Raw genomic sequence first — 44,195 nt, forward strand, 5'->3', positions numbered from 1 at the left:
ACACTGAATGAAGTGTTGGGTCCGAACGCGACGGAGACGCAATGATCACGCTCACCGACAAAGGCGCAGAGAAGGTCCACGAGTTTCTCGACTCGCAGAGATCGGAGATCGACACGGCCGGCCTGCGCGTCGGCGTCCGTGGCGGCGGCTGCTCGGGCTTCCAGTACGCGCTCGCCTTCGACCAGCAGCGCGACGGCGACATCGTCTTCGAGGACAGAGGCATCCGCCTGCTCGTCGACAAGCCGAGCCTGCCGTACGTCCAGGGCTCGGTGATCGACTACGTCGACGAGCTGCAGGGCGCTGGCTTCAAGGTCGACAACCCGAACGTGATCGCGGCCTGCGGCTGCGGCTCCTCCTTCCGCGTGGCGGAAGAGGAAGAGGTCTCGGCCGTCTGAGCCCCGGGCCTCGTGTGAGAGGTCTGTAAAGGTTCGGCTACCCCCAGCCGATCCACCCGGGGAACGCGATAGCATCCCGCTCGATGCGCATAGCCCTGGTCTCACCGTATTCGTGGACCTATCCGGGCGGCGTCACTCGGCACATCGAGGCCCTCGCCGAGTCTTTTCTGAGCGATGGCCATGACGTGCGCGTGCTGGCGCCCTTCGATCCCGACGATCGCCGGACGCGGTTCCTGCACAGAGGCGCTGCCCCTCAGCAGCGGCCCATGCCGGATTACCTGATCCCGCTTGGCGGCACGATCGGCTTCAACGCCAACGGCGCCGTCTCGAACCTGATGGCGACGCCGTCGGGCCTGATCAAGATGCGCACGGAGCTGCGCACCGGCGGCTATGACGTCGTCCACCTGCACGAGCCGGTCGCGCCGAGACTGTGCTGGGACGCCTGCGTCAGCGCCGACGCGCCGCTGGTCGGGACCTTCCACGCCTACTCGACCAACCGCTTCTCGAACAACGTCGCGAACGTGCTCGGGGCGCGGCGGATGCTCAACCACCTGCACGTGCGTGTCGCCGTCTCCGAGGCCGCCGCCTGGACGGCGCAGCGCTTCTTCGGCGGCCGCTACCGGATCATCCCCAACGGCGTCGCCGTGCCCGACCTGGGCGCGCCGAAGCAGCCGGGGGAGAAGCTGCGCGTCGCCTTCGTCGGCCAGGCGGTCGAGCGCAAGGGCCTGCCCGTGCTGCTGCGCGCCTTCGAGGCGCTGCGCGAGCACATCCCGGTCGAGCTGACGGTCGTCGGCGCCAACCGCGAGGAGGTCGAGCCGCTGCTGCTCGACGATCGCGACATCACGATCCTCGGCCGCGTCGACGACGACGAGAAGCGCCGCGTGCTGGAGCGCGCCGACGTGCTGTGCGCGCCGTCGCTCGGCGGCGAGAGCTTCGGGATGGTGCTGACGGAGGCGTTCGCCGCCGGCACGCCGGTCGTCGCCTCAGACATCGCCGGCTACAGAGACGTCGTGCGCGACGGGCTCGACGGCGTGCTCGTCCCGCGCGGCGATGCGACCGCGCTCGCCGAGACGCTGCGCGACCTCTGGCTCGACCCGGCCCGCCGCGCCGCGATGGGCGTCGCCGCCGCCGCGCACGCGCAGCGGTTCGCCTGGCCGCGCGTCTCGCAGGAGGTGCTGGGCGCCTACCAGGACGCGATCGAGACCCCTTCGCCGCGCACGACCGCCGAGCGGATCGGCGTGAAGCTCGGCACGGTCCCCGCGGACCTGCAGCCGAAGCTGAAGGCGAGACGGCTGCCGAGCATCGAGCCGCCGCCGGTCGCAGGCGCGCGCCGCCCGGCGCTGGCGCTGGCGCGCAAGGTCGTGATGGCGCTGATGGCGGTCGCCGTCGTCGTCGGCGCGGTGCTGGCGTTCCAGCGCATCGGCGTCGACAAGGTCGGCACCGCGCTGCTGGACTCGAGCCCGCCGTGGGTGCTCGCCGGCCTCGGCATCATGTGCGCCTCGATGGCGGTCCGCGCGGTCGCCTGGGAGGCGATCCTGAAGGCCGCGCTGCCGGATGCGCGCGTCCGCCTGCGCGACGCGATGCAGGGCACCTTCATCGGCGTGCTGATGTCGGCGACGCTGCCGGCCCGCCTCGGCGAGCCCTCGCGCGCGCTGATCGTCGCGCGCCGCACCGGCCGCCCGCGCGAGCACTTTCCGATCGTGCTCGGCACGATCGTCTCGCAGACGCTCTTGAACATCCTCGCGCTGGTGCTGCTGGGGATCGCGACGCTGTCGTCGGTCGACGTCTTCAGCGGCCATCAGAACGCGCTCCTGGTCGCGACGATCGCGCCGCTGGTGCTGCTCGCGATCGTGCTGATCGCGCCGCCGCTGCTGAGCGCCGGCAAGCACTCCCGCTTCGCGAGACTGCGCGAGCTGACCGGCAGAGCGCGGCGCGCGCTCGGCCGCGTGCGCGACGGCCTCACCGTCTTCCGGCAGCCGAAGCTCGGTGCGGTCGCGCTGTTCGCGCAGCTCGGCGCCTGGGTGCTGCAGTGGCTCTCCTGCTACGTGCTGCTCGTCGCCTTCGGGCTCGACGACCAGGCCGGCCTCGGCGCCGCCGCCGCGGTCCTGTTCGCCGTCAACGTGACGGCCGTGCTTCCGGCGACGCCGTCGAACCTCGGCATCTTCCAGGCCGCCTGCATCTTCGTGCTGAGCAGCGGCTACGGCGTCTCGCACGCCGACGCGCTCGGCTACGGCATCGTGCTGCAGGCGGTCGAGGTCGCGACGGCGGTGCTGATGGGCATGCCCGCGCTGCTGAAGGAGGGCGTCTCGTGGAAGGACGTCCGCCTGCGCGCGATGCAGACCTCGCCGGTCAAGCTGCACCCGCATCCGCGCCAGCGCCACGGCACCGCCCAGGGCGGCGCGGAGGCCTAGAACGAGCGACGGCCGCCCCGCGCGCAGCGGGACGGCCGTCGGAAGCTGCGGTGGCGGGCCGGCGGCTCAGCCGGCCGGCGTCGCGTCGGGCGTGACCTCGGCCTCGATCGAGCCCTCGCGCGGATCGCCGTCGAGCGCGCCGACGTCGAGCAGGCTCGGGTCCTTGTCGCTGCCGGCGATGATCTCGTCAGGCGCCTTGTCCTTCGGCAGGAAGCCGCTTCTCATGCCGAAGTAGACGGCCTGCGGGTGGTGCGCGACGATCGCGACCGTCGACTGCTCCGGCTCGACGGCGAAGCCGCCCGAGAGGCGCATGCCGATCGACTCGGCGTCGAGCAGGTCGAACACCTTGACGTGCTCGGACTGGTCCGGGCAGGCGGGGTAGCCCCACGAGTAGCGGCGGCCCTGGTCGAGGTCGATGCCGAGCTCGCTGCGCGCTCTCGCATGGACCCACTCGGCCATCGCCTCGGCCGTCTGCACGCCGAGGCCGTGGACGAACAGCTGCTCGGCGAACTCGCCGTCGGCCTCGAGTCTCGCCATCAGCTCGGTGACCTCGTCGCCGGCGGTGACGACCTGCAGCGCACAGACGTCCCGCTCGTCGCTGGAGAGCGGGCGGTAGAGGTCGGCGAGGCAGATGCGGTCGTGCTTGGGCTGACGCGGGAAGACGAGCCGGTGCAGCTCTCTGTCGTGGTCCTCGGGGTCGAAGACGATCAGCTCGTTGCCCTCGCTGTTGCAGGGGAAGAAGCCGAGCTTCGCGCGCGGGCGCAGATAGGTCTGCTCTCTCCACATCCGCTCCAGCCGCGGGATGAAGTTGTCCCGCAGCAGCTCCGTCCAGGCGTCGCCCTTGACGCCGCGGCCGCCCCAGTGGAGCTTGAAGAGGACGTGCGTGTCGATGTGGTGCCAGACCTCGTCCAGCGGCACGTCGAGCTCGCGCACGCCCCACCACGGCGCCGTCGGCACCGGCAGGTCGGTGCGGGCGGCCGAACGGACCGAGTCGTCGGTGACGGGCGGCGCGTCGTCGACCACGACGACCTTCTCGCGCAGTCTCTTCGCTGCCGCCTGCGTCAGCGAGACCAGCTCGGCGCGCTTCTCGGCGTCGACGATCTGGTCCATCTTCGCGAGCCCCTCGAAGGCGTCCTTGCAGAAGAAGACGCCCGGCGCGTAGACCTCGTCGGAGGCTCTGCCGTGCGGGTAGAGCGCGCGCAGGCCGAAGTCTCTGTTGATCGCGGCGCCGCCGATCAGGACCGGGTAGTCGAGCTTGCGCTCGTGCAGCTCCTGGACGGCCAGCGGCATCTGCTTCGAGGTCGAGACGAGCAGCGCGGAGAGGCCGATCGCGTCGGCTCTGTGCTCCTGCGCGGCGTCGAGGATCGTCGAGACCGGGACCTGCTTGCCGAGGTCGACGACCGTGTAGCCGTTGTTCGTCAGGATCGTGTTGACGAGCGACTTGCCGATGTCGTGGACGTCGCCGAAGACGGTCGCGAGCACGACCGTGCCCTTCGTGTAGCCCTCGAGCCGGTCGAGGTAGTTCTCCAGCCGTGCGACGGCCTTCTTCATCACCTCGGCCGACTGCAGCACGAACGGCAGGATCAGCTCGCCGGCGCCGAACTTGTCGCCGACCTCCTTCATCGCCGGCAGCAGCACGTCGTTGAGCGTCGGGACGGCGCCGATCTTGTCGACCGACTTGTCGATCCAGTCCTCGACGCCCTCCTTCTTGCGGCGCAGGACGTGGAAGTGAAGCGCCTCCTCGGGCTCCATCCCGGCGGTCGGGTCGGCGGTCTCGTCCTCGGCCGTCTCGCCCTTCTCCTCGAAGTGCTCGATGAACCGCTGGGTCGCGTCGTCGCGGCGGTTGAAGACGAGGTCGTCGGCGAGGTCGCGCTCGTTCTGCGGGATCTCCGAGTACGGCGTGACGTCCTTCGGGTGGACCATCGCGAGGTCGAGGCCGGCCTCGACGCAGTGATGCATGAAGACCGAGTTGAGCACCTCGCGGGCCGCTCTGCCGAAGCCGAAGGAGACGTTCGAGACGCCGAGCGAGGTGAGCACGCCGGGCAGCTCGGCCTTGATCGCGCGGATGCCCTCGATCGTCTCGACGGCCGAGTCCTTGAACTCGTCGGCGCCGGTCGCGAGCGTGAAGGTGAGCGCGTCGAAGATCAGCAGCTCGGCCGGCAGCCCGTGCTCCTCGACGATGTAGCCGTGCAGCCGCTTGGCGACGTCGAGCTTGCGCTGACGCGTCTTCGCCATCGACTCCTCGTCGATCGTGAGGGCGAGCAGCGCGGCACCGTGCTCGCGGCAGAGCGGCGTGACGAGGTCGAGCTTGTCGCGGCCGGCCTCGAGGTTGACGGAGTTGACGATCGCGCGGCCAGGGATCTGCTCCAGCGCGGCCTGCATCACGTCGGGCTCGGTCGAGTCGATCTGGATCGGCGCCGGCAGCGACAGCGAGATGCGCTTGACCAGCTCGCTCATCTGCTCGGCCTCATCCTGACGCTCGGTCAGCGCGACGCAGACGTCGAGCACGTGCGCGCCCAGCTCGACCTGGTTCTCGGCGATCGCCAGCAGGCCGTCGTAGTCGTCGGCGAGCAGCAGCTCCTTCGCCTTGCGCGAGCCCTGCGAGTTGACGCGCTCGCCGACGATCGTCGGGCGCGGCTCCTGGCCCAGCAGCGTCGCCGCGATCATCGAGGAGACGTGCGCCGGGCGCGGGGCGGGGCGGGCGGCGGGGGCAGGCAGGTCGGCGACGGCGTCGGCGATCGCTCTGATGTGGGCCGGCGTCGTGCCGCAGCAGCCGCCGACGATGCTGATCCCGTAGCGCTCGACGAACTCGCGCAGCGACGCCGCCAGCGGCTCCGGCTTCTCGGGGAAGATCGTCTCGCCGTCGGGGCCCTGCAGCGGCAGGCCGGCGTTCGGGATGCAGTGGACCGGCACCGGCGAGTGCTCGCCGAGGAAGCGGATCGCGTCGCGCATGTCCTCGGGGCCGGTCGAGCAGTTGAGGCCGATCGCCTGCACGTCGAGCGCGGTCAGCGTCGTCAGGACCGCGTCGATGTCGGTGCCGAGCAGCATCTTGCCGCCGTTGGGCAGCAGCGAGACGGAGACCTGGATCGGGAGCTGCTTGCCGGTCGCCTTGAACGCCTCGCGCGCGCCGAAGATCGACGCCTTCACCTCGAGGATGTCCTGCGCCGTCTCGATCATCAGCAGGTCGGCGCCGCCCTGGATCAGGCCGGTCGCCTGCTCGCTGAAGACCTCGACGAGGCTGCGGAAGGAGATGTTGCCGAGCGTCGGGTCGTCGGAGGCGGGGAGGAAGCCGGTCGGGCCGATCGAGCCGGCGACGAAGCGCGTCTCGCCGGCCGCCTTGCGGGCGATCTCGGCGCCTCTGCGGTTGATCTCAAGCGTGTGCTCGCCGAGGCCCCACTCCTCGAGCTTGAGACGAGAGGCCTGGAAGGTGTCGGTCTCGACGACCTGGGCGCCGGCGTCGAGCATCGACGCGTGCACGCCCTCGATCACGTCCGGACGGTTGAGGATCAGCGCCTCGTGGCACTTGCCCTGGAGTCCGCCGTAGTCCTCGGCGGTCAGCTCGAACTGCTCGAGCGTGGCGCCCATGCCGCCGTCGAAGACGACGACGCGGCTGCGAATGGCGTCGAGGTAGTCACGCATGGTCCGATCCTACCAGCGCCCGCGCCAACCTTGACACGACCGTGCCAAGGTTGGTCGTCCTCCGAACGACGAAAGCCCGCCCGCTCCGGTCGCGGGGAGACCGGAGCTGCGGCGGGCTTTCGCACGACTCGCGCGGACGGGCGCGAGAAGCTGGGCGAGTCCTACTTGATGAAGAGGATCTCGCTGTACTTCGGGAGCGGCCAGAGGTCGTCAGCGACGACCTTCTCGAGCTTGTCGGCGACCTCGCGGACGTCGGTCATCGCGGGGATGACCGAGTCGAGCAGGAACTTCGCCCACGTGGCCGGCGGCTCGTCCTCCTGGTTCTCCTTCAGGTTTATCGCCTCGAGCGCCTTGATCGCGGCGACGAACTCGGTCACCAGCGTCTCGGTCTCGCTGACGAGCTCCTCGACGCCGGCGGCCCTCAGCAGCGTCAGGTGGCGCAGCGCCGCCGGCAGCAGCAGCGTGCGGGCGATCGTCGCGGCCGTCTCGGCCTCGATGTTGATCTTGACCGCGTACTGCTCGGTGAAGACGTCGTAGCGGGACTCCAGCTCGCGCTCGGACAGCACGTTGTAGTGCTCGAACACCTTGACGGTGTCCTCGGCGACGAAGTACGGCAGCGCGTCCGGCGTCGTTCTGAGGTTGAGCAGCCCGCGCTCGGCGGCCTCGTCGTGCCACTCCTGCGAGTAGCCGTCGCCGTCGAAGACGATTCTCTTGTGGTCCTTGTAGCTCTTCTGCAGGACCGGGCGCAGCGCGTCGGCGAGCGAGGCGCCGCCCTTCAGGGCCTCCTCGAGCTGCGCGGCGAGGTCGTCGATCGCCTCGGCGACGATCGTGTTGAGGACCGTGTTCGGCAGCGCCACCGACTGCGTCGAGCCGATCGCGCGGAACTCGAACTTGTTGCCGGTGAAGGCGAACGGGCTGGTGCGGTTGCGGTCGCCGCCATGGAGCGGCAGCGGCGGCAGCACGTCGGTGCCGAGGCCGAGGAAGGAGCCGGGGACGGCCTCGCCGGCCTCGCCCTTCTCGATCGCGGTGTAGACCGTCTCGAGCTCTCTGCCGAGGAAGATCGAGATGATCGCCGGCGGCGCCTCGTTGGCGCCGAGGCGGTGGTCCTGGCCGGGGCCGGCTGCCGTCGCGCGGACGAGGCCCTGGTGCTTGTCGACGGCCTGGATGACGGCCGTGCAGAAGAACAGGAACGACAGGTTCGAGTGCGGCGTCGCGCCCGGCTCGAGCAGGTTCTTGCCCGTGTCGGTGCCCATCGACCAGTTGTTGTGCTTGCCCGAGCCGTTGACGCCGGCGAACGGCTTCTCGTGCAGCAGGCAGACGAGGCCGTAGCGGCGGGCGACGTTCTGCAGCACCTGCATCGTCAGCTGCTGGTGGTCGGAGCCGACGTTCGAGTTCTCGAAGATCGGCGCGACCTCGTACTGGGCCGGGGCGACCTCGTTGTGGCGCGTCTTGATCGGCACGCCCAGCTTCGCCAGCTCCAGCTCGACCTCGAGCATGTAGGCGAGCACGCGCTCCGGGATCGAGCCGAAGTAGTGGTCGTCGAGCTCGTGGCCCTTCGGCGGCTTGGCGCCGAACAGCGTGCGACCGGTCGTGATCAGGTCGGGGCGCTCGAAGTAGTACTGCTCGTCGATCAGGAAGTACTCCTGCTCCGGGCCGACCGTCGTGAAGATCCTCTGCGACTGCTCGTCGCCGAGCAGGCGCAGCGCCTTGATCGCGGAGGTCGAGAGCGCCTCCATCGAGCGCAGCAGCGGGATCTTCGTGTCGAGCGCCTCGCCGGTCCAGGAGGCGAACGCGGTCGGGATGCAGAGCAGCGCGCCGTTCGGGTTCTCGAGGATGAAGGCGGGGCTGGTCGGGTCCCAGGCGGTGTAGCCGCGGGCCTCGAAGGTCGCGCGGATGCCGCCCGTCGGGAAGGAGGAGGCGTCAGGCTCGCCCTGGATCAGCTCCTTGCCGGAGAACTCGGCGATCGCGGTGCCGTCACCGTCGGGGCCGTAGAACGAGTCGTGCTTCTCGGCGGTCGAGCCCGTCAGCGGCTGGAACCAGTGCGCGTAGTGGGTCGCGCCCTTCTCCAGCGCCCACTCCTTCATCGCCAGCGCGACCGCGTCGGCGAGCGAGCTGTCGAGCGCCTCGCCGTTCTCCAGCGTCGACTGGAGCTGCTTGAAGACGGACTTCGGCAGGCGCTTGCGCTGCTCGGCGGGGCTGAACACGTTCTCGCCGAACACCTGGTTGTCGGGAAGCGTCAGGTCCAGGGTGCCGAGCGTGGCGCCGTTGGGCGACCACTGGGCCGCAGTGACGTTCTCTTGACGGATTCTGGGCATAGACGGGTGTTGTTCCTTTCCATCGTCCGTGCCGGGCAGGCTTTCTCCGGCTCGGCGCCGCTGATCGGTACGGCGAGGGGACGGTGGCTCGTGATTTCCGTGCGGAGCGAGCGTACGAAGGTTCCGCGGGATCGACACTATCCGCATGTCCAAAGGAACGCGGTTCCCGTTCGCCTCGTGACGCCGAGGTGACAACGCGCGCCGAGCCGGGGCCATGCGAGCGCGGTCTCCTCGCGCGTGACTATAAGGGCCGGGAACCCCCGTCGCCACGGATGCTCCGGGAAGCGGCGCGTGGACGGACCCGTCGTCGCGCCCCGGCCGGCCGTGGCGAAAGCCCGCAAGCGATCTTTCTCCAGATGTCCAAAGCGCCGTTTGGCGCGCTTGCGCAGACTGCTCGTACCGTCATCTCGCGCGCTGCCGTCTCGGCCCGGCGGCGTGCGGGCAGCAGTGCGAAAACTCGGCTCCGGCATCGTAATGACGGGCGGTGCCGGTCCGTGCAGCGCGAGGGCCCGTGGCGCGCGAGCGTCGCGGGCCCTTGTGTGCGGTGCGGCTGCGGTGCGGCTGCGGTCGGCTCAGGCCGGCGCGTCAGCGGCCGGCTGCGGCTTCGTCGCCGCCGGCGGGCACGCGGACCACCTGGCCGTCGGCATCCACGCGCGCCTGCGCGGGCGCGCGGCCGATCGTGACGTCGAAGGTGCCCTGCGCCTGCTGGTCGTCGCTCTGGACGACCTTCGCGCGGCCGCCGAGGCTGCCGGCGAGGCGCCAGCGGATTCTGTATCTGCCGGCCGAGATCGCCGACACCTGCCAGCTGAGCGTCGCCGTCTTGCCCGGCTCCAGCGGGCCGTACGCCCACGTGTCGGAGTAGGCGGTCATGCCGGGGCCCTGGTCGACGATCCAGACCGGGCGCGAGCGCGAGGCGAGGCCGGTGCTCTCGTCCAGGCGCGAGAATGCCTGCGCCTGGTCGCCGTCGCCGGCCATCTCGACCGTCGCGGCGAGGTTCGGGATCCGCTTCCCGCTTCTGTTCGCGACGACCAGTCTGAGCTCGGACTCGTCGGCGAGCGCCTGGCGCGCGGGGAAGGAGGCGTCGACCGCGACCTTGTAGGTGCCGTCGGCGTCGTTCGCGTCCTGGCGCTCGCCGCCGCCGCAGCCGGCGACGGTCGCGGCAAGCGTCAAGGCGACGGCCGCGGCGGCCGCCGTTCCGCCTCTGAGGATCGCGTCTCTCCCGGGCACAGCGGCGCGAACATAGCACGCGGCATGGTCGTCGCTCGCCGGTTGCCAGAGGCGCGAGATCCCCGGTCACAGACGTTTATAGAAGCGCGTGTCTCCTGCTCGGAGCGGTCTGACGGTTCCCGTTTGGCACACGTCCCGGCCGTGCCATACGCTGTCCCGCGGAAGGTGCCGTCTGGGTGCCTTCTCCCGTGTTTTCCAGGGAGGACGAGAGCAAGATGGTCCGAGCGGTCGCCGACCGAGCGTTGCTTCCCACGAGGAACGCCCTCGAGGAGATCGGCGACATGATGATCCTGACGGGCAAGACGATCGTGTCTGCGATCCGCCCGCCGTACCCCTATGGGGGCGAGTTCATCCAGCAGTTCCTGTTCGCGCTGAAGCTGTGCTGGTTCCCGCTGCTCGTCTCCACGGTCGCGTTCGGGTACGGCGCGCCGGGGCTGCAGGCGGCGAACTTCCTCGTCCTGTTCGGCGCGCTCGACCGTCTCGGCGGCTTCTTCGTGCTGGCCTCGATCCGCGAGTTCGCGCCGTTCGTGACGGCGATCGTGCTCGCCGGCGTCGCCGGCACGGCGATCACGGCCGATCTCGGCGCGCGCAAGATCCGCGAGGAGCTGGACGCGCTGCAGGTGCTCGGCGTCGACCCGGTCAAGAACCTCGTCGTGCCGCGCTTCCTCGCGCTGATGGTCGTGACCGGCCTCTTCAACGTCTACGCGCTGCTGTTCGGCATCTTCGGCGGCATCGTCGCGACGCTCGTCTACGGCGCGCCGCTGGGGCCGTTCTTCGCGACCTTCCTGACGAACGCGTCGACGACCGACCTGTGGGGGTCGATGCTGAAGACGACGCTGTTCGGGGCGATCATCGCGATCGTCTGCTGTTACAAGGGCATGACCGCATCGGGCGGCGCCGAGGGCGTCGGCCGCGCCGTCAACCAGGCCGTCGTCATAGCCTTCATGGGGATCTTCGCGTTCAACTACGTCTTCACGCAGACGCTGCTCGCGACGCATCCCGAGATCAACCTGATCCGCTGATGGGGACCGGACTCGACATCGGGAGGGACGTGTGAGCCGCGACTCCGACAACACCGACCGCGATCGCCTCGACAGAGACGAGCGCGAGTTCGCCGCCGCCGCCGAGCAGGGCGAGGTCATGGGCGAGATCGACGATCCCAGCGGGGAGAAGGACTCGTACCCTCAGGCTGAGCTCGAGCCTGAGAGTCGGGCGCTCGAGCCGCGCGTCTCGGTCGTCAACGAGCAGCAGCCCGCGGACGAGCCGGCCGGCGAGGAGGACGAGTTCCGCTGGCACACCGACGAGCGCCACGCCGTCGAGGGCGTCGAGGACGCCGTCGAGTTCGTCGACGTGCACAAGGCGTTCGGCCGCAACCAGGTGCTGCGCGGCCTCAACCTCGGCATCCCCGAGGGCAAGATCTCGATGATCCTCGGCCCTTCCGGCACCGGCAAGTCGGTCTGCATCAAGCACATGGTCGGGCTGCTCTACCCCGACCAGGGCGACATCCTCGTCCACGGCGAGTCGGTCCCGAACATGGTCGACGACGACCTCTTCGAGATGCGCAAGAAGTTCGGCGTGCTGTTCCAGGACGGCGCGCTGTTCGGCTCGATGAACCTGTTCGACAACGTCGCCTTCCCGCTGCGGCAGCACACCGACAAGGGCGAGGAGGAGATCTCCGAGATCGTCAACCGGCGCTTGAAGGAGGTCGGCCTCGCCGGCTCGCACGACAAGATGCCGAACGAGCTGTCGGGCGGCATGCGCAAGCGCGCCGGCTTCGCGCGCGCGCTCGTGCTCGATCCCGAGATCGTCCTCTTCGACGAGCCCGACTCCGGCCTCGACCCGGTCCGCACCGCGCTGCTGTGCGAGCTGATCAAGGAAGTCCATGCCGAGAACGGCGGCGCCTACGTCGTCATCACCCACGACATCGCCAGCGCGCGGCGCGTCGCCGAGTTCATTGCAGTCCTCTGGCGCGGCCGCATCGTAGAGTCGGGGCCGGCGAGAGATCTGTTCGCCTCCGAGAACCCGTTCGTCCGTCAGTTCCTCAGCGGCGAGTCGCAGGGCCCGCTCGGGATGGAATAGGACTGTCGCGGACCACACCTTGACCCTCTTCGCCGTCATCGAATCGGCCAGCCGGAAGGCGGGCACGTGACCGTTGCCCGTGGCGCTGCCCTGGGCGCGCTGCTGCTGGTCGTCGCGGTCGTCGTGATCGTGCTGCTCGGCGGTGGCGGCGGCCAGCAGTACAAGCTCGTGTTCGAGACGGCCGGCCAGCTCGTGAGAGGCAACGACGTGCAGATCGGCGGCCGCCGCGTCGGCGGGGTCGATGACATCAAGCTGACCGACAACAACCAGGCCGAGGTCACGATCACCGTCGAGGAGCCGTACGCGCCGCTGCACGAGGGGACGACCGCGACGATCCGCCTGTCGTCGCTCTCCAGCGTCGCGAACCGCTACATCGCGCTGTCACCGGGGGCGAACAGCAACCCCGAGCTGAAGGCCGACGCGACGCTGCCGACGACCGACACGACCTCCGTGGTCGACATCGACCAGCTCTTCAACACCTTCGACGACCGCACGCGCAGAGGCCTGGTCGACGTGATCCAGGGCTCGGCGACGCAGTACGCCGGCAAGGAGAGAGAGGTCTCGCAGGCGGCCAAGTACTTCAGCCCCGCGCTGTCGACGACGTCGAGACTGGTGCAAGAGCTGACGCGCGACCAGAGAAACCTCGAGGGCGCGCTCGTCAGCGGCGCCAGAGTCGTCGTCGCCGTCGGCGAGAAGCGCGAGCAGCTGTCGACGCTGATCTCCAGCCTCAACGTGATGATGGGCGCGATCGCGAGAGAGAACGGCAACCTCGCGGCGACGCTCGACGAGGCGCCCGGGACGCTGCGCGAGGCCAGCTCGACCTTCCGCGACCTGCGCTCGGCGCTCGACGACCTCGACCCGCTGGTCGAGGCCTCGTATCCGGCGACGAGAGACCTCGACAGATTCTTCCGCGAGTTCCGCCCGCTGGTGAACGAGGCCGTCCCGACCTTCGAGGACCTCAGCACGTTCGTCAGCACGCCCGGTCCCGACAACGACGCGACCGACCTCGTGAAGATGCTGCCGCAGCTGCAGCAGGTCGGCTCGCCCGCGTTCAAGAACTCGGTCAGCGCGATGCGCGCCGGCCAGCCGGTCGTCGACTTCTTCCGGCCCTACTCGCCGGAGCTGATCGGCTGGCTCAACAGCTTCGGGCAGGCATCGGCCAACTACGACGCGACTGGCCACTATGCACGCGCGATGGCCAACTTCGGCGCGTTCTCCTACGACGCCAGCTCCAATCAGCTCAACCCGGTCTCACCCGACCAGCGCCTCGCCGGCCTCAGAGGCACCGCCACGCGGCGCTGCCCGGGCGGCGCGAGCCAGGCGCGGCCGGACGGCTCCAACCCGTGGCAGGCGCCGGGCGGCGACTGCGATCCCTCGAACACGCTCCAGGGCCCGTGAAGCGGCTGCTCGCGATAACCGCGGTGATCGTGGCGGCGCTGGTCGTGCTGGTGGTCGGCACGGGCGCGCGCTCTGACAGCAGCTACAAGGTGCGGGCGATCTTCGACAACGCCGGCTTCCTCGTGCCCGGGGAGGACGTGAAGGCCTCCGGTGTCGTGATCGGCACGATCTCCGCGCTGGAGGTGACGCCGCAGAAGAAGGCGGCGGTGGTGCTGGAGATCACCGATCCGGCCTTCAAGGACTTCAAGCAGGACGCCACCTGCGCGGTGCGGCTGCAGTCGCTGCTGGGCGAGAAGTACGTCGCCTGCGAGCCGACGCAGCCGCGCAACGAGGGCGAGAGACCGGCGCCGTCGCTGAGACGGATCAGAGACGGGCCGGGCAAGGGCGAGTACCTGCTGCCGATCAGCCGGACGCAGTCGTCGGTCGACCTCGACATGCTCAACAACGTGATGCAGGTGCCGGAGCGGGAGCGGCTGGCGCTGATCATCAACGAGCTGGGCACCGGTCTCGCCGGCAACGGCGAGGAGCTGAGAGCGGCGATCCGCCGCGCCAACCCGGCGCTCGACAACTTCGACAAGTTCCTCAAGGTGCTCGCCGACGAGAACCAGACGCTGGCGAAGCTGGCCGAGGACTCCGACCTCGACCTGTCGCCGCTGGCGCGCGAGCGCGAGTCGATCACCCGCTTCATCGACAAGGCAGGCGCGACCGCGACCGCGACCGCCGAGAAGGGCGACGCGCTGGAGCGGAACTTCGAGCTGCTGCCGCAGTTCCTCACCGAGCTGAGACCGACGATGCAGAGACTGCAGGGCTTCACCGAGGCGGCGACGCCGGTCTTCGAGGACCTCGGCGCGGCGGCTCCGTCGATCAACCAGCTGTTCGCGCAGCTCGGCCCGTTCAGCGAGGCGGCGCTGCCGACCTTCCGCACGCTCGGCGACGCGGCCGAGATCTCCAGAAGAGCGCTCGTCGCCGCGAGACCGGTGATCAGAGACCTCAACCAGCTCGCGACCGCCGTCGGCCCGCTCGGCAACCAGTTCGCGACCGGCCTCAGATCGCTGAGAAGCGAGTACGGCATCCAGAACTTCATGCGCACGACGCTCGGCTTCTCCGGCGCGCTCAACGGCTACGACTCGGTGAGCCACTACGCGCGGGTGTATGCCCTGCTGACGATCTGCCTCAGAGAGGCAGTCGAACCGAACATCTCCTGCTCGACAGGTTGGGACCGCAGACAGGCGGCGGCTGGCGCCTCGGCGAGCGCCTCCACACTGGACAGCGGCGCGTCGGAGACGGGTGCTGACGCCAGCAGCGGTCTCACGCTGCCGACCGTCGCGTTGCCTACGGCCGCGGCGCCGAAGGCGACCACAGGGGCTGCCGGGGCAGCGGCCGATGGGGTTGCCGACACCGGTACGGGCGACGAGCAGAGCGCGCTCGGCAGCGCGTCCGGCGACGGAGAGGACCCGCGCGCCGGCGTGCTCGGCTATCTGCTCGGGACGGAGACGGTGCGATGAACCGCCGCAGCGCATCCGTCGCCGGCAACCCGGTGCTGATCGGCGCCGCGACCGTGCTGGTCGTGATCATCGCCGTCTTCCTGGCGTACAACGCCAACAACGGCCTGCCGTTCGTGCCGACCTACAAGCTCTACGCCAACGTGCCCGACGCCGGCAACCTCGTGACGGGCAATGAGGTGCGGATCGGCGGCTACCGCGTCGGGATCATCTCCTCGATCGATCCGGTCGTCGCGAGAAGCGGCAGAGTCACCGCGAGACTGACGCTGAAGCTCGACACCGACATCGATCCGCTGCCGAAGGACTCGACGCTGATCGTGCGGCCGCGATCGGCCGTCGGCCTCAAATACCTCGAGATCACTCGCGGGCGCTCCAGAGAGGGCTACAAGGACGGCGCGACGATCGGGATCTCGAAGTCGACGCCGAGACCGGTCGAGATCGACGAGTTCTTCAACATGTTCGACGAGAGAACGCGGAGAGCGAACCAGGAGAACCTGCGGATCTTCGGCGACGCGCTCGCCGGCCGCGGCGTCGACCTCAACCGCGCCGTCGTCGAGCTGGACCCGCTGACGAGATACCTCGTTCCGGTGATGGCGAACCTCGTCTCGCCCGACACCGATCTGCGCGGCTTCATCCAGGCCGCGGCGCGGCTGGCGAGCACGGTCGCACCGGTGGCCGAGACGCAGGCCGACCTGTTCCGCAACCTCGCGGTCACGTTCACCGCGTTCGCCGACGTCGCCCGTCCGTACCTGCAGGACTCGATCACCGGCGGCCCGCCGGCGATGGAGGCGGCGATCCGCGACTTCCCCTTCCAGCGCACCTTCCTGAACGACTCCGAGCAGCTGTTCGCCGACCTGCAGCCTGGTACGAGAGCGCTGCGCACCTCCGCGCCGCTGTTGGCCGAGGCGTTCACCGTCGGCACGAGAACGATCATGCGCGCCTCGGCGCTGAACGAGCGGCTCGGCCGCACGATGAGATCGGTCGAGGCGTTCGCGGAGGACCCGCAGGTGCCGCTCGGCATCGACAGCCTCCACGAGACGGTCGACGTGCTGTCGCCGACGATCACCAACCTCGCGACGATGCAGCGCAACTGCAATTACGTCGCATTGCTGCTGAACAACGGAGCTTCGATCCTCGGCGACCGCAGCGCGGGCGACAGACCGCAGGGCTCGTGGCTGACGTTGGCGCCGTTTGCTGCGCCAGTCGGCCCGAACAGCGAGGCGGGACCGGCATCAGCGCCGGCCAACTCGACCGATTCGCGGACCCCGCACGCGAACTTCCTGCACTCGAACCCATACCCGAAGGTCGGCGCGCCTGGCCAGGGCGGGGTCTGCATGGCCGGCAACGAAACGTACAGCTTCGAGAGACTCTCGATTGGCAACCCGGCCGGAACGCCGACCAGAACCATCAGAGTCAGCCCGAAGCCGTTCCCTCTGCAGCCGAAGGACACCCCGTGACGCCGGCCAGAAGGACGACGGCGCCGACGCGGCGCAGACAGTGGAGTCGCTTCCGCATCGGCCTGATCGCGCTGATCGTGCTCGTGATACCGATCTACCTCGCGTTCGCGAAGCACATCCCGTTCACGCACGGCTACCGCGTCAACGCCGTCTTCGAGACGTCGAACAACCTGCGTCCCAACTCTCCCGTCCGCATCGCCGGCGTCAACGTCGGCAGAGTCAAGTCGGTCAGCCGCTACAAGGACACGAACCTGTCCGAAGTGACGATGGAGATCGAGGACAAGGGGCTCCCGATCCACAAGGACGCGACCGCCAAGATCCGGCCGCGCATCTTCCTCGAGGGCAACTTCTTCGTCGACCTGCAGCCCGGCACCCCCGGCTCGCCGGACATCGACAGCGGCGGCACGATCCCCGTCACGCAGACGTCGACGCCGGTCCAGCTCGACCAGTTGCTGACCGCGCTGCAGTCGGACTCGCGCGAGGACCTCCAGCATGTGCTGGAGGAGTACGGCGCGGCGCTCAACTCGAAGCCGACCGCCGAGCAGGACTCCGAGCTGCCGCCGGAGGTCCAGGGCCTGACCGGCGCCGAGGCGATAAACCGCTCCTACGACAACGCCGGTCCGGCGCTGCAGGGGACGGCAGTCGTCAACGATGCGCTGCGCGGCGAGCGGCCGGGCGACCTCGCACGCACGATCGCGGGGATCGCGAGACTGGCACGCACGCTCGACAGCCGCGAGGGCCAGCTGCAGGATCTGATCGTCAACTTCAGCCTGACCGCGTCCGCGTTCGCGAACCAGAGCGGCAACCTCAGCGCGACGCTGCAGGAGCTGCCGCCGACGCTGCGGACGGCCAGAAGCGCGCTCAACAGCGTCGACAGAGCGCTGCCGTCGGTGCGCGCCTTCGCGAAGGAGATCCTGCCGGGCGTCAAGCAGACGGCCGCGACGGTCGACGCCTCGTTCCCGTGGATAGAGCAGACGCGCGCGCTGCTCGGCCCCGACGAGCTGCAGGGCCTGATGGCCGAGCTGACGCCGACGACGCAGGATCTCGCGAGACTCACGAGCGCCTCGATCGAGCTGCTGCCGCAGCTGGACGACTTCTCGCAGTGCTTCGACAAGGTGATCCTGCCGGCCGGCAACGTGAAGCTCGACGACGGCGCGCTCACGACCCGCCGCTCCGACGGCAGCGTCGTCGAGGCGTACAAGGAGTTCTGGTACGGCCTCGCCGGAATGGCGGCGAGCGGCCAGAGCTTCGACGGCAACGGCCAGATGCTGCGCGCGAGCGCTGCCGGCGGGCAGTGGCAGTGGTCTCCCGGCAGATCGAGATTCGGCAACACGACCTTCGTTGGCAACACGACCGAGAGACCGCTCGGCACGCGTCCGCTCTACCCAAGCAGCCCACCGCTCATCCGCACCGACAGAGCGTGCAAGCGCAGCGGCGTTCCGAACCTCAACGGCCCGCAGGCCGGTCCGGGCGAGGCGCCGACGAGCGTTGTCGTGCCGATCGCTCCGCCGATCGTGAGAAGAACCGAAACGACGACTGAGACGACCACGGGTACGACTCCGGCGGCCGGAACGAGCGCGCTTGCGACGGCCGGTGAAACGGATTCCGCCGCTACTGATGCTGCCGCCGACACGGGCGCGATCGTCGGCTCCGAGGCGACGCCGTCGCTCGGCGCGCAGCTGCTGTCGCGCCTCAACCCGCTCGCGAACGGGGGCGGCAGATGACGACCGCGATCCGCAAGCACCTGCGCGACTTCCTCGCGATCCTCGGCCTCGTGATAGTCGCCGCGATAGTCGGCGGCTACATCCTCGCCAACCAGCGGATCTCCTTCCCGACGTGGGTGCCGATCGTCGGCAGAGAGGAGTTCATCCTCAAGGGCGAGTTCTCGACCGCGCAGGCGGTCACGCCGGGCCAGGGGCAGACGGTCGACATCGCCGGCGTCCAGGTCGGCGAGATCTCGAACGTCGAGCTGAAGGACGGCCGCGCGCTCGTGACGATGCGGATCGACCCGAGATACGACGACATCTACACGAACGCGACGATGCTGCTGCGGCCGAAGACCGGCCTCAAGGACATGATCGTCGAGCTCGACCCGGGCACCAGAGGCGACGGCGCCGAGCGCGTCAGAGACGGCTACACGCTCCCCGTCTCGCAGACGAGACCGGACGTCAACCTCGACGAGATCCTCTCCGTCCTCGACGCCGACACGCGCACCTATCTGCAGCTGCTGCTCAACACCGCCTCCGTCGGCCTGACCGGCAACGGCCAGGAGCTGGCGCAGGTCTTCCGCCGCTTCGACCCGCTCGCGCGCGACGCGCGCAGAGCGACCGAGCTGCTGAGAACGCGCGACAGACACATCAGACGGGCCGTCACCAACTTCGGCAGACTGACCGAGGCGCTGAGCCAGGACGACCGCAAGCTGGCGACGTTCGTCGACAGCTCGCAGGCGGTCCTGCGCCGCTTCGCCGACCAGGGCGACAACATCGAGCAGACGCTCCAACTGCTTCCGAGCACGCTTCAGACGACGCGGACGGCGCTGGAGTCGACGAGAAGATTCGCCGACGCGGCCGGGCCGGCGCTGGAGTCGCTGCGGCCGTTCGCACGTGAGCTGGGCCCCGCGCTGAGAGCGACACGTCCGTTCCTGACCGAGACGACGCCGATCATCGAGGAGCAGATCCGGCCGTTCACCGTCGCCGCCACGCCGGTGGTCAAGCAGCTGCGGCCGGCAGCGCAGAAGCTTGCGGCCGCGTCGCCTGACCTCGTCACGACCTTCTCGATCCTGAACGAGTTCCTCAACGCGCTGACGTACAGACAGAACGGCAGAGAGGGCTACCTCTTCTACCTGACCTGGCTCGGCCACCTCGCGAACTCGGCGTTGTCGACGCAGGACGCCAACGGCGCGCTGCTGCGCTCCGCACTGCTCGTCAACTGCGGCAACCTCACTGGTATCGGCGCCCTCAAGGGCAGCGCCAACCCAGCACAGGCGGCGTTGACGCTGACGTCACAGCTCTCCGGGCTGCCTGACGTGCAGGTGGACCCGACAGACCCGCTCGGAAGAAGACTCCTCGCCGACAATGCCCCCCTCTGCAGATTGATCAGATGAGCCGCTGATGCAGAAGCAAGCTCCGACACTCGGTCGCATCCTCGTCATGGCGGGCTTCGCCCTGTCCTGCTTCGGGCTGCTGCTGTACCTGTGGATCTCGTTCGGCGGCTCGACGCCGCTGAAGCCGAAGGGCTACCAGTTCCACGCCTACTTCCCGGAGGCGGCGCAATTGGCGCAGCAGGCCGACGTGCGCATCTCTGGCGTGCCGGTCGGCAAGGTCGTCAAGCTCGAGCTCGGCCCTGGCAACACGACAAACGCGACGCTTCAGCTCGACGAGCGCTATGCGCCGATCCCGAAGGACGCGCGCGCGATCCTGCGCCAGAAGACGCTGCTCGGCGAGACCTACGTCGAGCTGACGCCTGGCAACAAGTCGGCCGGGCTGCTGCGCGAGGGCGGCGCCCTCAAGCCTGGCCAGGTGCAGAGAACGGTCGAGCTGGACGAGATCTTCCGCTCGCTCGACGACAAGACGCGGCGCGACTTCCAGGTCTGGATGCAGTCGACCGCCGCCGGCCTCAGAGGCCGCGGCCAGGACTTCAACGACGCGCTCGGCAACCTCGCGCCGTTCGCCGAGAACACGACCGACCTGCTGCGGATCCTCGACAGACAGAGACCGGCCGTGCAGGGCCTCGTGAAGAACTCGGCGGTCGTCTTCGACGCGCTCGCCGGCCGCAACGGCGAGCTGCGCGACCTGATCTCGAATTCGAACACGGTCTTCGCGACGGTCGGCGACCGCAACGCGTCGCTGCAGGCGCTCTTCAAGGCGCTGCCGACCTTCGAGCGCGAGTCGCAGATGACGGTCGAGCGGCTCGACCAGTTCGCGAGAGAGACCGATCCGCTCGTGCGCCAGCTGCAGCCGGTCGCGCAGGAGCTGAGCCCGACGCTGCAGTCGCTGTCGCGGCTGGCGCCGCCGTTCCGCGACTTCTTCGTCGACCTCGGGCCGCTCATCACCGCTTCCTACAGAGGCCTGCCGGCCTTCACGCGCTTCCTGGATGACCTGCGCCCGGCGCTCGGTCAGCTCGATCCGTTCACGCGCACGCTCAACCCGGTGCTGAAGTACATCAGCGCGTACCTGCCTGAGATCGACGCCTTCTTCGGCAACTTCACGGTCGCCGCGAACGGTATCGGTGGCGACAGACCGGGCTACCTGCGCGGCACGGCCCCGATCACGCCCGAGGTGCTCGGCATCTATCCGAGACGGCTCGCCTACAACCGCGGCAACCCCTACCGCTCGCCCGGCACCGCTGACGAGCTGGTGCGCGGCCTCGCCTCGTTCGAGACGCGTCAATGCACCGATGGGTTGCGTCCGGTCCCGAACCTGCCCGCCAACCTGCCGGAGATCATCGGCGGTATCGGTGCCGACGCAGCGGCGTTCCTTCAGACAGTTGCTTTCCGCGTGGAGGCCGACCCGCCCGGATCGAACAACATCGTCAGCGGCAGCTACGCAGACGTCCCCGCACCGCCCTGCCGGCTGCAGGGGAGATTCCCGGGCTTCGCCGGCGACTATCCACACGTCGTCGCGGATCCGCCGACGAGACCGTGACGATGCGGGCCGCGTTGGAGCGCGTCGCGCGGGCCGCAGCAGGGCATCCGCTGGTCGTCCTGCTCGTCGCGGGCGCGTTGGCGCTCGGCGGCGGCGCGTTGGCGCTCGGGCTGCAGCCGAGCACGAGCACCGACTCGCTCGCCAGCCGCTCGTCGGCGGCCGGCGGCGCGACCGCCGACTACCACGAGGACTTCGGCGACGACGCGATCTTCGTGCTCGTGCGGGAGAAGCTGACGCAGCTGACGCTGACCGACGACCTCGGCCGTCTGGTGCAGTTGGAGGGCTGTCTCTCCGGCAACGTCCCGAGCGGTCAGCAGCCGTACGGCAGCGCAAACAGCGCCTGCGCGAAGCTGGCGGAGCTGAAGCCGGCGCGCGTCGTCTACGGGCCGGGCACCTTCCTCAACCAGTCTGCGAACACGATCCAGCAGGCCGTCTACGCGCGGCTCGGCGCGGCCGCGACGCAGGCGGCGCGGGAGAGAACCGCCGCGATCGCCGCCGCCAGAAGAGCGGGCAAGAGCGTGGCTGAGCAGCAGGCGGCAGGCAGAGCGGCTGAGACGCGCGCGCAGCAGGAGGCGCTCAGAGCGCTCCAGCAGCTCGCGCTCGACAGCGGCCTGAAGGGTTCGCCGTCGATCGACAACAGAGCGTTCGTCTCGCAGATCGTCTTCGATCCGGCCCTCGGCGCCGACCAGCCGAAGAGCCGCTTCGCCTACCTCTTCCCGAACGCCGACAGCGCGCTGATCCAGGTGCGGCTGCGCGACGACCTCAGCGAGCAGGAGCGCGCGCGGGCGATCGCGCTGGTGCGCGCGGCGACCGAGATGCCGTTGTTCAGACTGAGACACGGCGGCAGCTACGTCGTCTCCGGCGTCCCGGTCGTCATAGACGGTCTTGCGAACACGCTGACCGGCGAGCTGACGCTGCTGCTCGGCGCCGCCGTCGCGGCGATGGCGCTCGTGCTGCTGCTCGTCTTCCGCGCCCGCCTGCGGCTGCTGCCGCTCGTGCTCGCGCTCGCCGCCGCCGGCCTCACCTTCGGCCTGATGCGGCTTGCCGGCGTGCAGCTGACGATGGCGTCGATCGCCGTCCTGCCGGTGCTGATCGGTCTCGCCGTCGACTACGCGATCCAGTTCCAGTCGCGCGTCGAGGAGCAGCGCGCCGCCGGCCAGCACGGCGCCGCCGCCGTCGGCCTCGCCGCCCGCGCCGGCGCGCCGACGATCGCGACCGCCGCGCTCGCGACCGCGACCGGCTTCCTCGTGCTGCTGCTGTCGCCCGTGCCGATGGTGCGCGGCTTCGGCCTGCTGCTGGTCGTCGGCATCGCGCTCGCCTTCGCCGTCACGCTGACCGCTGGTGCCGCCGCGCTCGCGCTCGCCAACCGCGCGCCGCGGGCAGCCGACGCCGCGACCCGCCCGCGGAGCCGCTTTCGCCGGCTCGCCACTGTCGCCCGCCCGTTCGCCGTGCTCGGGACCGCTATCGCGGCCGGCGCTCGGCGCATCGGTGGTGCGATCGCCGCCTCGGCCGCCGGCGCGCGGGAGCTGTTCGCCGGCGCCGGACGGGCGCTCGCGCGGCCGCGGCCGGTCGCCGCGCTGGTGCGCCGCCGGCCGACGGCGGCCGGGCTCGTCGCTCTGTCGCTGCGCCGCCCCGGCCGCGTGCTCGTCGTCGCGCTCGCGCTCGCCGCGCTCGGCTGGGCGGCGGAGACGCGCACCGAAGTCGTCTCCGACGTGACGAAGCTCGTCCCGGCCGACCTGCCGGCGCTCGCCGACCTGACGACGCTGCAGGACGCGACCGGCTCCTCCGGTGAGATCGACGTCGTCGTCCGCGGCGACGCGGTCGCGACGCCGGCCGTCGTCACGTGGATGGCCGACTACCAGACGCGCGTGCTGAGACGGCTCGGCTACGACGCCAGAAGCGGCTGCGCGAACGCGAGACTGTGCCCCGCGCTGTCGCTGCCCGACCTGCTCGCCGGCGCGAACGTCAGAACGCAGCAGCAGCTCGACGGGCTGCTCGACACGCTGCCGCCGTATTTCTCCTCGGCCGTCCTCACCAGCGACCGCACCGCCGCGACGCTTGCCTTCGGCATCCGCCTGATGCCGCTGGACCAGCAGCAGCAGGTCGTCGACGCGATGCGCGCCGAGCTGAACCCACCGAAGGGCGTCGCCGCCGAGCTGGCCGGGCTGCCGGTCGTGACCGCGCAGGCGAACGCCGACCTGTCCTCGGCGCCGCGGCGGCTGCTGACCGTCGTGCTCGGCCTGCTCGCCGTCGCCGCGGTCCTGTTCGCCGTCTTCCGCAGCGCCGGGCGCGCGCTCGTGCCGCTGCTGCCGATCGCGCTCGCGACCGGCTGGTCGGCGCTCGTCCTGTTCCTCACCGGCGTCCCGCTCAACCCGCTGTCGGCGACGCTGGGCGCGCTCGTGATCGCGATCTCGACCGAGTTCAGCGTGCTGCTGGCGGAGCGCTTCCGCCAGGAGCGCGCCGGCGGGCTGGAGCTGGGCGAGGCGCTGCTGCGCAGCTACCGCTCGACCGGCCGCGCCGTCGTCGCCTCGGGCGTGACCGCGATCGCCGGCTTCGGCGTGCTCGCCTTCTCCGACATCCGCATGCTGCGCGACTTCGGCATCGTGACCGTGATCGACCTCGCCGTCTCGCTGCTGGGCGTGCTGGTCGTGCTGCCGTCGGCGCTCGTGCTGGCGGAGCGCGGCGTCTTCGCGCGCGCCTTCCGCTGGCTGCCGCGCCCGCGCCGCCGCGGCGACGGCCCGGCCGCGCGCACGACCGCATGAGCGGACCGGAGCGGCCGCCCGCCTCGCCGCCGCCGTCGCCGGCCCGTGGGCGCTACGGGTGGATCGTCGGGATCGTCGGGATCGTCGTGCTCGCCTACATTCTGCTCAACACGCTCCGCACGGAAGGGCCGGGCTCGAGCGGTCCGGCGGCCGGAGCGCCGCTGCCGGTCTTCGCCGCGCCGCTCGTAGACAGCTCGCTGGAAGGCGACGCCAACGTCGCGACGAGAGCCGACCAGGGCGATGCCGGCCACGTTCCGGCCTGCGCGGTCGAGGACCCGCGCGCGCTGAACGTCTGCACGCTCGTCAGAAGAGGCCCGCTTGTGCTCGCCTTCCTGACCGCGAAGGGCGGAAAGTGCGCGGACGAGCTGGACGCGATGCAGGAGATCAGCGGCAGATTCCCCGACGTGTCGTTCGCCGCGGTCGGCATCAAGGGCGACCGCGAGGACTTCAGGGTGCTCGCGCAGAAGCACGGCTGGCGCTTTCCGCTGGCGCAGGACCGCGACGGCGCCGTCGCCAACCTGTATGGCATCGCGGTCTGCCCGACGGTCGTGCTGGCGCACAGAGGCGGCGCCGTCGCCGAGACGCTGCTCGGCGGTGTCAGCGCGGTGCAGTTGGCGGAGCGGGTGAGAGAGCTGTGAGCCCCGTGCGCGACACACGCGCCGGCGGCGCGCGGGAGCAGCTTGGATGAGCGCCCCGCCGACTCGCCCGGGCTGGGTCTCCGATCGCCTCTCCGCTGAGTTCCCGCGGCTCGGCCTGACGCTCTGCGACGTCGACCTCGAACGACGGCTGGGCCGCTCGCCGAAGGGTGTGCGTGAGCGGCTGGCGCTGCTCGCCGACCGCTTCCGCGGCGCCGATGCGATGGTGCTGCGCCAGCGCCCTGTGCCGCACGCCTACCGCGTCTTCTTCCGCCACGTCGGGATCGACCCGGACGTGACGCGCGTGCCGGTCGAGGCGGCCGCGCTGCAGCGGCTGCTGCAGGGCGGCTTCCCGTCACAGGGGCTGTTGCAGGATGCGTTGACGATCGCGCTGATGGAGACCGGCGTGCCGCTGTGGGCGCTCGACGCGGCTGCGGTCGAAGGCCGCCTCGGCCTGCGCCTGAGCGGCGAGAGCGAGCGGCTGGGGGAGGGCGAGCGGGCGCCGCTGCTGGCGCCCGGCCGGATCGTCGTCGCCGACGAGCGCGGCCCGATCGCGGAGCTGTTCGGAGAGCCGGCGCCGAATCGCCTGGTCGGCAAGGGAACGACCCGTGTGCAGCTGTTCGCGGTGGTGGTGGAGGGCGTCGAAGCGATCTCCGTCGAGGAGGCGCTGTGGACTTGCGCCGAGACGCTCCAGTCGTGACGCGCCACGCGCGCCAGCGCGCGCGCCCGCCTGCCGCTGCCGAGCGCCTTCCGCACCTGACGCGCCACGCTGCGGTTGCGCACCCGAAAGCGGCGCGGCGCAGGTAGAATCGCCTGATGGCGAGCGTGATCGAGCATCCGAGCACGCTGCGGAGCAGTCCGCAGGCCGGTGCTGACGAGGCCGCATTCGGCCTGTCGTTGGCGCCGCCGCCCGCCGTTGCGCTCGCACCGCCGTTGGCGCCCCGCGAGACCGCCGCCCGTCGTACGCTGCGCGGCCAGATCGCGAAGCTCGAACGGGAGCTGGCCGAGGCCGCCGCCCGCAGCACGCCGGACGACCGCATCGTCTGGTCAACCGCCACGCCGGACCTCGCCGGCCCGCGCCTGCTCGGCCTCGGTGAGCTGGAGCGCCTCCGAGACGATCTTGCCGAACGCCTCCACGAGGTCCGCGTCGTCCACCGCGAGCGCGCCGTGCGCGAGGCGCTCAAGCGCGACCAGCTCACCGCCCTCCTGCGCGATCCCGCGAGATACCGCTTCGTCCGCATCACCCGCCGCGACGTCGGCGAGCCCGGCTGCGGCGCCTGGGAGTCACGTCCCCGCCTCGGCCTGATCGGCATGCTCGCCGGCTGGTGGCACGTGAAGATCTCCTCCGGCTGCCCGCTAGCCGCCTGACCACCGGCAGGCAGCCGACCATGGTCCGGTACGCTGGCGTCTCCATGGGGCGCCGGAGCCGGAAGTCGCGCAGCACTCGCTCGGAGGCGTCGGCGGGGAGATCGTCGGCGCCTGCGGGCAGCGAGAGAGCATCGGCGCTGAGAGCCGGGCGGGACGAGGCGCTGCGGGCGACTGCACGGGCGCGCCCGGCGCGAGCGGAGAGCCGGCGAGGGCCCTCGGCGATCGCTCGTGACGACGCGCAGCGTCGCGTCGCGCGGGGGCGGTCGCGGCGGGAGGAGGCTCCGTTGCCGCCGTGGGGGAGATTTCCGCTCGTGGAGCTGTGCGTGCTGTCGGCGATCGTGCTGGCGGCGGCCGGCTTCGTCGTGCGCGGGCACGCTGGCGGGGTGCTGCTGGTCGGGGCGGTGCTGCTCGGCTCCGTCGCGGGGCTGGAGGTGGCGCTGCGGGAGCACCTCGGCGGCTACCGCTCGCACACGACGCTGCTCGCCGGCGTCGGCGGGATCGCGACGATGCTGCTGCTCAGCATCGGCACGAGCGCGCGCAGAGACACGATCGTGCCGATCGCGGTCGTCGTCTTCGGGCTCGGCTTCATCGGCTGGCGCGCGCTCTTCAAGAAGCGCTCCGGCGGCTTCGGCGTCAAGGTCCGCTGAGCGGCGCGGCGGACGCCTCCGGGCCGTGCCTGGCGCCTCGCCGCTCGGCGGCGGAATCGCTTCGCTGACAGCCCGCGCCGCCGGCGCGGATATGCTCCTCTGCGATGAGCGCTGAACCGCCGCGGGGGCCTGAGCAGCTCGCCGCCACGCCACAGCCCGACGAGCCGCAGCGGATGCGGCTGACCGGGCTCCACCACGTCACCGCGATCTGTCGCGACCTCGATCGGACGACCGGCTTCTACCGGGACGTGCTCGGGCTGGCGCTGGTCGAGCAGGGGGTCAACGACGACGACCCGACCACGCGTCACTTCTGGTTCGGCGATGCACACGGCTCGCCGGGCACGCTGATCTCGTTCATGGAGTATCCACAGCTGCCCGACGGGGTCGTCGGCGCCGGCTCGGTCCACCACGTCTGCTTCGTCGTCGAGTCGGCCGACGAGCAGCTCGCCTGGCGCGACTACCTCCGCGAGCGCGGCGTCGGCTGCACCGACGTCTTCGACCGCGGCGCCTTCCGCTCGATCTACGTCCGCGACCCGGACGGCAACATCGTCGAGATCGCCACGCGCGGTCCCGGCTTCGCGCCCAGCCGGGGCTGAGCAGGCCAAGACTCTGAGGAGGACGTGCGCCCGCCGCGCGCCCGACGGTCGACGCGTCCCGTTCCCGCCCCTTCTGCTCGGGCACGGGACGCGTCGTCAACCGTCAGGCGCTGATCAGCGCTCCGGCCGCCTCGAGGCGAACCGAATGCTCGATCTTGGCGTGCGCGTCCAACTGCGCCGCCAGCGCGAGCCGCTGACGCTCGGTCAGCGAGCCGATGCGCTTGGTCTCCTGGATCCGGAACATCGCCAGGAACTTGCGACAGCGGGTGCTTCCCCACCGCCGCTGACTCATCAGCACGTCACCGAGCGCCATCGACTCGGCTTCCCAGGGGGTGCTCAGCAGCACGTCGGCGGCGGAGATCTCCCCGTCGGCGATGCGTCGTTTGAGCTCGGCGCGCGCGAGGCGCACGCGGTTTGCACGTTCAAGGGCTCGCAGATGCTGCGGCCCAGGGGTCATCGTCGGCAACCCGTCCATCTGCACTCTTTCTCCCTGCCTCCGATACGAGTAGGCCATCGACAGGGCGGCCGGCTGAGGGGGTCAGCTCACCGCTGTCACGTCCACCGGCGGGGGACTCGGACGCCTCCCTTGGCGTCTGCGCTCTCCCTCGTAAGAGACGCATCGGCCGCGGCGCGAGATCGCCTGTGAACGTCTTGAGAACGTATGCGTTGCCCCCCGGAACGGTCAATGGTGAACCTTCTCATCAACCGCTACTAGCGGCCTTTTTGTTGACACCCGGAAAGCGGCGCATCGAGGGTGCGCCAGGCTCATATCAGGTCGCCGCGGACGCCGTCGCAGATGCGCTCCCGAATCGGGAGCGACATCTGCGGTGACCGCGGTGCGTCGGGCCTCGGGAACTGCGATCCGGGCGCCGCTCAGGCGGCGCTCGGCAGCGGGCCGTGCTCGGCCTCGAACGCCCGCTTGACGGCGGCGAACTGCTCCAGCGCTCTGTCGAGCGTCGTGCGGTCGTGGGTCGCCATCACGCTCGTGCGCAGCAGCGCCCCGCCCGGCGGCACCGCCGGATGCAGCGCGACGTTGACGTACACGCCGGCCTCGTACAGCTGCTTCCACAGCAGCGCGGCCTTCCAGTCGTCCGCCACCAGCACCGGCACGATCGGCGTCGCGACCGTCGAGCCGTCCGGCATCGCGACCGGGTCGACGACGTGGAAGCCGAGCTCGCGCAGCCCCTGGTTGAGGTAGGCGCCGTTCTCGAGCACCCTCGCGAACAGCGCTCTGCCCTCCTCGGAGCGGCAGATCCGCACCGCCGCCAGCGCCGAGCCGACCGCCGCCGGCACCGCCGAGGCGGTGAACAGGAACGGCCGCGACTGGATCCGCAGGAAGTCGATCACGTCGGTCGGGCCGGCGATCACGCCGCCGCAGGAGGCGAGCGACTTCGAGAAGGTCGCCATCCGCAGGTCGACGCGATCCTCGACGCCGAGCAGCTCCGAGGCGCCCGCCCCGCGTGCGCCGAGCACGCCGAGCCCGTGCGCCTCGTCGACCATCAGCCGCGCGCCGTAGCGCTCGGCCAGGTCGGCGATCTGCGGCAGCGGGGCGACGTCGCCCTCCATCGAGAAGACGCCGTCGACGACGACGAGGATCCCGCCGCCGTCTCCCTCCGCCTGCTGCAGGCGCTTCTCCAGCAGGTCGAGCCGATTGTGGCGGAAGACGCGCATCTTCGCCCGCGACAGCAGCACACCGTCGAGGATCGAGGCGTGGTCGCCGGAGTCGACGACGACGGTGTCGCCCGGCCCGAGGATCGTCCCGATCGCGCCGAGGTTCGACTGGTGACCGGTCGTGTAGACGATCGCGTCCTCGGTCCCGAACCACTCGGCCAGCTCGGCCTCCAGCTCGAGATGCAGGTCGAGCGTGCCGTTGAGCAGGCGCGAGCCGGTCACGCCGGTGCCGTAGCGGTCGATCGCGGCGTGGGCCGCCGCTCTCACGCGCTCGTCGCCGGTCAGCCCGAGGTAGTTGTTGGAGCCGAGCATGATGCGCGGCTGGCCCTCCATCTCGACGATGGGGGCGGTCGCCGACTCGAGCCGGCGAAAATAGGGCACCGCGTCGAGCTCTCGTGCCGCTCTCAGCTGGAGGACGCGCTCGTGCGTGCGGGCCTTGTCGAATACGTCTGTGGTGGTCGGCATATAGATTGGCCGGATGGCTCTCGAAGTCCGGCCGGTCGCCTCCAAGCGCGACCTCACAACCTTCATCAAGCTGCCGTGGCGGCTCTATCGTAACGAGCCGCACTGGGTGCCGCCGCTCATCGCGGATCGGCGCAGATTCCTCGACCGCCGCAAGAACCCCTGGTTCGAGCACGGTGAGGCGCAGTACTTCCTCGCTTTCCGCGACGGCCGCGCCGTCGGGCGCGTCACGGCCCAGGTCGACCATGTCCTGAACGAGTTCCAGGACAACAGATGGGGTCTGTTCGGCTTCTTCGAGTGCGAGGACGACCCGGAGGCGGCGAAGGCGCTGCTGGACGCGGCCGAGCAGTGGCTGCGGGCGCGCGGCCGCGACCGCATGGTCGGCCCCGCCGACTTCACGCTCAACGACGAGTGCGGCGTGCTCGTCGAGGGCTACGAGCAGGACCCGATCATCCTCACCAACTGGACCCACCGCTACTACCCGCGGCTGCTGGAGCAGGCGGGGATGCTGAAGGCGATGGACACGCTGATGTGGCACCTCGAGATCTCGGGGCGCGACAGAGTCCACCCGTCGATCTGGAGAGTCGCCGACCGCGTCGAGAGCAAGTACGGGATCACCGTGCGGCCGATGCGCAAGAAGGACATCAACGCCGAGATCGACCGCTTCCTCGAGGTCTACAACGAGGCGTGGGAGAGAAACTGGGGCTTCTCGCCGCTGACCGAGAGCGAGGTCCGCCACTACGCCAAGACGCTCAAGCCGATCCTCGACGAGCACTGGGCGTTCGTCGCCGAGAAGGACGGCGAGACGGTCGGCGCGGCGCTGACGGTGCCCGACTACAACCAGGTCTTCAAGCACATGAACGGCCGCATCCTGCCGTTCGGCTGGCTGCAGTTCCTGCTGCGGCGCAAGAAGATCGACCGCGTCCGCGTGTTCGCGCTCGGCGTCAAGCGCGAGTGGCAGCACACCGGCGTCGCCGCGCGCTTCTACGAGATGCACTTCGACTCGGCCGAGGTCACTCCGCAGACCTACGGCGAGATGGGCTGGATCCTCGAGACGAACAAGTCGATGAACCGCGCGATGGAGGGGATGGGCGGCAGAGTCGTGCGGCGCTACCGTCTGTTCGAGCGGCTGCTCGACCCCAGCGCGGTGCCGACGATCGCGCCGGAAGAGCCGACGACGACCGAGTGACGACCGACGCCGCTGTCACGATGCGCGACGCGCGATGAGCGAGACTCCCACCGACCACCACCCGCTGCCGCTCGACCCCGAGGAGACGGTCGACGCCGTCCCCGTCGTCGACGAGGTGAGGGCGCTCGAGCGCGTCCGGCCGCGGCAGCTGCCGGCCGTGCGCGCGGCGGCGGTCGCGGCGACCGGCTTCGTCGCCGGCGCGGCGACGGTCGTGGCGATCTCTCACCGCGCGCGCAAGCGCGGCGGCCTCAAGCTCGGCGGGCGCCGACGCGGCAAGGGCGCCGACGCGCTCCCGATCGTCGCGACCCGCTCGGTCCTGCTCGACATCCACCTGCTCGGCCGCGAGCAGTGAGCGCGCTGCCGGCGGCGCGGGGGCGGCGGCCGCGCGGCGGCGGCTGGCGCGCACCCGCTGCCGGCACGACCGAGCTGCGCGTCGAGGTCGAGCCGCCGTGGCCGTTCCGGCTCTCGCGCACGAGCGGGATGGACGGCGTCCTGCGCTGCCACGACGGCGTCGTGCGGCGGCTGCTGCACCACGGCGAGGAGCCGGTCGTCGTGCGCGTCGCGCAGACGGCGCGCGATCGCGTCCTGTTCGGCGCGCAGGCGCCGAGCGAGCAGGCGGCGGCGTGGGGGATCGAGCGGATGCGCTTCGCGCTCGGCGTCGACGACGACCTGCGCGAGTTCCATGAGCTGCATCGCGACGACCCGCTGATCGGCGGCGCCGTGCGCGCCCACCCGCAGCTGCGCCTGCGGCGCCGGCCGGTGCCGTTCGAGGCGCTTGCCTGGGCCGTCACCGAGCAGCTGATCGAGTACGTGCGGGCGGCCGCGATCCAGCGCCGGATCGTCTGGCGGCTCGGCCGCCACCACGCCCCCAGCGATCTGCACGACCTGCCGAGCGCCGCGACGCTCGCCGCGCAGGCGCCCGCGCTGCTGTGCTCCTTCGACCTCGCCGACAAGCGCGCGCTCGCGCTGCGACGGGTCGCGCAGGAGGTCGCCAGCGGCCGCGTCGACCTCTACGACGCCGACCACGAGCGCGGCTGGAGACGGCTCGACGCGATCCCCGAGATCGGCAGCTGGACGCTCGAGGTGCTGGCGCTGCTCGGCCAGGGCCGGATGGACCAGCTGCCGGCCGGCGACCTCGCCTACCGCAAGCTCGTCGGGCGGCTGCTGACCGGCGACCCGCGCGCCCGCGTCGACGAGCAGGACGTGCGCAGCTTCTTCGCTCCATATGGCCGCTGGTCGGGCCTGGCGGGCGCATATGCGCTGCGCGCGGCCGCGCCCGAGCTGAAGGCGGTCGCCGCGGCCGCCTAGGCCGCGAGACCGCCTCGTCGCAGCTTTCCGCCTGCAAATCCCCGCCTTTCCCGTGCACGGGAGGGCTCACACCCGCACCTCTGTACACCCGGGATCTACCGCGTGGACAACCGTGTGGACAGGAATCTTCGACACCGGTCCAATGATTCGCCCCCCTCGCTGACGCAGGATGCGCCATGCTCGCAATCGATTCAGGAGGGTTCTGCAGTGCCTAAATCCCGTCTGGGGCGTGCCGCCGCACTCGGCGTGCTCGTGACACTTCTCTTGCCGGCCGGCGCGCTGGCTCAGGATGGACCGACGGTCGACGTCGTCAAGGGCGAGCTCGACACGACGTGGCTGATGCTCGCCACGTGTCTCGTCTTCTTCATGCAGGCGGGCTTCGCGCTCCTCGAGATCGGCATGTCGCGCGGCAAGAACGTCGGCATGGGCGTCGCCAAGATCCTCATCAACTTCTCGATCGGCTCGCTGATCTGGTGGGCCGTCGGTTATGGCTTCGCCTTCGACACGTCGCACGAGATCATCGGCAGCGCCGGCTTCTTCCTCGGTAACAGCACCGAGCTCGGCGGCGAGGCCGTCGGTGCTGCTGGTGTCGGCTTCTGGGCCTTCCAGCTGATGTTCGCGACGGTCTCGCTCGCGATCGTCTGGGGCACGACGCTCGAGCGGATCAAGTTCGGCGCGTACCTGATCTTCGCGGTCGTCTTCATCGGCCTCATCTACCCGCTGGTCGCCCACGCGGCCTGGAGCGGCGTCGGCATACTGTCGAGAGTCGGCTCTGGCGTGCAGGACTTCGCCGGTTCCTCGGTCGTCCACCTCACGGGCGCCACCGCGGCCTTCGCGGCCGTCCTCTTCCTCGGCCCGCGCAAGGGCAAGTTCGGCCCCGACGGCAAGCCGCGCGCGATCCCGGGCCACAGCATGCCGCTGCTCGGCCTCGGCGTGCTGATCCTCTGGCTCGGCTGGTTCGGCTTCAACGGCGGCTCGACCTTCAACACGACGGACAACAAGTTCGCCGAGGTCATCGCCGTCACCAACATGGGCGCGATAGGCGGCGTCCTCGGCGCGACCCTGCTGATCTGGCTGCTGTCGAGAAAGCTCGACGTCGGCATGATGGGCAACGGCGCGATCGCCGGTCTCGTCGCGATCACCGCTCCCTCCGGCTACGTCGAGATGTGGGCGGCGCCGATCATCGGCTTCATCGGCGGCTTCATCGTCGTCGCGGGCGTGCTCGCGATCGACAAGAAGATCGACGACCCGGTCGGCGCGCTCTCCGCGCACGGCCTGGCCGGTATCTGGGGCACGCTCGCCTGCGGCCTCTTCACCTCCGACCGGCTCGCCGAGCAGGTCGGCGTCGGCAAGGCCGGCCTCTTCTACGGCGGCGGGCTCGAGCAGCTCGGCGTCCAGGCGGTCGCCGTCCTCGTGACGTTCTTCGGCGTCTTCATCCTCTCCGGGATCACGTTCGCGATCATCAAGGCGACGATCGGCCTCCGCGTCAGCGAGGAGGAAGAGGACTCCGGCCTCGACATCGCCGAGCACGGCATGTACGGCTACCCTGAGCAGTTCATCCCCGCTCCCGAGCTGATCGGCGTCGGGTCGCCGCGCCCGACGGGCGCCGGCTCCGCCCCGATCGGCAGCGCCTCGGAGGTTCCCGCATGAAGCTGGTCGTGGCATACATCCGGCACGAGGCCTTCGAGCCGATCCGGCTGGAGCTGCTCGAGCTCGGCTTCCCGTCCCTGACGATCATCGAGGTCAAGGGCTCGGGCCGCCAGAAGGGCATCACGGAGCAGTACCGCGGCACGTCGGTGACGAACTACCTGCGGCCGAAGATCAAGGTCGAGTGCGTCGTCTCCGACCATGACACGCAGACGATCGTCGACACGGTCCTGAAGCACGCGCGGACCGGCTCGATCGGTGACGGCAAGGTGTTCGTCGTCCCGGTCGAGCAGGCGTACCGCATCCGCACCGGCGAGTCCGGTGAGGAGACCCTCCAGATCCACCCGGACGCGGCGACAGCCGCCCCCTGATCCAGGACGCGAGCACGGCATAGCTGGGTGGCGGGCGCAGACGGACGCCCGCCACCCGCCGTGCGCTCGCAGGGGAGCTTCGACATGTCGCACGAGCTGCATCTCCAGCTCGTCGCCGCCGTGCTGGGCGGCGAAGGGCTCACCCGTGTCGCGCAGCTCGTCTCCGCGGCAGTCCGCGCGCCGGTCGCGATCCTCGTCCCGCGGATCGCCGTCGCCGCGGCCTTCCCGGCCACGATCGAGCTGGGCGCGCTGCGCCGCTACACGCGCGAGCGCGTCGAGGGACGCGCCACCCACCGCCCGCAGGAGCTGGTGGCAGAAGCGCCGGTGCTCGCCGGCACGGACTTGATCGGCGTCGTCGCGCTGCTGCGCGGCGAACAGCCGCCGCCGGCGGAGGCGCAGGAGCTGCTGCAGCTCGCCGCCGTCGCCTCGCTGACCGAGGTCGGCATCGAGGACGCCAAGCGCGAGGTCGAGCAGGAGCTGCGCGGGACCCTGCTGGAAGAGCTGCGGACGCCCGGCGAGCAGCTCGACGCGCGCCAGGTGGTGCGCCGCGCCGCACGCCTCGGCTGCGACGTCTCACGCGGAGCGGTCGCGCTCTGCGCCGGGGCCGTCGGCGCCGACCGCAGGGACCTCGACGCGCTCGTCGCCGCGATCGCCGCGCAGCAGCCCGGCGCGCTCGCGCAGACCGTCGACGGCCGCGTCTTCGCGATCGTCCCGCCGCCGGCCGACGAGGACGGCGACGGCGACCTCGCCGCGCGCACGCTCAGCAGCGCCCGCCTGCTGGCGCGCTCGCTCAGCCCGCGCGCCGTCTGCGGCCTCTCCAGCTTCTGCGCCGACCCCGCCGCGCTCCCGCGCGCGATCCAGGAGGCGGAGCTGGTGCTCGACGTGCTGCGGCGCTCCGGCGGCGCCGTCGCCGAGGACGTCGGCCAGGGCACCTACCGGCTGCTGTTCCGCGTGCTCGCCTCGCACCCGGAGGAGCTGCGCGCCTTCTACGACGAGACCGTCGGGCCGCTCGTCCGCTACGACGAGCGCCATGCCAGCGAGCTGGTGCGGACGGTCGAGACCTACCTGGCGCAGGACTGCAACGTGAACGCGACGGCGGCGGCGATCGGCGCCCACCGCCACACGGTCGCGCATCGGCTGGAGCGGGTGAAGGAGCTGACGAAGCTCGACCCGCTGCGCTCGGAGGACCGCGAGCGCCTCGGCCTCGGCCTGAAGGCGCTGCGCATCATCGTGCCCGAGCGCAGCGGGCGCTGAGGCTCAGCCGCTCTGGCCGGCGAGGAACTCGTTCGTGATCGCCGCCGCACCCGCCTGCGGTCTGCGGTCGAGCAGGCCGTTCTCGTACATCCAGTCGCCGTATCTGTCCCACTCGGTCGGGACCTGGAAGCCCCACGGCTTGCTCGCGTCCTCGGGGAAGAAGACCGGCAGCGACGCTCTCACGCTCGCGAGCGCGAAGCCGGCGTCGAGGTCGGGCGCGGCCTGCACGAGCGCGTCGGTGGCGGCCTGCGGATCGGCTCTCGCCGCCTCGTAGCCGCGCGCGAGCGCCTGCACGAAGGCGCGCACGTCGTCGCCGTGCTCGCCGACGAAGTCCTTCGTCGAGGCCAGCACCAGCTCGTCGTAGGTCGGCACGCCCAGCTCGTCCATTCTCCAGATGCGCGGGTTTCTTCTCGCCCGCTCCAGCTGGATGCCCTCGACGTTCCAGAAGGCGCCGAGCGTCGCGTCGACTCTTCTCGACAGCATCGCCGGCACGAGGTTGAAGCCGACGCTCGTCTCCTTGACGGAGTCGACCGGCACGCTCGCCGTCTCCAGGATCGTTCTCAGATACGCGCTCTGGTAGGGGATCCCGGCGGTGCCGACGCGGCCGCCTCTGAGGTCGGTGACGTCTCTGACTCTTCTGTCGAGCGTCATCAGCGAGGTCAGCGGCGCCTGCGCGATCGCGCCGACGGAGACGATCTGCGCGCCCTTGTCGCGCGCGATCAGCAGCTCCGGCTCGTACGAGATCGCGATGTCGGCTCTGCCGGCCTCCAGCAGCTTCAGCACGCCGGCGGGGTCGGAGGGCGTCTCGACCTTGACGTCGAGCCCGGCCTCGTCGAAGTCGCCGTTGGCGAGCGCGGCGTAGATGCCGACGTGGTCGGGGTTCGGCAGGTAGTCGAGCAGCAGCGTGATCGTGTGCTTCTGCGCCGCCGGGGTCGTCGTCTCCTTCTTCTCGCCGCAGGCCGCGAGGCCGAGTGCGGTCGCGCAGACGGCGAAGAGCGCGAGAGCGCGTTTCATCGAGTACGTCCTCCTCTGGTTTCGAAGGCCCACGGCAGCACGCGCCGCTCGACCAATGACAGCAGGCCGAAGAGCGCGATGGCGAAGGCGGAAAGGATCAGGACCGCGGCCCAGGCGCGCGCGGTCAGCAATTGCGGGACCGCCTGCTGGACGAGGCGGCCGAGGCCGGCGTCGGAGCCCGACTGCTCGGCGAAGACGGCGCCGATGACGGCGACCGCGACGGCGATCTTCGCGCCGCTGAAGAGGCCGGGCAGCGCGGCCGGCGCCTCGACGAAGCGGAAGGTCCGCAGCCGCGAGGCCCCGAGCGTGCGCATCAGCCGCTCGCGTTCGGGGTCGACGGCGGCGAGCGCGTCGAGCGTCGTGACGACGATCGGGAAGAACGAGACGAGCCCGACGATCGCCAGCTTCGGCGCCAGGTCGAAGCCGAGCCAGACGACCAGCAGCGAGGCGACGAGCGGGATCGGGACCGTCTGCGAGGCGACCAGCAGCGGGTAGATCGCGCGCCGCAGCGTGGGGGAGAGGTGGATCGCGACGGCGCACAGCAGCGCGGCGGCCGCGGCGGCGGCGATCCCCAGCAGCACCTCGCCGGCGGTCACGCGGAAGTTGTCCCACAGCAGCGCGCGGTCGCTCCAGAGCGCGTCGGCGACCTCGGCCGGCGACGGCAGCAGCAGCGAGTCGACGCTGCCGTAGGTGGCGTAGAGCTGCCAGCCGGCGACGAGCGCGGCGACGATCGCGAACGCGGGGAGCCAGCGCAGGAGGGCGCGCGCGGGCGCGGGCAGGCGCGGGCGCCGCACGGCGGTCGCGCCGCTCATCCGCCCAGCCCCAGTGCGGCCAGCGCCTGCTCGCGCAGCGCGGCGACGGCGGGATCGGTGCGGCGGCGCGGGCGCGGCAGCGCGACCTCGAGGCTCAGCACGGCGCGGCCCGGCCGCGGCGACATCACGACGACGCGGTCGGCCAGCAGCACCGCCTCCTCGACGTCGTGGGTGACGAGCACGACCGTGCGCGGCTCGGCCGCGAGCGTCTGCACCAGCCAGCCCTGCACCTCCTGGCGCGTGAGCGCGTCGAGCGCGGCGAACGGCTCGTCGAGCGCCAGCACCGGTTTGCCCGCCAGCAGCGTGCGCACGAACGCGACCCGCTGGCGCATCCCGCCCGACAGCGCCGCCGGCCGCGCGCGCTCGAAGCCGTCGAGGCCGAAGCGCTCGAACCACGGCTGCGCGGCGGCGCGCGCCTCGCTGCGGCCGACGCCGCGTGCGCGCAGCGCCAGCGCGGCGTTGTCGAGCGCGCTCGCCCACGGCAGCAGCAGGTCGCGCTGCGGCATCAGCACCGCCGGGTCGGCGCGGACGCTGCCGCTGTCGGGCCGCTGCAGGCCGCAGATCAGCTCCAGCAGCGTCGACTTGCCGCAGCCGGAGGCGCCGACGACGGCGACCGTCTCGCCCGGGGCGGCGCGCAGGTCCATCCCGCGCAGCGCCTCGACGGCCCCGGCACGGCTGTGGAAGGTGCGCCCGGCGCCCTCGACCTGCACCCCGAGCGGGGCTGAAACGGATCGAGGCTCCAATGCGGGAGCCTCGGTGATCTCTTGCATTCGCTCCCTCCGCGGGCATTACCCCACAGGTTCGAAGGGTCAGCGCCGGGCCTGCTGCGGGCGCTATCTCAGCCGGCCTTCCCGCCAGCCCCCCTGTATGTCACTCCGGCGCAGCTTAGCGCGGCAGGTCGGACGCTGGTCCTGTGAGCGCCTTCACGAAGTCCTCGAGCTGCGAGGTCGTCCAGCACTCGAACGCGATGCAGTGTCTCGCGTAGGCGGCGATCACCGAGTCGCCGTAGTTCCAGTAGAGCCGCGGCTCCGGGTTGAGCCAGAAGGTGCGGCCGGCCTTCGCCGCGACCGCCGCGAACAGGTCGTCGCGCGGCGGGCGGCCGTTGGTGCGCGCGTCGCCGAGCACGATCACGGTCGCGCGCGGGTGCAGGTCGTCCTCGACCTCGGTCAGGAACTCGCTCCAGACGCGGCCGTAGTCGGTGTAGCCGGAGACGTCGGCGACGCCGGCGTCGCGCGATATCGCGACGCTCGCGGCCTGGAAGTCGCGCTCGCGCTCGAACACCTCGGTCACCTCGCTGATCCGCTCGATGAAGACGAACGAGCGCAGCTTGCGGAACGAGTCGTGCAGCGCGTGCAGGACCGAGAGGAAGAAGACCGAGGCCGACGCGACGCTGGTCGAGATGTCGCAGAGGACGAAGATCTCCGGCCGCCGCGGCCGCTTCGGGCGGTACTTGAGCACGACCGGGACGCCGCCGGTCTCCAGCGACGCGCGCATCGTGCGGCGCACGTCGACGTGCGCGTGGCGGCGGTGGCCCTTGGTCTCGTGGCCCTGCGTCGCGAGCCGCCGCTTCAGCTGCAGCACGACCTTGTGGACGGCCGCGAGGTCCTGGATCGGGCCGCCCGGCAGCGAGCGGTCCAGCTCGCTCAGCGGCCGCGACGGCGGCAGTCTTCTGGTCCGCTCGATCAGCGCCCGCTCCAGCTCTCTGCGCAGCTGCTGCTCGAACTTGCGCAGCTCCTCGCGCGGGATCCCGTCGTGGCGCGGGTCGTCCTCGGGGAACTCCGGCTGCGGCTCGGACTTGAGCCCGAGCTGGCGGCGGATCCGCTGCACGTCGACGCCGATCACGCCGGAGCCGTCGCCGCGGTCGCCGAAGGCGGCGATCGCCATCCGCGCGAGGTCCTGCATCTGCCCGTCGGCGCCCTCCTGCAGCGCCTGCGCGATCTGCTGGCGCAGCTGGTCGAGGTCGATCTGGTCGGCGCCCTCGAAGCCGGCGCCCTCGACGACGTCGTGGGCGGCCGCCTGGCGCTCGGCGGCGCGGAAGAAGTAGCGCGCGAAGACGAGCTCGAAGATGCGGCGGTCGTCTGGCGACTTCGCCAGCGTCGTCGCGAGCGCCTCGCGGAACAGCTGCGGATCGGCCCAGGAGACCTCTCTCAGCGCCGCGAAGGCGTCGAGCAGCTCGGAGGTGCCGATCGAGAGGCTCTCCGCGCGCAGCTGCTCGGCGAAGCCGATCAGCTCGGCGTCGAGCCCGCGCGGACCGCGGTCAGCGAGTGGGGATCGTTCTGGCGGCGCCATTCGGCGCTCCGGCGCCGCCGAGTCTGACGCCGACGCGGGCGGCGACCAGCTCGAGATCGGTGCGGTGCTTGACGATCACGCTCATCGTGTCGCGGAAGACCTGGCCGTCGAGGTCGTCGGCGCCGAGCAGCAGCAGCGCGCGCGCCCAGTCGATCGACTCGGCGATCGACGGCGGCTTCTTGAGGTCCAGCTCGCGCACCTCGTGGACGATCTCGATCAGCTTGTCGGCGACCGTCGCGCTCAGCTCCGGCGTGTGCAGGCGGACGATCTCCAGCTCGTGGGCGGCGTCCGGGTAGTCGACCCAGAGGTAGAGGCAGCGGCGCTTGAGCGCCTCGGTCAGCTCGCGCGAGTTGTTCGAGGTCAGCAGCACGACCGGCTGCGTGCGCGCGTCGATGCGGCCCAGCTCGGGGATCGAGATCTGGAAGTCGGACAGCAGCTCGAGCAGCATCGCCTCGAACTCCTGGTCGGTCTTGTCGATCTCGTCGATCAGCAGCACGACCGGTCTCTCGGAGGCGATCGCCGTCATCAGCGGACGGCGCAGCAGGAACTCCTCGCCGAAGATGTCCTCCTGGACGGAGTCCCAGCCGGTGTCGGAGGCCTCCGCCTGGATCCGCAGCAGCTGCTTGCGGTAGTTCCACTCGTACAGCGCCTTCGCCTCGTCGAGGCCCTCGTAGCACTGCAGGCGGACCAGCTCGCGGTCGAGGTACTTGGCGAGCGCCTTCGCCAGCTCTGTCTTGCCGACGCCGGCCGGTCCCTCGACCAGCACCGGCTTGCCGAGCTTGGCGGCGAGGTAGGAGACGAGTGCGGTCGACTCGCCAGGCAGATAGCCGACCGCGCGCAGCCCCGCGGTGACCTCTTCGACGGATGCGGGCTCGATGCTCATGCGACGGCGAATGATAGGCGGCGACCACGGAGGAGCGCCCCGGCGGGCGCGCACATGCGACGATTCGCGGCCGATGGAGTCCTCACTCGCCCCCTACGCGATCGGCATGGCGCTCGGCTTCACGGTCGGCGTCTTCGGCCACGTGATCAAGTCGAGAACGCTGATCGCGTCGGGGATCGGGATCATCTTCGTGGTCGCCGTGCTGCTGCCGCTGCTGCGCGTCGGGGACCCTGGATAGGCCCCTCTCAGGGACGTCTGAGGGATCGCTCCCTAGGGGTCATTCCCGATAGGCAGGGGCGCTGCCGGCCGGCAGGCTTACCGCCATGATCGAGCACGAGAGCAGACCGAACGGACCGCGGCGGCTGGAGCGCAGCCGCGACGACCGCGCGGTCGCCGGCGTCTGCGCCGGCGTCGCGCGCTACCTCGCCGTCGACGCCACCGTCGTGCGCGTCATCACCGTCGCCCTGCTCGCCTTCGGCGGGTTCGGCGCCTTCCTCTACCTGGCCGCCTGGCTGCTGGTGCCCGAACAGGGCGCCGAGCGGCCGCTGCTGGGCCCGGTCGACCAGCGCCGCGCGGTGCAGGTGACGGCGATCGTCGTGCTGGCGATCGCCTGTGTCGCGCTGCTCGGCAGCTGGTGGGGCGGCGGCTTCTGGTTCGGCGGCGGACCGCTGTTCCTCGTCGTCTGCGCCGCCGCGGTGCTGTGGTTCGTGAGCGAACGGCGGCGCGACGACGAGCCGGCGAGCGCCTACATGGCGAGCGCGACGGCGACGGCGCCTGCGCCGGCCGGCACGGGCGCGCCTGCGCCCGGCGGCTTCGGCGGCGGCGCGTCCGGCGGCGACAGCGGCGACGGAGGCGACGACGAGACGCTCGTGCAGCCGCCCGCGGGCGATCCGCGCCCGCCGCGCCGGCGCGGCTCCTGGGGCCTGACGGCGATCGCGGTCGGCGGCGTGATGCTGGCGCTCGGAGCTGCCGCCGCGCTCGACGCGGCCGGCCTCTTCGACCTCGGCTGGGGCGGCTTCGTCGCGCTCTCGGTCGTGCTGACCGGTGTCGCGCTCGTCGTCAGCGCCTTCTACGGCGGCGCGCGGCTGCTGATCCCGGTCGGGCTGCTGCTGGCGCTCTGCCTCGGCAGCGCGGCCGCCGCCGGCATCTCGCTCAGCGGCGGCGTCGGCGAGCGCGTCTACCGCGTCTCCGACGGCGACGACCTGCGCGGGAGATACGATCTGGGCGTCGGCCACCTGCAGCTCGACCTGCGCGACATCGAGCTGGCGCGCGGCGTCACGCACGTGCGCGCCGAGCTGGGCGTCGGCCTGATCGAGGTCGTCGCCCCCGACGGCCGCTTCGACGGCGACGACGTGACCGTCTCGCAGCGCGCCGACGACGGCCGCGGCGACGGCGGCATCGACACGACCAAGACGATCGTGATCGGCGGCGGCGAGCGGAGACTGGAGATCGAGGCGCACGTCGGCGCCGGCGTGATCGCGATCACGACCCATCCGGGCGCCCAGGGCGACTGGGACTGGGCCAGCCGCTGCGGCGGCGGCGCCCGTCCGGGGCTCGCGTTCGCGGGCCTCCGTCCGACCTGCGAAGGTGACCGCGATGAAGCGTGAGCGCGAGCCGCACCTGCCCTCGCTCGTCGTCGGGATCGGCCTGATCCTGTTCGGCGCGCTGCTGCTGCTCGACGCGCTCGACGTCGTCGACGTCAGCGCCGGCGCGGTCGCGCCGCTGCTGCTGGCGATCGCCGGCGCCGGGCTGCTCGCGACCGGCGTCCGCGAGCGCCGCCGCCGGTGAGCGACGCGTCCGCCCGCCCCGGCGCCGGCAGCGGCGCGCGGACGCCGAGCGCGGCGGGCGGCGCGCCGCTGCAGACCCACCGGCCGCCGCTGCGGCGGCTGCCGGACGAGGGCTCGCTGGCCGGCGTCTGCGCCGGCCTCGCGCGCCATCTCGACGTCGACGTCCGCTACGTGCAGGCCGGCTTCGTCGTGCTGACGGTCTTCGGCGGGGTCGGCTTCGCCGTCTACGCGCTCGGCTGGGCGCTGCTGCCGGCGGTCCACACGAAGCCGCCGGCGCAGCGGCGCGAGTGGAGCAGCCGCGGCGGCTTCCTGCGCGAGGTCGCGGGGATCGCGCTGCTGGCGGCGGCCGCGCTGCTGGGCCTGCGGCAGGTCGGCTTCTGGCTCGGCGACACGCCGATATGGCCGCTGGCGCTCGGCGGCGCGGGCGCGGCGCTGATCTGGCGCCAGGCGGAGGCGGCGGCCGCCTGGACGCCGGCCGAGCTGCGCCATCCGCTGCAGGGGATCCGCGACCGCATGAGCGCCGAGCGCGGCGCCGACGGCCGCCGCACCGCCCTCGGCGTGACGCTGATCGGCCTCGCCGCGCTGCTGCTGCTGCGCGAGACCGGCGCGCTGCAGCAGGTCGGCAACGCGCTCGGCGGGATCGTCGTGCTGGCGTTCGCGGTCGGGCTGATCTTCGGCCCCTACCTGGCGCGGCTGGCGCGCTCGCTGGCGGAGGAGCGGGCCGAGCGGATCCGCTCGCAGGAGCGCGCCGAGGTCGCCGCCCACCTGCACGACTCGGTGCTGCAGACGCTGGCGCTGATCCAGAAGCGGTCGGAGGACCCGAGAGAGGTCGCGAGCCTCGCGCGGCGGCAGGAGCGCGAGCTGCGCAACTGGCTGCAGGAGCGGCCGGCGCAGCCGGCGGGCGCCTCGCTGGCGGCGGCGCTGGAGGAGGTCGCGACCGAGGTCGAGCAGCTGCACGGCGTCCCGGTCGAGGTCGTGACGGTCGGCGACCACGCGCTTGACGAGCGGCTGGCGGCGCTCGTGCAGGCGGTCAGAGAGGCGCTCTCCAACGCCGCCAAGTTCGCCGGCAGCGCGAAGGTCGACCTCTACGCCGAGGTCGCCGACGGCCGCGTCGAGGTGTTCGTGCGCGACCGCGGCGTCGGCTTCGACCCGGCCGCGATCCCGGCCGACCGGCGCGGCGTGCGCGAGTCGATCGTCGGGCGGATGGAGCGCCACGGCGGCAGCGCGACGATCAGCGCCGCGCCCGGCGCCGGCACCGAGGTCGAGCTGAGCATGGAGCTGCCAGCGTCGAACGCCGAGGGCGAAGCCCCGTGACACGCGTCCTGATCGTCGACGACCACGCGCTCTTCCGCGCCGGCGTGCGCGCCGAGCTGGGGCAGCGGGTCGAGGTCGTCGGCGAGGCCGACGGGGTCGAGGCGGCGGTCGCCGCGATCGCCGCGCAGACGCCCGACGTCGTGCTGCTCGACGTGCACATGCCGGGCGGCGGCGGGGTCGAGGTGATCCGCCGCAGCAGCGGCGCGGTGCCGGGCGTGCGCTTCCTCGCGCTGTCGGTCTCCGACGCGCCCGACGACGTGATCGCGGTGATCCGCGCGGGCGCGCGCGGCTACGTGACGAAGACGATCTCGGCCGACGAGCTGGTCGAGGCGATCGAGCGGGTCGCCGACGGCGACGCCGTCTTCTCGCCGCGGCTGGCCGGCTTCGTGCTCGACGCCTTCGCGAGCGGCAGCGTGACCGCGCCCGCGCCGGCCGCCGCCCGCGCGACCAGCGCCGGCCCGGCCGGCGGCGACGCCGACCTCGACCAGCTGACGGCGCGCGAGCGCGAGGTGCTGCGCCACATCGCCCGCGGCTACCTCTACAAGGAGGTCGCGCTGAGGCTGGGGATCTCGACCAAGACGGTCGAGGCGCACGTCTCGGCGGTGCTGCGCAAGCTGCAGCTCTCCAACCGCCACGAGCTGAGCCGCTGGGCGGTCGAGCGGCGGCTGCTCGACGAGGAGTGAGCGCCCGCCTCAGTCGTCGTCCCACAGCCGCTCGGGCTGCGGGGTCGAGCGCATGCGGCGGGTGGGCGGGTCGGCGTCGTCGGGCAGGCGCTCCGTCGGCGGATCCTCGGGGATCGGCTCGACGCGATGCTGCCGCGTCGGCGGCTCCGGCTGCTCGTCGGGATCGAGCCAGCTCGGTGGATCGGGCAGCGCGCGCGTCGCCTCCTCCTCGCTCGGCAGCGGCGGGCGCGCGCGGCGGCGGCGCGTCGGTGCCTCGGTGGAGGGCTCGGGCGGCTGGTCGGCGGCGATGCGGCGCGTCGGCGCCTCGTCGGCGGCCGGCTGCGGCAGCGGCGGCTCCGGCGGCGCGGGGGAGGGCGGGGCGACCGGCTGCTCGGCCGGCAGCGGGCGGGTGCGCTCGGTGCCGGGGGCGGTGCGGGCACGGGCGCGGCGGGAGTCGG

The 44,195-nt window shown here is 71.4% G+C and carries 37 protein-coding genes, 1 pseudogene and 1 riboswitch; of the genes and pseudogenes, 27 read left to right on the forward strand and 11 right to left on the reverse strand.

All coding sequences use genetic code 11. The features are described 5' to 3' along the window. Window positions 1-41 precede the first annotated feature (41 nt). Both Q7L73_RS15855 and Q7L73_RS15860 read left to right on the forward strand, forming a co-directional pair. Window positions 42-395 carry an iron-sulfur cluster assembly accessory protein gene (locus Q7L73_RS15855; RefSeq protein WP_304690712.1) on the forward strand — a complete coding sequence of 118 codons (354 nt, stop codon included), beginning with the start codon at window positions 42-44 and terminating at the stop codon, window positions 393-395. An 83-nt stretch (window positions 396-478) separates the two neighbouring features. Continuing rightward, on the forward strand, window positions 479-2,806 hold the full coding sequence (locus Q7L73_RS15860; protein ID WP_304690713.1) for a flippase-like domain-containing protein: 2,328 nt from the start codon (window positions 479-481) through the stop codon (window positions 2,804-2,806). A 66-nt stretch (window positions 2,807-2,872) separates the two neighbouring features. On the opposite strand, the gene metH is transcribed toward Q7L73_RS15860, so the two are convergent. From metH to Q7L73_RS15875, 3 genes are all read right to left on the reverse strand, one after another. Next, window positions 2,873-6,445 (reverse strand): methionine synthase, encoded by a 3,573-nt coding sequence (metH, locus tag Q7L73_RS15865; protein ID WP_304690714.1) that lies wholly within the window; start codon window positions 6,443-6,445, stop codon window positions 2,873-2,875. Between the two features lie 161 nt (window positions 6,446-6,606). Beyond that, complete coding sequence (locus Q7L73_RS15870) at window positions 6,607-8,760, reverse strand: glutamine synthetase III (RefSeq protein WP_304690715.1); 2,154 nt, start codon at window positions 8,758-8,760, stop codon at window positions 6,607-6,609. Between the two features lie 585 nt (window positions 8,761-9,345). Continuing rightward, complete coding sequence (locus tag Q7L73_RS15875) at window positions 9,346-9,987, reverse strand: hypothetical protein (protein ID WP_304690717.1); 642 nt, start codon at window positions 9,985-9,987, stop codon at window positions 9,346-9,348. 281 nt (window positions 9,988-10,268) lie between these two features. Between Q7L73_RS15875 and Q7L73_RS15880 the strand changes: the two genes are divergently transcribed. The 14 genes from Q7L73_RS15880 (at window position 10,269) to Q7L73_RS15945 (ending at window position 27,074) form a co-directional block, all read left to right on the forward strand. Continuing rightward, entirely contained in the window at window positions 10,269-11,009 is a 741-nt protein-coding gene (locus Q7L73_RS15880) for an ABC transporter permease (RefSeq protein ID WP_304690718.1), read from the forward strand. A gap of 31 nt (window positions 11,010-11,040) precedes the next feature. Further along, window positions 11,041-12,066 carry an ABC transporter ATP-binding protein gene (locus Q7L73_RS15885; RefSeq protein WP_304690719.1) on the forward strand — a complete coding sequence of 342 codons (1,026 nt, stop codon included), beginning with the start codon at window positions 11,041-11,043 and terminating at the stop codon, window positions 12,064-12,066. 66 nt (window positions 12,067-12,132) lie between these two features. Continuing rightward, on the forward strand, window positions 12,133-13,464 hold the full coding sequence (locus Q7L73_RS15890) for an MlaD family protein (RefSeq protein WP_304690720.1): 1,332 nt from the start codon (window positions 12,133-12,135) through the stop codon (window positions 13,462-13,464). Next, window positions 13,461-14,969, forward strand: a complete 1,509-nt coding sequence (locus Q7L73_RS15895; protein WP_304690721.1) for an MlaD family protein — start codon at window positions 13,461-13,463, stop codon at window positions 14,967-14,969. The genes Q7L73_RS15890 and Q7L73_RS15895 overlap by 4 nt, the downstream gene beginning before the upstream one ends. Next, a complete protein-coding gene (locus Q7L73_RS15900) occupies window positions 14,966-16,423 on the forward strand; it encodes an MlaD family protein (protein WP_304690722.1) in 1,458 nt (485 codons plus the stop codon). The genes Q7L73_RS15895 and Q7L73_RS15900 overlap by 4 nt, the downstream gene beginning before the upstream one ends. Beyond that, the gene (locus Q7L73_RS15905) at window positions 16,420-18,147 is read left to right on the forward strand and encodes an MlaD family protein (RefSeq protein ID WP_304690723.1); all 1,728 of its coding nucleotides are present in this window, start codon (window positions 16,420-16,422) and stop codon (window positions 18,145-18,147) included. The genes Q7L73_RS15900 and Q7L73_RS15905 overlap by 4 nt, the downstream gene beginning before the upstream one ends. Continuing rightward, complete coding sequence (locus Q7L73_RS15910; protein ID WP_304690724.1) at window positions 18,144-19,526, forward strand: MlaD family protein; 1,383 nt, start codon at window positions 18,144-18,146, stop codon at window positions 19,524-19,526. Before Q7L73_RS15905 ends, Q7L73_RS15910 begins: the two co-directional genes overlap by 4 nt. A 7-nt stretch (window positions 19,527-19,533) precedes the next feature. Further along, window positions 19,534-21,066, forward strand: a complete 1,533-nt coding sequence (locus Q7L73_RS15915; protein WP_304690725.1) for an MlaD family protein — start codon at window positions 19,534-19,536, stop codon at window positions 21,064-21,066. Window positions 21,067-21,068: 2 nt separating this feature from the next. After that, window positions 21,069-23,828, forward strand: coding sequence for an MMPL family transporter (locus Q7L73_RS15920; protein ID WP_304690726.1), 2,760 nt, complete (start codon window positions 21,069-21,071; stop codon window positions 23,826-23,828). Then, window positions 23,825-24,466 carry a redoxin domain-containing protein gene (locus Q7L73_RS15925; RefSeq protein ID WP_304690727.1) on the forward strand — a complete coding sequence of 214 codons (642 nt, stop codon included), beginning with the start codon at window positions 23,825-23,827 and terminating at the stop codon, window positions 24,464-24,466. Before Q7L73_RS15920 ends, Q7L73_RS15925 begins: the two co-directional genes overlap by 4 nt. A 46-nt stretch (window positions 24,467-24,512) precedes the next feature. Continuing rightward, window positions 24,513-25,163, forward strand: a complete 651-nt coding sequence (locus Q7L73_RS15930; protein ID WP_304690728.1) for a hypothetical protein — start codon at window positions 24,513-24,515, stop codon at window positions 25,161-25,163. A gap of 116 nt (window positions 25,164-25,279) precedes the next feature. Beyond that, on the forward strand, window positions 25,280-25,831 hold the full coding sequence (locus Q7L73_RS15935) for a hypothetical protein (protein WP_304690729.1): 552 nt from the start codon (window positions 25,280-25,282) through the stop codon (window positions 25,829-25,831). 284 nt (window positions 25,832-26,115) lie between these two features. Continuing rightward, window positions 26,116-26,478, forward strand: a complete 363-nt coding sequence (locus Q7L73_RS15940; RefSeq protein WP_304690730.1) for a hypothetical protein — start codon at window positions 26,116-26,118, stop codon at window positions 26,476-26,478. A 104-nt stretch (window positions 26,479-26,582) separates the two neighbouring features. Then, entirely contained in the window at window positions 26,583-27,074 is a 492-nt protein-coding gene (locus Q7L73_RS15945) for a VOC family protein (protein ID WP_304690731.1), read from the forward strand. A gap of 103 nt (window positions 27,075-27,177) precedes the next feature. On the opposite strand, the gene Q7L73_RS15950 is transcribed toward Q7L73_RS15945, so the two are convergent. Next, window positions 27,178-27,549, reverse strand: a complete 372-nt coding sequence (locus tag Q7L73_RS15950; RefSeq protein ID WP_304690732.1) for a hypothetical protein — start codon at window positions 27,547-27,549, stop codon at window positions 27,178-27,180. 398 nt (window positions 27,550-27,947) lie between these two features. Then, window positions 27,948-29,210 carry an aminotransferase class I/II-fold pyridoxal phosphate-dependent enzyme gene (locus Q7L73_RS15955; RefSeq protein WP_304690733.1) on the reverse strand — a complete coding sequence of 421 codons (1,263 nt, stop codon included), beginning with the start codon at window positions 29,208-29,210 and terminating at the stop codon, window positions 27,948-27,950. 13 nt (window positions 29,211-29,223) lie between these two features. Here Q7L73_RS15955 and Q7L73_RS15960 point away from each other — a divergent pair, with 13 nt between their 5' ends. The 6 genes from Q7L73_RS15960 (at window position 29,224) to Q7L73_RS15985 (ending at window position 34,976) form a co-directional block, all read left to right on the forward strand. Then, entirely contained in the window at window positions 29,224-30,396 is a 1,173-nt protein-coding gene (locus Q7L73_RS15960; RefSeq protein WP_304690734.1) for a hypothetical protein, read from the forward strand. A 34-nt stretch (window positions 30,397-30,430) separates the two neighbouring features. Further along, complete coding sequence (locus Q7L73_RS15965) at window positions 30,431-30,748, forward strand: hypothetical protein (protein ID WP_304690735.1); 318 nt, start codon at window positions 30,431-30,433, stop codon at window positions 30,746-30,748. Further along, window positions 30,745-31,704: a DNA-3-methyladenine glycosylase gene (locus Q7L73_RS15970; protein ID WP_304690736.1), complete on the forward strand. Its 960-nt coding sequence runs from the start codon at window positions 30,745-30,747 to the stop codon at window positions 31,702-31,704. The genes Q7L73_RS15965 and Q7L73_RS15970 overlap by 4 nt, the downstream gene beginning before the upstream one ends. 252 nt (window positions 31,705-31,956) lie before the next feature. Next, complete coding sequence (locus Q7L73_RS15975; RefSeq protein ID WP_304715588.1) at window positions 31,957-33,354, forward strand: ammonium transporter; 1,398 nt, start codon at window positions 31,957-31,959, stop codon at window positions 33,352-33,354. After that, window positions 33,351-33,722, forward strand: coding sequence for a P-II family nitrogen regulator (locus Q7L73_RS15980; RefSeq protein WP_304690738.1), 372 nt, complete (start codon window positions 33,351-33,353; stop codon window positions 33,720-33,722). Before Q7L73_RS15975 ends, Q7L73_RS15980 begins: the two co-directional genes overlap by 4 nt. 84 nt (window positions 33,723-33,806) lie before the next feature. Then, window positions 33,807-34,976 carry a CdaR family transcriptional regulator gene (locus tag Q7L73_RS15985; protein ID WP_304690739.1) on the forward strand — a complete coding sequence of 390 codons (1,170 nt, stop codon included), beginning with the start codon at window positions 33,807-33,809 and terminating at the stop codon, window positions 34,974-34,976. A 3-nt stretch (window positions 34,977-34,979) separates the two neighbouring features. Here the strand turns inward: Q7L73_RS15985 and Q7L73_RS15990 are convergent, their stop codons facing one another. The 5 genes from Q7L73_RS15990 to Q7L73_RS16010 all read right to left on the reverse strand — a co-directional run bounded on the left by Q7L73_RS15990 (window position 34,980) and on the right by Q7L73_RS16010 (window position 39,974). Then, window positions 34,980-35,990 carry an ABC transporter substrate-binding protein gene (locus Q7L73_RS15990; protein ID WP_304690740.1) on the reverse strand — a complete coding sequence of 337 codons (1,011 nt, stop codon included), beginning with the start codon at window positions 35,988-35,990 and terminating at the stop codon, window positions 34,980-34,982. Further along, window positions 35,987-36,802, reverse strand: coding sequence for an ABC transporter permease (locus Q7L73_RS15995; protein ID WP_304690742.1), 816 nt, complete (start codon window positions 36,800-36,802; stop codon window positions 35,987-35,989). The genes Q7L73_RS15990 and Q7L73_RS15995 overlap by 4 nt, the downstream gene beginning before the upstream one ends. Further along, window positions 36,799-37,545, reverse strand: coding sequence for an ABC transporter ATP-binding protein (locus tag Q7L73_RS16000; protein WP_304690743.1), 747 nt, complete (start codon window positions 37,543-37,545; stop codon window positions 36,799-36,801). Before Q7L73_RS16000 ends, Q7L73_RS15995 begins: the two co-directional genes overlap by 4 nt. Before the next feature lie 12 nt (window positions 37,546-37,557). Further along, window positions 37,558-37,677, reverse strand: a riboswitch (TPP riboswitch). A 10-nt stretch (window positions 37,678-37,687) separates the two neighbouring features. Further along, the gene (locus Q7L73_RS16005; RefSeq protein ID WP_304690744.1) at window positions 37,688-39,091 is read right to left on the reverse strand and encodes a VWA domain-containing protein; all 1,404 of its coding nucleotides are present in this window, start codon (window positions 39,089-39,091) and stop codon (window positions 37,688-37,690) included. Continuing rightward, entirely contained in the window at window positions 39,060-39,974 is a 915-nt protein-coding gene (locus Q7L73_RS16010; protein WP_304690745.1) for a MoxR family ATPase, read from the reverse strand. Before Q7L73_RS16010 ends, Q7L73_RS16005 begins: the two co-directional genes overlap by 32 nt. Window positions 39,975-40,047: 73 nt before the next feature. Here Q7L73_RS16010 and Q7L73_RS16015 point away from each other — a divergent pair, with 73 nt between their 5' ends. From Q7L73_RS16015 to Q7L73_RS16035, 5 genes are all read left to right on the forward strand, one after another. Continuing rightward, complete coding sequence (locus Q7L73_RS16015; RefSeq protein ID WP_304690746.1) at window positions 40,048-40,212, forward strand: hypothetical protein; 165 nt, start codon at window positions 40,048-40,050, stop codon at window positions 40,210-40,212. A gap of 85 nt (window positions 40,213-40,297) precedes the next feature. Beyond that, window positions 40,298-41,581, forward strand: coding sequence for a PspC domain-containing protein (locus tag Q7L73_RS16020; protein ID WP_304690747.1), 1,284 nt, complete (start codon window positions 40,298-40,300; stop codon window positions 41,579-41,581). Next, entirely contained in the window at window positions 41,571-41,762 is a 192-nt protein-coding gene (locus tag Q7L73_RS16025) for a hypothetical protein (RefSeq protein WP_304690748.1), read from the forward strand. The genes Q7L73_RS16020 and Q7L73_RS16025 overlap by 11 nt, the downstream gene beginning before the upstream one ends. After that, window positions 41,759-43,075 (forward strand): ATP-binding protein, encoded by a 1,317-nt coding sequence (locus tag Q7L73_RS16030; RefSeq protein WP_304690749.1) that lies wholly within the window; start codon window positions 41,759-41,761, stop codon window positions 43,073-43,075. Before Q7L73_RS16025 ends, Q7L73_RS16030 begins: the two co-directional genes overlap by 4 nt. Next, window positions 43,072-43,758 carry a response regulator transcription factor gene (locus tag Q7L73_RS16035; RefSeq protein WP_304690750.1) on the forward strand — a complete coding sequence of 229 codons (687 nt, stop codon included), beginning with the start codon at window positions 43,072-43,074 and terminating at the stop codon, window positions 43,756-43,758. Before Q7L73_RS16030 ends, Q7L73_RS16035 begins: the two co-directional genes overlap by 4 nt. Window positions 43,759-43,767: 9 nt before the next feature. Here the strand turns inward: Q7L73_RS16035 and Q7L73_RS16040 are convergent. Then, window positions 43,768-44,195: pseudogene (locus Q7L73_RS16040) on the reverse strand (hypothetical protein); the annotation flags it as partial.

This window comes from Conexibacter sp. CPCC 205762, from assembly GCF_030646155.1.
In the GTDB taxonomy this organism is placed as follows: Bacteria; Actinomycetota; Thermoleophilia; order Solirubrobacterales; family Solirubrobacteraceae; genus Conexibacter.

Coding starts and splice junctions, on each gene's coding strand:
- Q7L73_RS15950 (WP_304690732.1), bottom strand. CDS start 27,549: ATGGACGGGTTGCCGACGATGACCCCTGGGCCGCAGCATCTGCGAGCC.
- Q7L73_RS15980 (WP_304690738.1), top strand. CDS start 33,351: ATGAAGCTGGTCGTGGCATACATCCGGCACGAGGCCTTCGAGCCGATC.
- Q7L73_RS15930 (WP_304690728.1), top strand. CDS start 24,513: ATGAGCGCCCCGCCGACTCGCCCGGGCTGGGTCTCCGATCGCCTCTCC.
- Q7L73_RS15915 (WP_304690725.1), top strand. CDS start 19,534: ATGCAGAAGCAAGCTCCGACACTCGGTCGCATCCTCGTCATGGCGGGC.
- Q7L73_RS15920 (WP_304690726.1), top strand. CDS start 21,069: ATGCGGGCCGCGTTGGAGCGCGTCGCGCGGGCCGCAGCAGGGCATCCG.
- Q7L73_RS16005 (WP_304690744.1), bottom strand. CDS start 39,091: ATGGCGCCGCCAGAACGATCCCCACTCGCTGACCGCGGTCCGCGCGGG.
- Q7L73_RS15910 (WP_304690724.1), top strand. CDS start 18,144: ATGACGACCGCGATCCGCAAGCACCTGCGCGACTTCCTCGCGATCCTC.
- Q7L73_RS15995 (WP_304690742.1), bottom strand. CDS start 36,802: ATGAGCGGCGCGACCGCCGTGCGGCGCCCGCGCCTGCCCGCGCCCGCG.
- Q7L73_RS16010 (WP_304690745.1), bottom strand. CDS start 39,974: ATGAGCATCGAGCCCGCATCCGTCGAAGAGGTCACCGCGGGGCTGCGC.
- Q7L73_RS15955 (WP_304690733.1), bottom strand. CDS start 29,210: ATGCCGACCACCACAGACGTATTCGACAAGGCCCGCACGCACGAGCGC.
- Q7L73_RS15985 (WP_304690739.1), top strand. CDS start 33,807: ATGTCGCACGAGCTGCATCTCCAGCTCGTCGCCGCCGTGCTGGGCGGC.
- Q7L73_RS15935 (WP_304690729.1), top strand. CDS start 25,280: ATGGCGAGCGTGATCGAGCATCCGAGCACGCTGCGGAGCAGTCCGCAG.
- Q7L73_RS15880 (WP_304690718.1), top strand. CDS start 10,269: ATGATGATCCTGACGGGCAAGACGATCGTGTCTGCGATCCGCCCGCCG.
- metH (WP_304690714.1), bottom strand. CDS start 6,445: ATGCGTGACTACCTCGACGCCATTCGCAGCCGCGTCGTCGTCTTCGAC.
- Q7L73_RS15945 (WP_304690731.1), top strand. CDS start 26,583: ATGAGCGCTGAACCGCCGCGGGGGCCTGAGCAGCTCGCCGCCACGCCA.
- Q7L73_RS16015 (WP_304690746.1), top strand. CDS start 40,048: ATGGAGTCCTCACTCGCCCCCTACGCGATCGGCATGGCGCTCGGCTTC.
- Q7L73_RS15960 (WP_304690734.1), top strand. CDS start 29,224: ATGGCTCTCGAAGTCCGGCCGGTCGCCTCCAAGCGCGACCTCACAACC.
- Q7L73_RS15965 (WP_304690735.1), top strand. CDS start 30,431: ATGAGCGAGACTCCCACCGACCACCACCCGCTGCCGCTCGACCCCGAG.
- Q7L73_RS16020 (WP_304690747.1), top strand. CDS start 40,298: ATGATCGAGCACGAGAGCAGACCGAACGGACCGCGGCGGCTGGAGCGC.
- Q7L73_RS15855 (WP_304690712.1), top strand. CDS start 42: ATGATCACGCTCACCGACAAAGGCGCAGAGAAGGTCCACGAGTTTCTC.
- Q7L73_RS15860 (WP_304690713.1), top strand. CDS start 479: ATGCGCATAGCCCTGGTCTCACCGTATTCGTGGACCTATCCGGGCGGC.
- Q7L73_RS15870 (WP_304690715.1), bottom strand. CDS start 8,760: ATGCCCAGAATCCGTCAAGAGAACGTCACTGCGGCCCAGTGGTCGCCC.
- Q7L73_RS15925 (WP_304690727.1), top strand. CDS start 23,825: ATGAGCGGACCGGAGCGGCCGCCCGCCTCGCCGCCGCCGTCGCCGGCC.
- Q7L73_RS15900 (WP_304690722.1), top strand. CDS start 14,966: ATGAACCGCCGCAGCGCATCCGTCGCCGGCAACCCGGTGCTGATCGGC.
- Q7L73_RS15990 (WP_304690740.1), bottom strand. CDS start 35,990: ATGAAACGCGCTCTCGCGCTCTTCGCCGTCTGCGCGACCGCACTCGGC.
- Q7L73_RS16025 (WP_304690748.1), top strand. CDS start 41,571: ATGAAGCGTGAGCGCGAGCCGCACCTGCCCTCGCTCGTCGTCGGGATC.